Source organism: Billgrantia zhangzhouensis (genome assembly GCF_021404465.1).
GTDB classification, from domain to species: Bacteria; Pseudomonadota; Gammaproteobacteria; order Pseudomonadales; family Halomonadaceae; genus Halomonas; species Halomonas zhangzhouensis.
Window position 1 is genome coordinate 56,545 of record NZ_JABFTT010000011.1, and the last position, 55,503, is coordinate 112,047.

At 64.4% G+C, this 55,503-nt stretch carries 53 protein-coding genes and 1 riboswitch (2 of these 54 cut by a window edge); of the genes, 35 read left to right on the plus strand and 18 right to left on the minus strand.

Annotated elements, in window-relative coordinates:
• On the plus strand, positions 1 to 362 hold the end of the coding sequence (locus HOP51_RS14670) for an FAD-dependent oxidoreductase (protein WP_234274652.1). It extends 1,051 nt beyond the left edge of the window; the window shows 362 of its 1,413 coding nt (coding positions 1,052–1,413); the start codon falls outside the window, past its left edge; the stop codon is at positions 360 to 362.
• Positions 363 to 373: 11 nt separating this feature from the next.
• Here HOP51_RS14670 and HOP51_RS14675 read toward each other — a convergent pair whose 3' ends face one another.
• On the minus strand, positions 374 to 1,321 hold the full coding sequence (locus tag HOP51_RS14675) for a LysR family transcriptional regulator (RefSeq protein ID WP_234274653.1): 948 nt from the start codon (positions 1,319 to 1,321) through the stop codon (positions 374 to 376).
• Positions 1,322 to 1,502: 181 nt separating this feature from the next.
• Here HOP51_RS14675 and HOP51_RS14680 point away from each other — a divergent pair, with 181 nt between their 5' ends.
• The 3 genes from HOP51_RS14680 (at position 1,503) to HOP51_RS14690 (ending at position 5,375) form a co-directional block, all read left to right on the plus strand.
• Positions 1,503 to 3,002 carry a CoA-acylating methylmalonate-semialdehyde dehydrogenase gene (locus HOP51_RS14680; protein WP_234274654.1) on the plus strand — a complete coding sequence of 500 codons (1,500 nt, stop codon included), beginning with the start codon at positions 1,503 to 1,505 and terminating at the stop codon, positions 3,000 to 3,002.
• A 267-nt stretch (positions 3,003 to 3,269) separates the two neighbouring features.
• Positions 3,270 to 3,857, plus strand: a complete 588-nt coding sequence (locus HOP51_RS14685; protein ID WP_234274655.1) for a peroxidase-related enzyme — start codon at positions 3,270 to 3,272, stop codon at positions 3,855 to 3,857.
• A 483-nt stretch (positions 3,858 to 4,340) separates the two neighbouring features.
• Entirely contained in the window at positions 4,341 to 5,375 is a 1,035-nt protein-coding gene (locus tag HOP51_RS14690) for a helix-turn-helix transcriptional regulator (protein ID WP_234274656.1), read from the plus strand.
• 58 nt (positions 5,376 to 5,433) lie between these two features.
• On the opposite strand, the gene HOP51_RS14695 is transcribed toward HOP51_RS14690, so the two are convergent.
• Positions 5,434 to 6,783, minus strand: a complete 1,350-nt coding sequence (locus tag HOP51_RS14695; protein ID WP_234274657.1) for a purine-cytosine permease family protein — start codon at positions 6,781 to 6,783, stop codon at positions 5,434 to 5,436.
• Positions 6,784 to 7,194: 411 nt separating this feature from the next.
• On the opposite strand from HOP51_RS14695, the gene speB reads away from it, so the two are divergent.
• Together speB and HOP51_RS14705 are read left to right on the plus strand one after the other, a co-directional pair.
• Positions 7,195 to 8,166, plus strand: a complete 972-nt coding sequence (speB, locus tag HOP51_RS14700) for an agmatinase (protein ID WP_234274658.1) — start codon at positions 7,195 to 7,197, stop codon at positions 8,164 to 8,166.
• A 10-nt stretch (positions 8,167 to 8,176) separates the two neighbouring features.
• Positions 8,177 to 8,899, plus strand: a complete 723-nt coding sequence (locus HOP51_RS14705; RefSeq protein WP_234274659.1) for a nitrilase-related carbon-nitrogen hydrolase — start codon at positions 8,177 to 8,179, stop codon at positions 8,897 to 8,899.
• 36 nt (positions 8,900 to 8,935) lie between these two features.
• On the opposite strand, the gene HOP51_RS14710 is transcribed toward HOP51_RS14705, so the two are convergent.
• Complete coding sequence (locus HOP51_RS14710; protein WP_234274660.1) at positions 8,936 to 9,610, minus strand: hypothetical protein; 675 nt, start codon at positions 9,608 to 9,610, stop codon at positions 8,936 to 8,938.
• 126 nt (positions 9,611 to 9,736) lie between these two features.
• A riboswitch (TPP riboswitch) is annotated at positions 9,737 to 9,844 on the plus strand.
• Here HOP51_RS14710 and HOP51_RS14715 point away from each other — a divergent pair.
• The 3 genes from HOP51_RS14715 to HOP51_RS14725 all read left to right on the plus strand — a co-directional run bounded on the left by HOP51_RS14715 (position 9,834) and on the right by HOP51_RS14725 (position 13,288).
• The gene (locus tag HOP51_RS14715; protein WP_234274661.1) at positions 9,834 to 11,222 is read left to right on the plus strand and encodes a sodium:solute symporter family transporter; all 1,389 of its coding nucleotides are present in this window, start codon (positions 9,834 to 9,836) and stop codon (positions 11,220 to 11,222) included. (Overlaps the previous riboswitch by 11 nt.)
• A gap of 65 nt (positions 11,223 to 11,287) precedes the next feature.
• The gene (gene ilvD, locus HOP51_RS14720) at positions 11,288 to 12,979 is read left to right on the plus strand and encodes a dihydroxy-acid dehydratase (RefSeq protein ID WP_234274662.1); all 1,692 of its coding nucleotides are present in this window, start codon (positions 11,288 to 11,290) and stop codon (positions 12,977 to 12,979) included.
• A gap of 120 nt (positions 12,980 to 13,099) precedes the next feature.
• On the plus strand, positions 13,100 to 13,288 hold the full coding sequence (locus HOP51_RS14725; RefSeq protein ID WP_234274663.1) for an inositol oxygenase: 189 nt from the start codon (positions 13,100 to 13,102) through the stop codon (positions 13,286 to 13,288).
• A 94-nt stretch (positions 13,289 to 13,382) separates the two neighbouring features.
• Here the strand turns inward: HOP51_RS14725 and HOP51_RS14730 are convergent, their stop codons facing one another.
• A complete protein-coding gene (locus HOP51_RS14730) occupies positions 13,383 to 13,664 on the minus strand; it encodes an XRE family transcriptional regulator (protein WP_234274664.1) in 282 nt (93 codons plus the stop codon).
• A gap of 294 nt (positions 13,665 to 13,958) precedes the next feature.
• Here HOP51_RS14730 and HOP51_RS14735 point away from each other — a divergent pair, with 294 nt between their 5' ends.
• The 5 genes from HOP51_RS14735 (at position 13,959) to HOP51_RS14755 (ending at position 19,288) form a co-directional block, all read left to right on the plus strand.
• Positions 13,959 to 14,918, plus strand: coding sequence for a TAXI family TRAP transporter solute-binding subunit (locus tag HOP51_RS14735; RefSeq protein ID WP_234274665.1), 960 nt, complete (start codon positions 13,959 to 13,961; stop codon positions 14,916 to 14,918).
• 24 nt (positions 14,919 to 14,942) lie between these two features.
• On the plus strand, positions 14,943 to 15,446 hold the full coding sequence (locus tag HOP51_RS14740) for a DUF1850 domain-containing protein (RefSeq protein WP_234274666.1): 504 nt from the start codon (positions 14,943 to 14,945) through the stop codon (positions 15,444 to 15,446).
• Positions 15,447 to 15,455: 9 nt separating this feature from the next.
• On the plus strand, positions 15,456 to 17,477 hold the full coding sequence (locus HOP51_RS14745; RefSeq protein WP_234274667.1) for a TRAP transporter permease: 2,022 nt from the start codon (positions 15,456 to 15,458) through the stop codon (positions 17,475 to 17,477).
• A gap of 121 nt (positions 17,478 to 17,598) precedes the next feature.
• Entirely contained in the window at positions 17,599 to 18,108 is a 510-nt protein-coding gene (gene purE, locus HOP51_RS14750) for a 5-(carboxyamino)imidazole ribonucleotide mutase (RefSeq protein WP_234274668.1), read from the plus strand.
• A gap of 40 nt (positions 18,109 to 18,148) precedes the next feature.
• Positions 18,149 to 19,288 carry a 5-(carboxyamino)imidazole ribonucleotide synthase gene (locus tag HOP51_RS14755; RefSeq protein WP_234274669.1) on the plus strand — a complete coding sequence of 380 codons (1,140 nt, stop codon included), beginning with the start codon at positions 18,149 to 18,151 and terminating at the stop codon, positions 19,286 to 19,288.
• A gap of 105 nt (positions 19,289 to 19,393) precedes the next feature.
• Here HOP51_RS14755 and HOP51_RS14760 read toward each other — a convergent pair whose 3' ends face one another.
• Entirely contained in the window at positions 19,394 to 21,409 is a 2,016-nt protein-coding gene (locus HOP51_RS14760; RefSeq protein WP_234274670.1) for a PhoX family protein, read from the minus strand.
• A 229-nt stretch (positions 21,410 to 21,638) separates the two neighbouring features.
• Here HOP51_RS14760 and HOP51_RS14765 point away from each other — a divergent pair, with 229 nt between their 5' ends.
• Positions 21,639 to 21,794, plus strand: a complete 156-nt coding sequence (locus HOP51_RS14765; RefSeq protein WP_234274671.1) for a hypothetical protein — start codon at positions 21,639 to 21,641, stop codon at positions 21,792 to 21,794.
• A gap of 128 nt (positions 21,795 to 21,922) precedes the next feature.
• Entirely contained in the window at positions 21,923 to 24,274 is a 2,352-nt protein-coding gene (locus HOP51_RS14770; protein WP_234274672.1) for a putative bifunctional diguanylate cyclase/phosphodiesterase, read from the plus strand.
• Positions 24,275 to 24,277: 3 nt separating this feature from the next.
• Here HOP51_RS14770 and HOP51_RS14775 read toward each other — a convergent pair whose 3' ends face one another.
• Positions 24,278 to 25,078 (minus strand): TraX family protein, encoded by an 801-nt coding sequence (locus tag HOP51_RS14775; protein ID WP_234274673.1) that lies wholly within the window; start codon positions 25,076 to 25,078, stop codon positions 24,278 to 24,280.
• 94 nt (positions 25,079 to 25,172) lie between these two features.
• Here HOP51_RS14775 and HOP51_RS14780 point away from each other — a divergent pair, with 94 nt between their 5' ends.
• From HOP51_RS14780 to HOP51_RS14815, 8 genes are all read left to right on the plus strand, one after another.
• Positions 25,173 to 26,132, plus strand: a complete 960-nt coding sequence (locus tag HOP51_RS14780) for a LysR family transcriptional regulator (protein ID WP_234274674.1) — start codon at positions 25,173 to 25,175, stop codon at positions 26,130 to 26,132.
• Between the two features lie 195 nt (positions 26,133 to 26,327).
• Positions 26,328 to 26,876 carry a TRAP transporter small permease subunit gene (locus HOP51_RS14785; protein ID WP_234274675.1) on the plus strand — a complete coding sequence of 183 codons (549 nt, stop codon included), beginning with the start codon at positions 26,328 to 26,330 and terminating at the stop codon, positions 26,874 to 26,876.
• The gene (locus HOP51_RS14790; RefSeq protein WP_234274676.1) at positions 26,873 to 28,195 is read left to right on the plus strand and encodes a TRAP transporter large permease; all 1,323 of its coding nucleotides are present in this window, start codon (positions 26,873 to 26,875) and stop codon (positions 28,193 to 28,195) included. Before HOP51_RS14785 ends, HOP51_RS14790 begins: the two co-directional genes overlap by 4 nt.
• A gap of 77 nt (positions 28,196 to 28,272) precedes the next feature.
• Positions 28,273 to 29,328, plus strand: coding sequence for a TRAP transporter substrate-binding protein (locus tag HOP51_RS14795; protein WP_234274677.1), 1,056 nt, complete (start codon positions 28,273 to 28,275; stop codon positions 29,326 to 29,328).
• 114 nt (positions 29,329 to 29,442) lie between these two features.
• Positions 29,443 to 30,822, plus strand: a complete 1,380-nt coding sequence (locus HOP51_RS14800; RefSeq protein WP_234274678.1) for a glutamine synthetase family protein — start codon at positions 29,443 to 29,445, stop codon at positions 30,820 to 30,822.
• A gap of 164 nt (positions 30,823 to 30,986) precedes the next feature.
• Entirely contained in the window at positions 30,987 to 32,372 is a 1,386-nt protein-coding gene (locus tag HOP51_RS14805) for an aldehyde dehydrogenase family protein (protein WP_234274679.1), read from the plus strand.
• 19 nt (positions 32,373 to 32,391) lie between these two features.
• Positions 32,392 to 33,573 carry an iron-containing alcohol dehydrogenase gene (locus HOP51_RS14810; RefSeq protein ID WP_234274680.1) on the plus strand — a complete coding sequence of 394 codons (1,182 nt, stop codon included), beginning with the start codon at positions 32,392 to 32,394 and terminating at the stop codon, positions 33,571 to 33,573.
• Between the two features lie 72 nt (positions 33,574 to 33,645).
• Entirely contained in the window at positions 33,646 to 34,365 is a 720-nt protein-coding gene (locus tag HOP51_RS14815; protein WP_234274681.1) for a glutamine amidotransferase-related protein, read from the plus strand.
• 140 nt (positions 34,366 to 34,505) lie between these two features.
• Here HOP51_RS14815 and HOP51_RS14820 read toward each other — a convergent pair whose 3' ends face one another.
• On the minus strand, positions 34,506 to 36,770 hold the full coding sequence (locus HOP51_RS14820) for a heavy metal translocating P-type ATPase (protein ID WP_234274682.1): 2,265 nt from the start codon (positions 36,768 to 36,770) through the stop codon (positions 34,506 to 34,508).
• 102 nt (positions 36,771 to 36,872) lie between these two features.
• On the opposite strand from HOP51_RS14820, the gene cadR reads away from it, so the two are divergent.
• Together cadR and HOP51_RS14830 are read left to right on the plus strand one after the other, a co-directional pair.
• Positions 36,873 to 37,328, plus strand: a complete 456-nt coding sequence (gene cadR / locus HOP51_RS14825) for a Cd(II)/Pb(II)-responsive transcriptional regulator (protein ID WP_234274683.1) — start codon at positions 36,873 to 36,875, stop codon at positions 37,326 to 37,328.
• A gap of 13 nt (positions 37,329 to 37,341) precedes the next feature.
• Positions 37,342 to 37,956, plus strand: a complete 615-nt coding sequence (locus HOP51_RS14830) for a C39 family peptidase (protein ID WP_234274684.1) — start codon at positions 37,342 to 37,344, stop codon at positions 37,954 to 37,956.
• A gap of 94 nt (positions 37,957 to 38,050) precedes the next feature.
• Here the strand turns inward: HOP51_RS14830 and HOP51_RS14835 are convergent, their stop codons facing one another.
• The 5 genes from HOP51_RS14835 to HOP51_RS14855 form a co-directional block, all read right to left on the minus strand.
• On the minus strand, positions 38,051 to 38,815 hold the full coding sequence (locus HOP51_RS14835; RefSeq protein ID WP_234274685.1) for a transporter substrate-binding domain-containing protein: 765 nt from the start codon (positions 38,813 to 38,815) through the stop codon (positions 38,051 to 38,053).
• 123 nt (positions 38,816 to 38,938) lie between these two features.
• Entirely contained in the window at positions 38,939 to 39,670 is a 732-nt protein-coding gene (locus HOP51_RS14840; protein WP_234274686.1) for an ABC transporter permease, read from the minus strand.
• A 1-nt stretch (position 39,671) separates the two neighbouring features.
• Entirely contained in the window at positions 39,672 to 40,373 is a 702-nt protein-coding gene (locus tag HOP51_RS14845; RefSeq protein WP_234274687.1) for an ABC transporter permease, read from the minus strand.
• 10 nt (positions 40,374 to 40,383) lie between these two features.
• A complete protein-coding gene (locus tag HOP51_RS14850; RefSeq protein ID WP_234274688.1) occupies positions 40,384 to 41,154 on the minus strand; it encodes an ABC transporter ATP-binding protein in 771 nt (256 codons plus the stop codon).
• A gap of 211 nt (positions 41,155 to 41,365) precedes the next feature.
• Positions 41,366 to 42,379 (minus strand): succinylglutamate desuccinylase, encoded by a 1,014-nt coding sequence (locus HOP51_RS14855; RefSeq protein WP_234274689.1) that lies wholly within the window; start codon positions 42,377 to 42,379, stop codon positions 41,366 to 41,368.
• Between the two features lie 215 nt (positions 42,380 to 42,594).
• Here HOP51_RS14855 and HOP51_RS14860 point away from each other — a divergent pair, with 215 nt between their 5' ends.
• Together HOP51_RS14860 and wrbA are read left to right on the plus strand one after the other, a co-directional pair.
• The gene (locus tag HOP51_RS14860) at positions 42,595 to 43,494 is read left to right on the plus strand and encodes a class I SAM-dependent methyltransferase (protein ID WP_234274690.1); all 900 of its coding nucleotides are present in this window, start codon (positions 42,595 to 42,597) and stop codon (positions 43,492 to 43,494) included.
• A 146-nt stretch (positions 43,495 to 43,640) separates the two neighbouring features.
• Complete coding sequence (gene wrbA / locus HOP51_RS14865) at positions 43,641 to 44,240, plus strand: NAD(P)H:quinone oxidoreductase (protein WP_234274774.1); 600 nt, start codon at positions 43,641 to 43,643, stop codon at positions 44,238 to 44,240.
• A gap of 101 nt (positions 44,241 to 44,341) precedes the next feature.
• Here the strand turns inward: wrbA and HOP51_RS14870 are convergent, their stop codons facing one another.
• Entirely contained in the window at positions 44,342 to 45,418 is a 1,077-nt protein-coding gene (locus HOP51_RS14870; protein WP_234274691.1) for a tartrate dehydrogenase, read from the minus strand.
• Between the two features lie 10 nt (positions 45,419 to 45,428).
• Positions 45,429 to 46,313, minus strand: coding sequence for an alpha/beta fold hydrolase (locus tag HOP51_RS14875; protein WP_234274692.1), 885 nt, complete (start codon positions 46,311 to 46,313; stop codon positions 45,429 to 45,431).
• Positions 46,314 to 46,417: 104 nt separating this feature from the next.
• Between HOP51_RS14875 and HOP51_RS14880 the strand changes: the two genes are divergently transcribed.
• Positions 46,418 to 47,341, plus strand: coding sequence for a LysR family transcriptional regulator (locus HOP51_RS14880; RefSeq protein WP_234274693.1), 924 nt, complete (start codon positions 46,418 to 46,420; stop codon positions 47,339 to 47,341).
• 4 nt (positions 47,342 to 47,345) lie between these two features.
• On the opposite strand, the gene HOP51_RS14885 is transcribed toward HOP51_RS14880, so the two are convergent.
• The 4 genes from HOP51_RS14885 to HOP51_RS14900 form a co-directional block, all read right to left on the minus strand.
• Positions 47,346 to 48,035, minus strand: a complete 690-nt coding sequence (locus tag HOP51_RS14885) for a TVP38/TMEM64 family protein (RefSeq protein WP_234274694.1) — start codon at positions 48,033 to 48,035, stop codon at positions 47,346 to 47,348.
• Between the two features lie 78 nt (positions 48,036 to 48,113).
• Positions 48,114 to 48,425: a cupredoxin domain-containing protein gene (locus HOP51_RS14890; RefSeq protein WP_234274695.1), complete on the minus strand. Its 312-nt coding sequence runs from the start codon at positions 48,423 to 48,425 to the stop codon at positions 48,114 to 48,116.
• A complete protein-coding gene (locus tag HOP51_RS14895; protein ID WP_234274696.1) occupies positions 48,388 to 48,537 on the minus strand; it encodes a hypothetical protein in 150 nt (49 codons plus the stop codon). The genes HOP51_RS14890 and HOP51_RS14895 overlap by 38 nt, the downstream gene beginning before the upstream one ends.
• A 132-nt stretch (positions 48,538 to 48,669) precedes the next feature.
• Positions 48,670 to 49,698: a LacI family DNA-binding transcriptional regulator gene (locus tag HOP51_RS14900; protein ID WP_234274697.1), complete on the minus strand. Its 1,029-nt coding sequence runs from the start codon at positions 49,696 to 49,698 to the stop codon at positions 48,670 to 48,672.
• A 176-nt stretch (positions 49,699 to 49,874) separates the two neighbouring features.
• On the opposite strand from HOP51_RS14900, the gene ltnD reads away from it, so the two are divergent.
• The 6 genes from ltnD to HOP51_RS14930 form a co-directional block, all read left to right on the plus strand.
• A complete protein-coding gene (ltnD, locus tag HOP51_RS14905) occupies positions 49,875 to 50,804 on the plus strand; it encodes an L-threonate dehydrogenase (protein WP_338073049.1) in 930 nt (309 codons plus the stop codon).
• A 2-nt stretch (positions 50,805 to 50,806) separates the two neighbouring features.
• Positions 50,807 to 52,102 carry a 3-oxo-tetronate kinase gene (gene otnK, locus HOP51_RS14910; RefSeq protein WP_234274776.1) on the plus strand — a complete coding sequence of 432 codons (1,296 nt, stop codon included), beginning with the start codon at positions 50,807 to 50,809 and terminating at the stop codon, positions 52,100 to 52,102.
• Complete coding sequence (otnC, locus tag HOP51_RS14915) at positions 52,099 to 52,746, plus strand: 3-oxo-tetronate 4-phosphate decarboxylase (RefSeq protein ID WP_234274698.1); 648 nt, start codon at positions 52,099 to 52,101, stop codon at positions 52,744 to 52,746. The genes otnK and otnC overlap by 4 nt, the downstream gene beginning before the upstream one ends.
• A gap of 36 nt (positions 52,747 to 52,782) precedes the next feature.
• The gene (gene otnI / locus HOP51_RS14920) at positions 52,783 to 53,577 is read left to right on the plus strand and encodes a 2-oxo-tetronate isomerase (protein ID WP_234274699.1); all 795 of its coding nucleotides are present in this window, start codon (positions 52,783 to 52,785) and stop codon (positions 53,575 to 53,577) included.
• Positions 53,578 to 53,631: 54 nt separating this feature from the next.
• Positions 53,632 to 54,597 (plus strand): D-erythronate dehydrogenase, encoded by a 966-nt coding sequence (denD, locus tag HOP51_RS14925; protein ID WP_234274700.1) that lies wholly within the window; start codon positions 53,632 to 53,634, stop codon positions 54,595 to 54,597.
• Positions 54,598 to 54,661: 64 nt separating this feature from the next.
• A protein-coding gene (locus HOP51_RS14930) for a TRAP transporter substrate-binding protein (protein ID WP_234274701.1) crosses the window boundary here: on the plus strand, positions 54,662 to 55,503 show its 5' portion. Its footprint extends 157 nt past the window's final position; 842 of the gene's 999 nt are visible here — the first part of the coding sequence; its start codon is at positions 54,662 to 54,664; the stop codon falls past the right edge of the window.

A 55,503-nucleotide genomic window follows, 5' to 3' on the forward strand; every position in this document is an offset into this window, starting at 1 on the left:
TGGATGCCCTCCAGGCCACTTTGGCCGAGATGCACACTCTGGCCGAGAGCGGCGAGGGCGATGCCTTTGGTCGGACCTTCAGCGCCGAGGATCTATTGGTAGCGCCCTATCACGCCATCAAGGTCACCGGGGCGCTGTTCCATACCCAGGGCGGGCTCGAGGTGGATACCCAGGCGCGGGTACTGCGGCAAGATGGTTCCACCTTCGCCAACCTGTTCGCTGCCGGTGGTGCCGCGCGTGGTGTTTCCGGCTCGGGCGACAGCGGCTATCTTTCCGGCAACGGCCTGCTCAGTGCGGTGGTGCTGGGTGCCATTGCCGGCCGCGAGGCCGCCCGGCAGCTCAACTGCGACTCGGCCGCTTGAGACTTGCCTTGCTATTCCGAGGCGCTGGGCAGCATCAGCTCCCGCGCTTCGCCCATCAGCAGCGCCCTGTTGGCCTCCAACGCCTCACGCAGGAAGTCCCACAGCAGCCTCACCCGCGCCAGGCGGCGCTGCTCTTGGCGTGAGGTGATCCAGAACTGGCGCACGATCCCCACCTCATCGTTCAGCACGCTCTCGAGCCTGTCGCCGGTCTCGGCCATGAAGCACGGCAGCACGGCGAGCCCTGCTCCCTTCAAGGCGGCGGAGTGCTGGGTGGTGACGCTGGTGCTGCGAATCGAGAAGTGCGGCCCCGGCTGGCCCACTACTGCCGGGTCGAGCAGCGGGTCGAGGTAGCTCAACTGTTCGCTGAAGATCAGGTCGTCGACGTAGCCGATCAGCCGGTGGCGGCCCAGTTCGTCGAGTCGCGCCGGGCGGCCATGGCGGCGAAAGTAGCTTTCGCTGCCGTAGAGACGCAGGCGGTAGTCGCACAGCCGCGAGATCACCAGTCCCTGGCTTGCCGGGCGCTCCACGGTGATAGCCAGATCGGCCTCGTGACGGCTCAGGTTGACCACCCGCGGCAGGGCCAGCAGGTCCAGGGTGATGCCCGGGTGGCGCTCGCAGAAGGCCGAGAGCAGCGGGGCGATGACCCAAGTGCCGAAGCCTTCGGTCACGCCCAGGCGAATCTGGCCGCTGAGCTGGCGGTTCTTGTCGGAAAGGCTCTCGCCCGCCTCGAAGGCGTGGCGGGCCATCTCCTCGGCGTGGGCCAGCAGTTGCTGTCCGGCCTCGGTCAGGTGATAGCCGTGGGTGCTACGCTCGAAGAGCTGGGTGTTGAGTTTCTGCTCGAAGCGACGGGTGCGGCGCGACAGCGTGGAGTGGTTCAAGCCCAGGCGCCGAGCGGCGTCGGTGAGCCGCTGGCTGCGCGCCACTTCGAGAAAGATCTGGATGTCCTGCCAGTCGAGCACGGTTTGCACCTCACGAAGTTTGCTTGTGCATTATCGCACAAGGCATGTGAAGAAGTGCCCGTTGTCACACTTGCTCGCCGCTATATAGACTCGAATTCATCACGCTTCGTGTGTTCCTACACACAAGGTCTACATCGCAGCTTCAGCCGAACAACGACTACAAGCACAACAGGAGTCCGCCATGTCCATTCGTGAAATTCCCATGTACATCGACGGCCAGGCCGTCCCGTCCCAGAGCCAGGAATGGCGCGACGTGATCAATCCTGCCACTCAGGAAGTGGTGGCGCGGGTGCCGTTCTGTACCGCTGAGGAGGTCGATCGCGCCGTGGCCAGCGCCAAGGTCGCGTTCAAGGAGTGGCGCAAGACACCGCTGGCCAAGCGCATGCGCATCATGCTCAAGTTCCAGGCGCTGATTCGCGAACATACCGAGGAGCTTGCCGCGCTGATTACCGAGGAGCACGGCAAGACGCTGCCCGACGCCGCCGGCGAGGTGGGGCGAGGCCTGGAGGTGGTGGAGCACGCCTGCTCGATCACCTCGCTGCAGCTCGGCGAACTGGCCGAGAACGCGGCCAGCGAGGTCGACGTCTACACCCTCAACCAGCCGCTGGGCGTGGGCGCCGGTATCACCGCCTTCAACTTCCCGATCATGCTGCCCTGCTTCATGTTCCCGCTGGCCATCGCCGCTGGCAACACCTTCGTGCTCAAGCCTTCCGAGCAGGACCCCAGTTCCACCATGCGCCTAGTCGAGCTGGCCCATGAGGCGGGCGTGCCGGCCGGCGTGCTCAACGTGGTGCACGGTGGCCCCGACGTGGCCAACCAGATCTGCGACCACCCTGACATCAAGGCGCTCTCCTTCATCGGCTCCACCAACGTGGGCACCCACATCTACCGCCGCGCCTCCGAGGCGGGCAAGCGGGTACAGTCGATGATGGGCGCCAAGAACCATTGTGTCGTGATGCCCGACGCCAACCGCAGCCAGGCGATCAACAACCTGCTGGGCTCCGCCTTCGGTGCTGCCGGCCAGCGCTGCATGGCCAACTCGGTGGTGGTACTGGTGGGCGAGGCCAAGGCGTGGCTCGATGATATCGTCGAGGGGGCGCGCAACATGAAGGTGGGGCCGGGCACCCAGCGTGACGCCGATCTCGGCCCGTTGGTCTCCAAGGCCGCACGCGACCGCGTGGTGCGCCTGATCGACGCCGGCGAGAAAGAGGGCGCCAGGCTGCTGGTCGACGGTCGCGGCTGTCAGGTGGAAGGCTACCCGGATGGCAACTTCATCGGTGCCACCGTGTTTGCCGACGTGAAGCCGGAGATGACCATCTACCGGGAGGAGATCTTCGGCCCGGTGCTGTGCGTGGTGAGTGTCGATACCCTGGATGAGGCGATCGAGTTCATCAATGCCAACCCCAACGGTAACGGCACCTCGATCTTCACCAACTCCGGCTGGGTGGCGCGCCGCTTCGAGACTGAAATCGATGTCGGCCAGGTGGGCATCAACGTGCCGATCCCGGTGCCGGTGGCCTACTTCAGTTTCACCGGCTCGCGAGCCTCGAAGCTGGGCGACCTGGGCCCCAACGGCAAGCAGGCGATCCAGTTCTGGACCCAGACGAAGACTGTCACCGCACGCTGGTTCGAGCCCGAAAACGTCTCCAGTGGTATCAACAGCACCATCTCATTGAGCTGACGAAGTCCCACGAGGAAATCGAGGCCCCGTCCCAGAGGCGGGGCCATTGCATAGGTGCTCGCTGCGGCGCAGTGATGCCGTCCGACATTACTGAGCCTGCCACCACTCTCGATCCCGCTCCGCAGGTGTCGGTGTTCGGGGACGAAGCGAATCGGCTCGGCATCGACGAGGTGCTGAAGGCGAGCGCAACACTGCCATGGCATGGACATATCATTGACGTTGACGTTAACTGGTGCGAGTGAAATGACAACGACAAGAGATAACGCCATGCCAGCACCGCTCAGCCGCTTTCCGGTACCCGAATCGATCCAGGATCTGCCCGAGGACATACGCGATGCCATTCTTGCCGTGCAGGAGAAAGCCGGCTTCGTGCCTAACGTCTTTTTGATGCTGACGCATCGTCCCGACGAGTTCCGCGCCTTCTTCGCCTACCACGATGCGCTGATGGAGCGGGAGTCCGACACCCTCACCAAAGCGGAGAAGGAGATGATCGTGGTGGCCACCAGTGCCCGCAACCGCTGCCTCTACTGCGTGGTGGCCCACGGCGCGCTGGTGCGTATCTACAGCAAGGATCCGCTGCTGGCCGACCAGGTGGCGATCAACCACTGCACCGCGCCGATCAGCGAGCGCCACCGGGTGATGCTCGACTTCGCCCTGCACTGCGGCCTGGAGGTGGGGGAACTCACCGATGAATGGCAAGCGCGCCTCACCGAGGTCGGCTTCACCCATGACGACATCTGGGACATTGGCGCCATCACCGCCTTCTTCAGCCTCTCCAACCGCCTGGTCACCCTCACCGGCACGCCGCCCAACCCGGAGTTCTACCTGATGGGACGGGTGCCGAGGGAGAAGTGAGGGCTCAGCACTCCATTCTCAAAGTTGCGGGACGGGTTGCCGAGCTGGGGCAAGCTTAGAACAGGGGCTGATCGGCTGCATACCGGCAACGACAAGTTGTTCTTTGATCGCTCCACACAGCTTGCAGGTGTAAGCCTAGCGACTGCCGCACTTTCGACCAGAGTCGCTCGGCCATGGTAGCTATTAATTCTGAGCAAGTCGAAAATACCTTAGACACAAAGTATGTTGTGGCGCCTTCTGCCCTTGGCGACGTGCTGGCGGCTCGGCGTTGTGCCTCAGGAGAAGGACTGGGCACAGAGACTAAACGCTACGGTTGACTATGTTATTTACATGCATCAAAAAGGTACTATGCTATCCTTCGTCAGCGGCAATACAAGAATGACAGGCCAAACGTGCTAAGTGATTTATCAGGCGGTAGTATGTCGCCGACATCAAGAGCTTGGGCTGTAGCGTTTTAATATGAAAAAATGTATGGAGTCATCAATGTCTCAAAGCGCGGCTCCTATTAAAGAAAAACTTTCCCTTGTTATCGATTCACTAGGGGGGGCGGGATTTAATCGTGCCATGTTGGCTTACCTTTCCGGCCTGTTTGGTAACCTCAAAGGCTTGGCGCTGTGCTACCACAAGAGTGCACGTCCCGAAATGTTGGTTAACCAAGTGCTTGATGAACGCGTTCAAGAAATCTATCTCAGTGGCCTTTACGTTCTTGATCCACTGAACAATGTAACCCGTGCTAATTTTTCCGCCGGCGTCTACAGCTTCAATAAAAGCTTCGAGATTGATAGTGATAAAATTCGCTATCAAGAAGAAGTGTTTTATCAAGCTCGTATCAGCGACGAATTGGCATGGCTGATTATGATGCCGGATACCAGTATGTTGGCGTACTGTCTTGACAGGCCGGATGCGCAATTTTCAGCAGAAGAGATCCAGATGGCAAAATCCGAGCTACCTGTAGTCAAGGCTCTGGTTGGGAAACACTTCACACTGGAGTTTCTGCGTAAGCTTAAGGAACAGCCTGGGGCCTTCACGCAAATTGAGCGCATTCTTCACCTAGATAGTGAGCGACTCGTTGAGTCGTCACGCTGGCATGCTGAGCTTATCACCCTCAGCGATGACGACAAGGCTCGCATCGAACAGGAGGCGCTAGCCGTTCGGCGTAGTCTCGGCTACCGGGAAACGATACTGGAGAGCGAAGCCGTTCTTACGACATGCCTTGTCGCGCTGGAAGGAGGGCGCTATCTACAGCAGCGCATCCGGCCCACCAACAGCATTAGCGTCGAGCACTACAAGGTCATCATCCATCGCGCACTGGTGCAGTACTCGATATCGGATCGTGAGCGCGACGTGGTCTTTCTCTCTCTGCTTGGTTATCCCAATTCGTTGATTGCCAAAAAGCTGAGTATTTCCAGTGGTACGGTCAAGAATCACAAGTACTCAATCTACAACAAGCTGGATATTACCTCCGAGCGCGAGCTGTTCAACCTAGTCTTGAAGAACATCGTTGGCGTCGAGTTCTGAGCAATGAATAGCCGGTGCGCTGTCGAGTGCACCGGCCTGGGGCAAGCCAAAAAGCCTGTTACGTGCGCGACGCCTGCAGGACGCGGGCTTGCTGGTGCCTGGCCAGCAGCCAGTAGGCGCCAGCGGAGACCAGCATGGCTGGTAGCGACGCGGTCAGATAACTGAACAGTGTCTCACCCAGCGTGAAGCTGATCCAACTGGCGCCACTCATCCAACCGCCAAGAAATAGCCACACCACGCAGCCGGCCGCCATGGCCACGAACGCCTGAGGGTGCCAGCCACTGCGATAACGATAGGGGCCGTTCTCATCGTAGCAGGCTGTAACATCGATATGCTGATGGCGAACCAAGAAGTAATCGCACATCGCCACCGCCCAGTAGGTCCCCACGATCAAGCCAACGAACAGCATGATGAAGTCGAATAGCTCCTGCAACGAAGTGCTGAACACCAGTACCGAGGAGGGCACTGCAACGATCAGGCAGGCCATGCGAAAGCTGATGTTTCGTGTGATGGAGACGATCGCGGAAGAAGCCGAATAGACTAGTAAGGCAACACTGGTGATAGTGCCCAATATCACGATCATCAGTGAGGAGATACCTAGCCCCAGCTGCGTCGACCATACTACAGGGTCCAGCTCTCCAGTGATCAGGGTGGCTAGGCCGCCGACGATAGCGAACAGCGTGCCCACCACGGCCAGCCCCAGGAACGATGCCCAGTAGGCCGAGCGCTCCGAGGTAGCAAAGCGAGACCAGGCGCCCAAGTAGGGAAGCCATGCAATGGCATAAGCGAAACATAGTTCTATCGCCAGGCTTGCGCCGAATAGCGTAGCGCCCTGCTCGATGCCATCCAGTTCGACGCGATTGGTGGTCAGGATTCGCCACAGCATGTAGAGCGTGAATAGGATCATTATCGGTGCAGTCACGCTAAATAGTTTGAACCCCACGCTGGGTTTGATCGCAATCAGTAGCAAGGGAATCACGATGCCGATCAGCAAGGCATACACGCCATAGTCGCCGCTAAAGCCGGCGACACCAAGGTGGTCGCTCATGATCATGGTAGATGCCGAGCCGGTCATCGACGACAGAATGCCTACCCAGCCACAGGTGATCAGGAAGATGATGATGCCGCCAATCGAGGCGCCTTTCATGCCGAAGGTTGGGCGGAGTGCCACGACCTCATCCAGCCCATAGCGCGCCGACTTCTGGCAGGACAACGCACAAATGATGTAGGCAAAGGCGTTGGCGGTAATAGATATCCATATCGTACCGGCCACTCCTAAGTCGAAGGCGTAATAACTACCGACCAAAAAAGAGGCCAGCAGCACATTGCCGCTTGCCCATAGCCACAGCAGTGGCAGAAAGTTAGCGTCGCGCTGTCTGATGGGAATAGGCGAGTTAATCTTGTCCATGCGTTGACCTCATGTAACTTCAGTACGGCCGCATTGTTGCACGCTGGTATGGCGGCTTGTAATTTCACTAAATGAATGCTGAGAGAAGGTAGGTGAGTACCAAAAAAGAGCCGCCTATGGTAAACAGAAGAATATGGTCTTTGCGAGTCACGGGATAGTGGCGGTTATCCACATGTTCGGTCTGGAAGCTGGATTTGGAAGGTAAGTCGCTCATGAAAATGCCCTTGTTGTGGTTGATGTTCTGGACGTAGCCGATCATGAGTTAATAACTAGCATGGCCACCCTAGGCTCACAATGTGACTACGGTCATGCTGACGCCATACATTGAAAAGGCTAGCTTCAAAGCACCAACGACAATCCACTTCTCGATGTGGCCGGTGCGCTAGTGTCGAGGGTATGAGGAGCACATCAATGAGCGAAGCCAAGTTCGAACAATTTGAAGGATATTTGCATTCAGGCGGCTTTCCAGGCGCTTTTCTCAACGCGCGTCGCGTCGTACCCAGTGAGGAAACGCTGGCTGCGCATACCGGCAGCGTTGCCTTCATGGGGGTTCCGTTCGATGGCATGTGCATCAGCCGAACCGGTACCAATCACGGCCCCAAAGCCATTCGTGAGGCAAGCGAACAATTCTCTTCCTACAATGCTAGCCTCGGAATAGATCTGCGGGATAGCTTCTCATTGATCGATTGTGGCGATGCGCTGGTAATTCCGGGATCGGCGCAAAAGACCTTCGAGAAATTCGAGTCCACGCTGGATGTCATGTACCGCCACGGCATTCTGCCGGTGGTCTTCGGCGGTGACCACTCGGTGGCCATCCCCAACGTGCGCGCCTTCGCCCGGCACCATCGTAATCCTGGGCTGATTCTGGTTGATAGTCACTTCGACACCGCCGAAGACCTGGGCGGCGAAACCCTCAGCCACTGCTGCCCCATCACGCGTGCCGTTGACGCCGGCTTCGATCCGCGCAAGATCGTCATCTTGGGAATCAACGGCTGGATGAATCCGCGGGTGGAAGAGAATTACGCCAGCCGGCACGGCATTACCGTCATCCACCTCGAAGAAATTATCGAGATTGGCGTCGCCGCCGCCGCCAGCAAGGCGCGGTCCATCGTTGAGGAGGGCACCGGTGGCGTCTACATGACCTTCGATATCGACAGCATTGATGCTGGCGCCGCGCCCGGCACAGGGGTGCCGGCGGTGGGCGGGCTGACATCGCGCGAGGCCATTGCGCTAGTACGCGAGCTGGGGCGAGCGGGCGGCGGACTCAAGGGCTTTGACCTGATGGAAGTGTCGCCCTCCTACGATCACGACGCTATCACCTCGCGTCTGGCAGTATGCCTGACTCTGGAAACGCTCGGTGCGATTGCCCAGGCGCGTCGCTAGGGGAGTGAGCATGCCGACATCTACCACCCTGCTACTTTGCCAGCCCCCCACGGGGCTGGCCTGCGTCGAGCGTCTCGAATGGATCGAGCAGGCGCTGGCTTATCCTTCAGTGACTACGCACAAACTGGTAGTGTTTCCCGAGCTGTTCCTGAGCGGCTATGTGGCCAGTGTTCTCGACCCCGCTGCCGCCTGCCGGCAAGACCAGGCGCTGCTGGAGGAGATTCGGCACCGCTGCCGGACGCATCGCGCCTGGGCCGTGATCGGTGCCGTCACCCAGGAAGCCAACGACTATCGCAACAGCGCTATCTGCATCGATGCCGGTGGCGTGCAGCAGGCCACTCACCATAAATGCCGGCCCTTCGGCCAGGACGAGGAAGCCGCCTTTACGGCCGGGCAAGGGCTCACGCTCGTCGATACGCCCCTGGGGTGTACCGGCCTGGCGATCTGCTTCGATGTCGAAGACCCGCAGCTCATCGCAGAGTACGCCGCATCGGGCGCCGAGTGGCTACTTGTCCCCACGGCCAACATGCGGCCCTACACCCTGGTGCCCGGCGTCAAGGTGCGCGCCCGGGCACTGGATAACGGTCTCTCGATAGTCTACGCCAACTATATTGGCCAGGACGGTGAACTCGACTTCCCGGGAGATAGTCTGGTTGTGGGCGAGCAGGGCGAGATCCACGCCCAGCTAGGTGCGCGACCAGGGCTGCTGGCCATGCAATACTGGCCCGGTTAGTGCGTTGGGCAGGTTTGTCACCGAGGCGAGGGTTCGTTAGCTGCCGCGGCACGCCTCCAACAGCATCAGTACCGGTTCGAGCTGGCTGACGTGTAGAACGAGTACGCTATCACCGGATGCCCCATCGGCGGGGCACACCACGGCGAACTCGCCCTCTTCGAGATGGAACTCGTGAATCTCGCGAGCGCCATCCGGTGTCAGGCAGTGGATCGAGCGGTAGCTGTCGTCTTCGCCGTAGGTCAGGCGATGATAGACCTTGAAGAAGGTGTACAGCGAAAGGCCGCGCTCGAAGGCGGGCCAGCGGGCGGGAATGGTGTGCGTCTCCTCGTCGAGCACCTGCCCCTTGGCCTCGGCGGCGGCGATGGCGTCGGCCAGTGGTCCGGCCAGCAATGATGCCTCATCATGCGGTAGCGGGGCGGCTTTCTCAAAGGCCTGCTTGAAATGCAGGCGCACCCGATCGAGTTCGTCGAGCGAGGCAATGCGCTTGTCGCTATGAGCCAGATCGGCCGGGTCGAAGCCGCCATTCTCCCAACCATGAATGACGCGCAGCGTCAGATGGCCGTCAGCCAATGGCTCGCAGACCAGCGCCTGCAGCGCGACCCGCAGGTGCAACTGGCGTTCGATGGCCAGGTTGTCGAAAGCGGAGTAGGGCTCGGCAAAGATATGATGAAGGCGCCCTGGGGCGTGTTCCTTGGCTTCGCTGAATGGCATGTCAGATTCCCTGCAGGGAGGAGTGTCTGGTTTTTTCGTTGTTATATCGGTTATATCATTCCAGGGGCACGAGTTCATATCGGCCCGTATGGGGCTGGCTTGAGCCTCGCGAAGAAAAAATTCATCCACTGTCGCCAGGGGAGTCTCGCCGCGGCGAGGCTGAGAGAGCGCATAGGCTGACCCTGGAACCTGATCCGGTTCATGCCGGCGGAGGAAGTGCGACATGTCCTACCTGACGTCTGCCGTACTCGGCACGGCGCTGCTGTGCTTTGCTCTACTGGGCCTGCGGGCTCGCCGGGCCGATGGCCCACTCGACGATTATGTCACTGCCCGGAATTCCCAGTCTGCCTCGACCTTGGGGTTGTCGTTCCTGGCATCTGGGATGGGAGCGTGGATTCTCTTCGCGCCGCCGGAGATCGGTGCTTTCGTCGGCCCGGTGGCGCTGGCAGGCTACGCCATCGGTTCGGCGCTGCCGTTCATCGTGCTGGGTCTCTACGGCCCCGCGATTCGTCGCTACCTGCCTGAAGGGCGCAGCATCGGAGAGTTCGCCGAGGCATGCTACGGCGCCGGCGTGCGCCGCTGGGTATCGCTGATCTCTATTCTCTACATGGCCTGCTTTCTTGCCGCCGAACTGACCGCCATCGGGGCGATCACCGCGCTGCTTTCCGACGTTCCCCCCGGGCTGGTGGTGATCGGCGTGGCCGTGACCACGTTGCTTTATACCGCCATCGGTGGGCTGCGTGCGAGCCTGGCCACGGATCGCTGGCAAGCGTGGCTGTTGATTGCGCTACTGTTGGTAGTGGGCGGCGTGGCGCTCGTGCGCCTGCCCGAAATGCCCGTCCAGGCGGCCTTGCCGGCCATCCCCGTCGGCAGCGCGCTGGGCGTGGCACTGACGCTGATCATTGCCGTGACCGCTGCCAACCTGTTCCATCAGGGCTACTGGCAGCGGGTCTGGGCGGCTCGCGACGAGCGTGCCCTCAACCGTGGTGCCTGGCTGGGCGGGGCGGCCACCGTGGCCGTGGTCGCCCTGGTGGGTGGGCTTGGCATGTTGGCGGCGATGAGTGACGTGTCGCTCGGTGAGCCGCCGATTCCCTTCTTTGCCCTGTTGGTCGAAGCGCCGGGCTGGCTGGCGTTGCCGGCCTTGGTACTGGCAGTCACCCTGGTCGCCTCCAGCGTCGATACCCTGCAGAACGGTATTGCTTCGCTGGCGGTGGCGGGGTCGGGCAGGCGAGGGTTATCCATCGGTGCGGCGCGACTGGTCACCGTGGTGCTGATGGTGCCGGTGGTGATCGTGGCGCTGCAGGGGCTCTCGGTGCTGCGGCTGTTCCTGATCGCCGACCTGTTGTGTGCCGCTATCGTGGTGCCGGTGTTGCTGGGATTGTGGCAGCGCATGACGCCTCTGGCGGCAGTGGCAGGAGGCGTGGGGGGTATGCTTGGCGCGATTCTGCCGGGCTGGGTGATGTACGGCAGCGCCACGGCGGGCGTGTTGGCGGCGAGCTTTCCCGATAGCATTCCCACACTGCCGCCGTTCCTCGGGGCACTGGTGGCTTCGACTCTGGTCAGCCTGATGATCGCCTGGCTCAAGCCCAGCGCCATGCCGCGCACCGTCTGAGCATTTGCCAGAAGGCGCCATAACGACCAACCTCAGGGGTGCGTAACCGAAACGGAGAGCGCCCCATGAGCGATACCCCGGACCCGCGCCGTCGCCACTCCGCCCCGGTGGTGGATGGTGTCGGCAAGTCTGCCAGCCGCGCCATGCTGCGCGCGGTGGGCTTTTCCGACGAGGACTTCAGCAAGCCCCAGGTGGGCATTGCCTCGACCTGGAGCATGGCCACGCCGTGCAACAGTCATATTCACGAGCTGGCCGAGCGAGCTCGCGATGGCGCTGATGCGGCCGGTGGCAAGGGCGTAATTTTCAACATCATCACTATCTCCGACGGCATTGCCAACGGCACCGAGGGAATGAGGTATTCGCTGGTCTCGCGCGAGGTAATCGCCGATTCCATCGAGACAGTGGCTGGCTGCGAGGGCTTCGATGGGCTGGTGGCCATCGGCGGCTGCGACAAGAACATGCCGGGTTGCCTGATCGGCCTGGCACGCTTGAATCGCCCCAGTGTGTTCGTCTATGGCGGCACCATTCGGCCCGGTGCCAACCGCACCGATATCGTCTCGGTATTCGAGGCCATGGGCGCCCACGGCCGCGGCGACATCGACCGGATCGAGCTGAAGCAGATCGAGGAAACGGCGATTCCCGGTCCCGGCTCTTGTGGTGGCATGTACACCGCCAATACCATGGCATCGGCCATCGAGGCGCTGGGCATGAGTCTGCCCGGCAGCTCGGCGCAGGAGGCGGTGTCCCAGGCCAAGCGCACCGATTGCGAGGCGGCCGGTGCCGCCGTGCTCGAACTGCTCGAGCGCGACATCAAGCCCGCCGACATCATGACCCGCCAAGCGTTCGAGAATACCATCACGGTGGTGATTGCCTTGGGAGGCTCCACCAACGCGGTGCTGCACCTGATCGCTATGGCCAGTGCCGTGAACGTGCCGCTGTCGCTTGCCGACTTCACCGCGATTGGCTGCCGCGTGCCGGTGCTGGCCGACCTGCGCCCCAGCGGGCGCTACATGATGAGCGAGCTGGTCGAGATCGGGGGCATCCAGCCGTTGATGAAGACCCTGCTCGAGGCCGGCATGCTGCACGGCGATTGCCTCACGGTGACGGGGCGCACGCTGGCCGAGAACCTGGTCGGAGTCGAGCCCTATCCCGAGGGTCAGCAGATCGTCGCACCGCTGGATGCCCCGCTGAAGAAGGAGAGCCACTTGCGTATCCTCTACGGTAATCTGGCGCCCGAAGGAGCGGTGGCCAAGATCAGCGGCAAGGAGGGCACCCGGTTTTCCGGCAGTGCCCGGGTATTCGGCTCGGAGGAGGAGGCCCAGGCGCGCATCGACGACGGCACCGTGGCTGCAGGCGACGTGGTGGTGATCCGCTACGAGGGCCCCAAGGGTGGTCCCGGGATGCGTGAGATGCTCACGCCGACTTCGGCGATCATGGGCCGCGGCCTCGGTAATTCGGTGGCGATGATTACCGATGGGCGCTTCTCCGGCGGCAGCCACGGCTTCGTGGTGGGGCATGTCTCGCCCGAAGCCTTCGACGGCGGCCCGCTGGCGCTGGTGGAGGATGGCGACGCCATCACCATCGACGCCGAGGCCGATACCATCGAGCTGCATGTCGATGAGGGAGAACTTGCCCGCCGTCGTGCGGCTTGGCGACAGCCCGAGCCGCGCTACACTCGCGGCGTGCTGGCCAAGTATGCGCGCATGGTCAGCTCGGCCTCGACCGGGGCGGTCACGGACCTGCCCAAGGAGCCATGAGCCAAGAACCAAGAGCGCCCCGTTTGGCTTTCCTGCAGAGCTTGGCTAGCTTGATCGAGTACGGATGCGGGGTGCCGCACCATGCGAGACGAGTCCAATCGCAACGCTCAGGGAGGTCCTATGAAAAAGGCGAGCAACAAGCAGGCGCGGGTGGAACCCATCTACGAGGCGAGCGACCTCAACCAGGCGGTAATCGGCTGGAACGTGGTCGACGAATCGGATCCCGACAACGAAGTTGTCGTCTCCGAGCACGAGACGCAGAGGGAGGCCATTCAGGCCGCCGAGGCATTCGAGCAGCGTGAGAACTGAGCGCCGCTGACTTCTCTGGCGACGTTAAAACGACGCCTCGTCCTTGGACGAGGCGTCGATGTGTCTGAGCCAATCACAACGGGAACTCGGCGGCCTAGTAGTTCAAGGCGCCTTCCGGATCGATGGTGTGATAGACGAGGCGTAGCTCATCGAGCGAGAGATGCTCGAGGCGGCCGGCCAGCAGATCGCTGATCTTCTGTGCCGGAAGCCCGGCGCGGCGAGCGATCTCGCGGCAACCGAGGTCGGATACGGCGATGAGCCGTGTAACAATGCGCATCAGGCGTGTGCGCTTTTCCAGGTCCCTGACATCGAGGTCAGGGCAACTTCGCGGGGGGTCGAGGAGTTCCGCGTTGGAAGAATGTCGTGCCGTACTCATGACGCTCCAGTGGGCGATTGCGACAACCACATCATGGGGGCTTTTCGACAATTTTGCCAGTGCCGATTCGCGACTTTTTCGTGACGCTGCGACGCATGCTGCTCAGTGCGCGCCCCGACGGCCTGCCGGGCTAAACCGACCTTGTGGGAATACCGAAAGTTGCCCCGAACGTAGAAACTGTCGATTAGCCTCTCAGCGCAGGGGCGTGCTAGCTTTTATCAGGTAAACGACCGGTTTCCCCGGTGCGTTCCAGGAACAACCATAAACGATCCGGTTTCAGGACGGAGGAGACTCATGCGCGCTCTCAAATATGTCGCGGCCGCTTCGCTGATGGCCACGGCCCCGCTGGCGGCCGCCCAGCAGCTTTCAATCGCTACCGGTGGTACGGGCGGCGTCTACTATCCCCTCGGCGGCGGTCTTGCCGAAATGATCAATCAGCACATCGAAGGTGCCAGCGCCGTGGCCGAGGTGACCGGTGCCTCGGTGGAAAATATGGGCCTGGTGTGGCGCGGCGACTCCGACATCGCCTTCGCCCTGGCGGACACTGTCTACCAGTCGTATACCGGTACCGGCGACTTCGAGGGCCGTGAACTCGACAACATCCGTGCGCTGGCTTCGGTCTACCCCAATGCCGTGCAACTGGTGACCCTGGCGAATTCCGACATTCAATCGTTGGAGGATCTGCGCGGCAAGCGTGTTTCCGTGGGAGCGCCGGGCAGCGGCACTGAACTCAACGCGCGCGCCCTGCTGGAGGCCAACGGCATCACCTATGACGATTTCACACCCCAGCGGCTCAACTTCAACGAGACCGCTGATGCCATCCGCGATGGTGACATCGACGCCGGCTTCTGGAGTGTGGGACCGCCTACCAGCTCGATTCTCAACCTGGCCACTACGCGGGACATCCGTCTGATCGGCTTCTCCGATGAAGAGATCGCCAATGCGCGTGAGGTGGAGCCTGTGTTCGCTCCCTATCAGCTGCGTGCCGGCATGTATGAGGGCATGGAAGAAGCGGTGCAAACCATCAGCATCCCCAACGTGTTGGCGGTGAGCAGCGAGATGGACGAGGAGTTGGCCTATCAGCTCACCAAGATGTTGTTCGAGCGTACCGACGAGCTGATCGCGGTGCATCCGGCGGCCAACGATACTACCGTCGAGTTCAGCATCGACTCCACTCCGGTTCCCTTCCACGATGGCGCGCTGCGCTACTATGAGGAAGTGGGTGCCGAAGTGGCCGACCACCAGCGTCCGTAAGGTCCACCCTGTCAGGCATCCACGATGCTTGCCTCGAACCTGAGCAAGAGTCGCCGTGCCCTTGGGCCGGCGACTTTCTGCGTGTTGGCTCTGTGCTGCGCCACGGCCTGGGCCGATACTTCGCGCCTGGAAGTGCTCGACGACCACGGCAAGGTGCTGGTGGCGCTGCCAATGCCGGAGGGCGAGCGCTGGTGCCTGGAGTGGAATCACTCCGTAACGGGCATTCGCGTGCAGGATTGCTATCGCCACGACCAAGGGAAGATGATGCTGGAGCGCAGCCACCAGCCGGACTTTGCCGCTGGCCTCGGCCATGTACCGGGGCGGGGCCGCCAGGTTTCGGACGGCCAGGGCGGCTATTGGATCGAGGACATCGACGAGCCGGTGCCCGGCAACCGCTATCGATTACGGGTCGGCTCCGATAGGGTCGACCATAGACTGCTGCATGAGGGGCGCCGGACCAGCCTGAGTAAAAGGGCGGCTGGCGAGCGGGTGACGATCCACCTGCGCACCCCAGACTTCACCCCCTGAGAGGCGTGCATGAGCGAATCTGCCAACCCTCCCGTCACCGTACCCGGTGGCAGTGCCATCCAGCCCCGACCGATCCTGTGGTTGATCACCCTGGTCGCCGTCGGTCTGTCGCTGTTCCAGCTCTACTCGGCGGGTATCCAGCCGCTGGGTCTGTTCTATCAGCGCAGCATCCATCTGATGCTGATCATGATGTTGGCATTCTTGATCTTTCCCGTCTTCGGTCCCCATCGCAAACGCGGCGTGCTGGGCTGGGCCATCGATGCGATCTTCTTCGCCGGCGCGCTGATCACCGGCGGCTATCTGGTGTTCTACCTGGACGAGATCATCCGTCGTGCCGGGTTCTGGAGCCAGACCGATATCATCGTCGGTTGCATTGCCACCATCACGGTGCTGGAAGCCAGCCGCCGCGCGGTGGGGTTGGGTATGACCATCATCGGCGCGCTGGCGATCGTCTATGCCTTCGCCGGACCACGTGGCGAGCTGCCCTGGCTGGGTGAGTGGCTGCCCGGTATTCTCGGTCACCGCGGCTACAACATCGATCGTGTGGTGGGCCAGCTTTACCTGGGACAGGAGGGCATCTTTGGCCTGCCGCTGGGCGTCGCAGCCACCTATATCTTTGTCTTCGTGCTGTTCGGTGCCTTCCTTGAAAGCACCGGTGCCGGCAAGTTCTTCATCGATATGGCTTATGCCGCTACTGGGCGCCAGCGTGGTGGCCCGGCCAAGGCGGCGGTCATCGCTTCCGCCGGTATGGGCTCGATTTCGGGCAGCGCCATCGCCAACGTAGTGACCACCGGGGCCTTCACCATTCCGCTGATGAAGCGCCTGGGCTACAAACCGCACCAGGCTGGCGGCATCGAGGCTGCCGCTTCCACTGGTGGCCAGATCATGCCGCCGCTGATGGGGGCCGGTGCCTTCCTGATCGCCGAGTACACCAATACGCCTTATCTCGACGTGGTCAAGGTCAGTATCCTGCCGGCGATCATGTACTTCGCCACCGTCTACCTGTTCGTGCACATCATCGCCCTGAAGCAGGGCATGCAGGGCCTGCCCCGCAGCGAGTTGCCGCAGATGCGTGACGTGATGCGCGAGGGCTGGCACTTCCTGCTGCCGCTGGCGGTGCTCGTCTGGCTGCTGGCGATGCACATGTCGCCGATGCGGGTGGGCTTCTATGCGGTCATCACCATGGTTGCCGTGGCCGCGCTGCGTTACGCCATCTGGTTCCTGTTCGTTGCGCCGCAGCAGGGCCAGCCGGTCACGCTGGCCAGTACCGGCCGGGTGGTGTGGGCCGGTGTCGTCAAGCTGGTCGAGGGACTGGAGCTGGGAGCGCGCAACGCGGTAGCGGTGTCCATGGCCTGTGCCGTGGCCGGCATCATCGTCGGCGTGGTGGGCCTTACCGGGCTGGGGCTGAAGTTCTCCGCCATGATGATGGCCTTCTCGGGTGGCAACATCGTGCTGGCTCTGGTGATGGTGCTGTTGGCCAGCCTGATCCTGGGCATGGGCTTACCCGTCACCGCCAGTTATATCGTGCTGATCGTGCTGGTAGGGCCGGCATTGACCGCTGAGTTCGGCATCCCGCTGCTGATCGCCCACTTGGTGGTGTTCTGGTATTCACAGGATTCCAACGTCACGCCGCCAATCGCGCTGGCAGGCTTCGCCGGAGCGGCAATCGCCGGTAGTAAGCCGATGGCCACTGGTGTGCAGGCGTGGAAGTTCGCCAAGGGCCTCTACCTGATTCCGGTGTTCATGGTCTTCAACCCCGAGATCATCATGGGTGGCCCGCTGCACGTACTGGCCTGGAACGGCGTGATAGCGATACTCGCCCTGGGAGCCTTTGCCGCGGCACTGGAGGGCTACCTGTTCACCCGCATGTCGTGGCTGCCGCGCATTGCCATTGCTGCCGCGATCGTGGCGGTGTTCTACCCGAGCTTCCTGGTCGAGGCCGCTGGCGTGGCGGTGATGATCGTTGCCATCGGTGCCAACTGGCTGGCCAGCCGGCGTGAAACTCACCCGGCAGGAAGCGGAGCCGTATGACGACAGCCGACCACTTCCGACAGGGAACGGTCGGCTGCCCGACTGGTCAAGATGACGGCGCCTGCGGGCGCCGTTAGAATACCTGCCCTTCGAATTCTCAGCGCCATTCCGGGAGCCACACATGCAGTCCAACGAGCAGCCACGCGTAGGTGTGATCATGGGGTCGAAGTCCGACTGGCCAATCATGGAGCACGCCGTGGCGATGCTCGAACGCCTGGGTGTACCGCACGAGACCCGTGTGGTGTCGGCGCATCGCACGCCGGACTTGCTGTTCGACTATGCCAAGGGTGCCGCTGGGCGCGGCCTGCAAGTGATCGTGGCCGGTGCCGGTGGGGCCGCCCACCTGCCGGGCATGGTGGCTTCGCAGACAGCGTTGCCGGTGTTGGGCGTGCCGGTGGAGTCCAAGGCGCTGAAGGGGCTCGACTCGCTGCTCTCCATCGTGCAGATGCCGGGCGGTATCGCCGTTGGCACGCTGGCCATCGGCAAGGCGGGAGCGACCAACGCCGGCCTGCTGGCAGCGCAGATCGTCGGTCTGCAGGATACCAAGGTGCGTGCCGCCGTCGAGGCGTTCCGCGCCGAGCAGACCCAGTCGGTGCTCGACAACCCCGATCCCCGACCCGCAGATGAATGAGCCGGCGAACCCGTATGAGCCAGCGAGAGGAGACAGCAACATGAATATTGGCGTACTCGGTGCCGGTCAGCTCGGCCGCATGCTGGCTCTGGCCGGCTACCCCCTGGCCAACCGCTTCACCTTCCTCGATACCACCGGCCATCCCAGCGCCGGGATCGGTGATGTCATGATCCATACGGATCAGCACCACTTACTCGACGACTTCCTGGCCAAGGTCGATCTGGTTACCTACGAGTTCGAACACCTGCCCGTGGCGCTGGTGCAGGCCATCGAGGAGGTCAAGCCGGTCTATCCCTCGAGCGAGGCGATCCGCATCTGCCAGAACCGCGCCGAGGAGAAGGCGCTGTTCGACCGCTCGGGCATTCCCACTCCCGCCTACCGCATCGTGGAGAGCGCCGAGGCATTGGAAGCGGCTGCCCGCGAGCTGGGCACGCCGGTAGTGGCCAAGTCGGTTACCGAGGGCTACGACGGCAAGGGCCAGGCAGTGCTGCGCGACCCGGCCGAGGCGACCGAGGCCTGGCGCAGCATCAACCACCCCCGGCTGATCGTCGAGGCGTTCGTCGATTTCGTGCGCGAGGTGTCGATCATCGCCGTGCGCGGCCGTGACGGCGAGGTGGCTTTCTACCCCATGGCGGAGAACCTGCACGTCGACGGCATTCTGCGCTACTCCCTGGCGCCGATGCCGGATATCGACGACGAGGTACAGCAGACAGCGGATGGCTACATTCGCGCGCTGCTTGACGAGCTCGACTACGTCGGCGTGCTGACCCTCGAGCTGTTCCAGACCCGTGACGGCAGGCTGCTGGCCAACGAGATGGCACCCCGAGTGCACAACTCAGGCCACTGGACCATGGACGGCGCGGTGACCAGCCAGTTCGAGAACCACCTGCGTGCCATCCAGGGCCTGCCGCTGGGTGACACTTCGGCGCGCATGCCGACCTGCATGGTCAACGTGATCGGCCAGGAGGGCGACCCGGCGGCGATACTCGCCATCACCGATGCCCACCTGCACCGCTACGACAAGAGCGAGCGCCCCGGGCGTAAGCTCGGCCACGTCAATCTGGTGGCCGAAAGTCACGCTGAACTGCTGGAAAAGGTGCACGCCTGCGCCTGGCTGCTGCCCGAGGCGCCGGAGGCGCGCTTCAGCTTCGAGGACGCGTTCTGTCAGGGCAACCGATAACGCCGCAAGACGCAACGTAGCAGGCCCCGCTATGGCGGGGCCTGCTACGTTTAAGGGCAGTACTCGAGTCGTTGCGCAGCGATTCGCTCGCGCAGGTGTTTGCTCTCAGGCGCCGATGATGCCGCCGTCCTCGCGCGTTATCACCAGGGTGGCGGAGCGCGGAATGGCGTTGCCACCGTCCGGCCAGTGGCTGACCGATTCGCCTGCAGCGAACGCCTCGGCGCTGGTGGTGGCGCCGGGGTGCTGCACGTTGACGAACAGGGTGCGCTGGTCCGGGGTGGCGATCACGCCAGTGATCTCCTGGCCGATGGGGCCGGTGAGGAAGCGCCGGATCTCGCCGGTTTCGGGGTTGGCGACGAGCATCTGGTTGTTGCCGAACACCTCATGGATGCCGGTGTTCATCACCGATTCGCTGATGTCGGTCTGGATCCACACGCGACGATCCGGGTCGATCCACAGTCCATCGGGGCTGGCGAAGATCGCCTCCTGACCCAGTGGTTCGCCGGCCTGGTCGCGACCGCTCTCCTGATCGCCCGCAAGCAGGAAGATATCCCACTGGAAGCTCTCGGCGGCATGAGTGCCGTCCTCCTGCCAGCGAATGATGTGACCGAAGTGGTTCTCGGCCCTAGGGTTGGCGGCGTCGACCTGCTCCTCGCTGCGGCGAGTGTTGTTGGTCAAGGTGAAGTAGACCTGGCCGGTGGCCGGGTCGACGGCGCCCCACTCGGGGCGATCCATCTTCGTGGCGCCGACGAAGTCTGCCGCGCTGCGGGTATTGACCAGGATGTCGGCCAGGTCGGCGAAGCCATTCTCCGGCGTCAGGCCATTTTGGCCAGGTACCAGGGCCAGCCACTCGCCGCTGCCGTCGTCATTGAACTTGGCCACGTAGAGGGTGCCTTCGTCGAGCAGCGAGCCGTCGGCGCTGGCTGCCTGGAAAGGACGTGCCGAGACGAACTTGTAGATGTACTCGAAGCGGGCATCGTCGCCTGAGTAAGCCACCACCGGCTGGTCCTCGACGGCCGGGGCGAAAATCACGCCCTCGTGGGCGAAGCGCCCCAGGTGGGTGCGCTTGACCGGGGTGCTGTCGGGGTCGAAGGGGTCGATTTCCACCATGTAGCCGAAGGCGTGGGGCTCGTTGCGGTAGTCGTCGCGGGCCGAGGCGCCGCGGGAGGTGGCGTCGAAGCGCACGAACTCGTCGGCGCCGCCTGCGGCGCGGTGCCATTGGTAGCGGCCTTCGGCACGGGTGGCGATGCCGTAACGGGTCTGGCGACGATCGATGTCGGCATCTTCGTTGGCGAAGTAGCCGGCCCAGTTCTCCTCGGCGGCCAGGTAGGTATTCCAGGGTGTGACGCCGTGGGCACAGTTGTTCAAGGTGCCGCGGGTCATGGTGCCGTCAGGGCTGTATTTCGTCACCACGTGTTCGGTGCCCGCCACCGGTCCGGCCAACTGCATCGGCGTGAGCCCGGTAACGCGGCGGTTGAGACGGTCTTGCATCACTTGCCACTGGTCCTCGTCGCCCTGGCGTACCCGCACCACCGAGACGCCGTGGGCGTTGAGCTCCTTGCGTACTTGGTCGGCGTCGCGGCTGCCGTCCTCATGCTGCGGGAAGCCGTTGCGGTCCAGGGGCATTCCAGCGGCTGCAGCATGCAGGAAGCGTGGTTCGACGTACTCGTGGTTGAGTACCAGCAGGCCGTCGCGGGAGCTGCCGTCGATGGCGAAGTAGTGCATACCGTCGTGGTGGCTGCCGATCTGGTGAGCCTGGTCCTCGCCGCTGGCATCGATAGAGAAGGCCGGCATGCTGCCGTTGATCGGCGTGCCCCAGGGAATGAAGGCCTGTACCCGGTAGCCTTCCGGCACCACCACGCTGTCGCCGGTACCGATGGGAATGGCCTTGAAGCCGATGCTTGGCGACGGGACGCCGGCGGCCAGGGCGCGACCGAACGGCAGACTGGTGGCCATGGCCCCGGCAATGGCTGCTGCCAGGCTGCCTCGCAGCAGCGTGCGGCGGCTCATGCGCGCCGCCAGGATGTCGCCGAAGTAGGCATTGCCGGAGGCGTTGCTCGTCGGCTCGTCGCCGGCGGCCAGTATGGGATCGACGTGACCGGGGAGATGAGGCTGGGTCATGGCTTGTTTCTCCTGGAGGCATGCTGCGGCGCTTGCCGAAGGCTAGTGGGTCTTCGCTCGAAGAGAGTGGCGACTGGGCGTTACAGCGGTATGACCGGTTGGTGGAGCTTCGATGACGCGGTGGCGTATCACCTGATATGAATCAAGCATGTTCAGATAAAGGCCTTCAGATCTTGAAGTCTGACGCTATTAGGCGACACTGATATCAGTTCTGCCTCGGGGAGAATTCATGCGACGACTGCCAGGACTGGGCGACATTGCCCTGATCGTGGCATTGCTGTTGCCGCTGCTGTTGGGGCTGTGGCATGCCTTGCCGCTGGCGGGAGAGACCTGGCCTTGGTGGCTGCTCGGCATTGCTGGGCTGGGGGCCATTGCCTGGCCCTAGGCTGGTCCGTCAGGGCGGGAGCCGCCGCCTGTGCTGGCAGCAGCTTGCGTTGAGGGGGATAGCTCGCTAATGATGGCAGTATCAAGTAAATATAGTTCGGTCTAACAATTACACTTTCGGACCCTTGCATGCCTCTCCCGCTTCAGGATGAGCACCGCGAACTCGATGGCGCGCCGCTAACGGACATCTCCCATCGGCGCCAGCTGGCCCACGAGCAGGTGCACCTGCTATATGAGCGTTTGTGGCAGCCGGTCCTGGCGAGCGTGCTGGCGGCCTCGCTACTGGTGGCCGCCATGTGGTCGATCATGCCACCCAGCATCCTTCTGGGCTGGTTCGCTGCGCTGGCAGTGGTGTCGGGCGCGCGCCTGTGGCTGGCTTGGTTCTATCACCGTCAGCCTACCAGGCAACGCCAGAGACAGCGCTGGCTCCGGCGTTTCGCCTGGGGAGCGGTCATGGCCGGCCTGCTCTGGGGGGTGGCCGGCGCCTCGATGTTCACCATGGAGCACCACGGTCAGCTCGCGGCATTGGCGATCGTGCTGACCGGTATTGCCGCTGGCGGAGTGACCACGCTCTCCTCTGTCGTGTGGATGGCCCCGCTGTTCGTTCTGCCCACCATACTGCCGCTATTGGTCCAACTTCTGCTGCAGGGTACCTCCCTCTCTTTGTTGCTGGCTGCCATGGTCATGCTGTTCCTGGGGCTGGTACTGACGATCAACCGGCGGCTGTATCGCACCATTACCGACAATATCTCCCTGCGCCTGATCGTTTCGTCCCGCGAGCGGCAGTTGCGAGTCAGCGAAGCACGCTACCGCGCGATCTTCCGCCATACGCCGCTGGGCGTGATGCACTTCGACCGCGAAGGCCGGGTGGTCGATTGCAACGAAATGTGTCTCGACATCCTCGGCACCTCCCGCAAGCGTCTTCTGAGCATGAATCTGCTGACCCAGTTGAGCGACGAACGTGTGACCGGGGCGATACGTGATGCCCTGGAGAGTGGCACCGGCTACTTCGAGGGTACCTACCGCACCGTGGTCAGCGGCAAGCAGACGCCGCTGCGCGCCTTCTACAGCGCCCTGCGCAACGAGTCGGGCGAAGTAGTGGGCGGTGTCGCGGTCATCGAGGACTTCACCGAGCGCAAGCTGGCGGAAGAGACGATACATCGCCAGGCCTACTACGACCCGCTCACCGACCTGCCCAACCGGCGCCTGCTGATCGAGACGCTGGCCTCGACCATTCGCGACCGCCGCGACGATGGCCGTGTTGGGCTGGTGATGTTTCTCGATCTCGACCGGTTCAAGATCATCAACGACACCTTGGGCCATGCAGTGGGCGACGAGCTGCTGCGCCAGGTGAGCAAGCGCCTGTTGCTGAGCATCGATCAGGACGCCATGGCGGCGCGCCTCAGCGGCGACGAGTTCGTCGTCATGATGCCGGCCTTGAGCTCCGACCGCGAGGCCGAGATCCAGCGTGCCGAACACCGTGCCGAACGGCTGCTCACGACGCTGCGTCGGGCCTACGACCTGGGCGGCCAGCGTATCAGCGTGACGCCGAGCATCGGTTACACCCTGTTCCCGCTAGCCGACGAGGACGTGGGCGACGTGCTGCGCCATGCCGATACCGCCATGTACCAGGCCAAGCTGAAGGGGCGTGCGCAGATCTGTGGCTACGAGCCCTCCATGCAGGCCCAGATGAGCTGGCGCCTAGAGATGGAGCAGGCCCTGCGCCGGGCCCTGGCGGAGGATCAACTGCGCATTGCCTTCCAACCCCAGCTCGACGAACGTGGCCGGGTGGTGGGCGGAGAGGCGTTGATGCGCTGGCAGCATCCCCAGCATGGCTGGGTCTCGCCCGAAGTGTTCATTGCCATCGCCGAGGAGAGCGATCTGATCGTCGAGCTCGAGACCTGGATGCTCGATCGTTGCTGCGAACTGCTGTCACGGCTGCCGGCCGAGACCTTGCCGCGGCTGTCGGTCAATATCAGTGTGCGTCACTTCACCCAGCCGGGCTTCGTCGAAGGGCTCACCTGGGTTACCGGCACCCATGGCATCGAGCCGTCGCGACTGATCGTGGAATTCACCGAGAGCATCATGATCGACGGGCTGCAAGACGCTGCCGAGCGTATGCAGGCCCTCAAGCGGCTGGGCGTGCAGTTGGCCCTGGACGACTTCGGCACCGGCTTCTCGTCGCTGGCGTATCTCAAGTCCCTACCATTGGATGAACTCAAGATCGACCGTAGCTTCGTCAGCAACCTCGATACCGATGGCAGCGATGCCGCCATTGCCGAAACGATTCTGGCCATGGCCCAGCATCTTGGCATCGACGTGGTTGCGGAAGGCGTAGAGAACCGCGCCCAACACGAATTCCTGTTGGCACGAGGCTGCCGGCTGTTTCAAGGTTATTATTTTCACCGGCCCATGCCGGCCGAGGCATTCGAGGCGCTGCTGGCCGGCAGGGCAGTGGAGGCCGACCAACCGCGCGACTGATGCTCAGCCGAGCCCGCCGCTGGCCCATAGCCACAGGGCGATCAGGGCGAAGTGGCCGGGATACCACGCCAGCCACAGCCGGCGGGGCATGGCGGCCGGCACCACGGGTGTCAGGCGATGGGCGCCGGCGGCCAGCCACAGCACCGCCAGGCAGGTGGCAACGGTGAACGACTTGGCCATGTCGGAGCTGTTCATCAGCCCCGCCACGATCAGCAGCGGAGCGGCCATGGACACGGCGCCGAGACGCTCGGCAAGCGTCTCGCCCGCATCGTGCAGGTGATGCATGGCAAGCATGAACAAGGGCACCAGCAGCAGCCCGCGATGACCGTATTCGACCCACTCGCCGAGCAGGTACCAGACGGTCAGCGTGGCGGCCAGCGCAGCCCCCAGCCAGGCGCTGCCCAGGCTGCCGCTGCGATGCCGGGCGAGCAACTCGCGCAACCAGGCCCCCCAGGCTAGACCCAGCGCCAGGGTAAAGCAGACATTGAGAATGAAGGCATCGGAAGCCCGCGGCATCAGCATGTAGGGGAGCTGTGCGGCAATGCCAATGATCAGGATGCGCCGGGCATAGCGCAGCGGATTGCGCGTATTGAACAGGCCGTGCCAGGCGACCATGGCGGCGAACAGGGGGAAAGCGATGCGGCCCAGCGATGAGCCGGCCCAGCCGAGTTCCCAGCCGCTGGGCGCCACGTAGCGGGTCAGGTGATCGATGGTCATGGTGGCGAGCGCCAGCCATTGGCCCCAGCCGGTCCAGGTGGAAACGGGGCGCGCGGGCAGTGGCCGAGCGGCGGCCTGTGCGGTCATCGGGACCTCCCTGTAGTTGATGACGACAACGTTTGTGACCGGTGCGCTGCAAAGGGAGTTCCAGCGCCCGGCATGGTAGAACGAGGATACGCGCATGCGCAGCGGCTTCGGTTTCGACCTTCGCAGCATGGAAATTTTCGTCGAAACCCTCGAGCAGGGCAGCCAGAGCGCGGCGGCCAGACGGCTGGGGCTGAAACAGTCTTCGGTGTCGCAGAGCCTGGCGAACCTGGAGGGGAGCATGGGCGTGACGCTGTTCAAGCGCCATTCCCGGCCGTTGGAGCCGACCAGCGCGGGACGCTTCTTCTACGACCGCGCCCGACGCCTGCTCGACGATGCGCGCAGTACCCGGCGCGAGTTGGTCAGTGGCGGCTTCGGCCAGCTCCATCAGGTGCGCCTGGCGCTGGTCGACTCGCTGGCCACGGCGGTGGGGCAGCCGCTGATCGAACTGATCCGGCGCTACACCCGCGACTATACCCTGACCACGGGGCTGTCGCACATGCACGGCCACTCCCTGCTGACCCGGCACGTGGATATCATCATTTCCGATGATCGGCTCGAGAGCTACGACGGCCTGGAGCGCCATGCCCTGCTGCGCGAGCCCTTCGTACTGGTGGTGCCGCTCTCCTGGAACGGTCCGTTGGACAACCTGCGCTGGTTGGCGCGACATCTGGATTTCGTGCGCTATACGCCGCAGTCGCTGATCGGCCAGGCCATCGAGCGCCACCTGCGCCTCAACCAGCTCGAACTACCGGCCCGGCTGCATCTCGACAATACCTTTGCCGTGCTGCGCCTGGTCAGCGCCGGTGCGGGCTGGACCATCACCACGCCGCTGTGCCTCTATCAGGCTGGCCTCGATACGCTCCAGGTCACGGTGGCGCCCCTGCCGCTGGCGCCGCTGGTGCGGGAACTGACGCTGGTGGCCCGGCGCGATGAGCTGGGAGAATTGCCTGCACTGCTGGCCCGCGATGGCCGCCGGCTGCTGGAGCAACGTTTCCGTACCCAACTGGAGCAAGAGTTGCCCTGGCTCTCTGCCGAGGTCGTGACCCAAGGGTGATCGTTCCCCTGTCCCCTTCCTGAGTGCTGCCGTGCCCCGATGAGGGGCGCGTTGGAGCGCGTGCGCCCTATCGCGAGGCACTATCGATTTCATCGATAACTCAGGCGTCGCTATAACCGATGCTCGTTGCGCATCGCACGATTTCGTCCAAAGACTTGAGCGAAACCCAAGGCAACCCTCAAGGTCGGCCGAACGATGCCAAGAATAATAACGCTCTACGTTCGCTGGGTGGATGCATTCAACCGGGTGGTGGGACGCATCGTCATGTTCATGATCTTCGTCATGATCGGCGTGCTGCTCTATGCCTCGGTGTCGCGTACCGCCTTCAACGCTCCCCTGATCTGGAGCATCGAGGTCTCGCAGTTCATGTTGGCCGCCTACTACCTGCTGGGCGGTGCCTACGCCATGCAGATGGGCGCCCATGTGCGCATGGACCTGTTCTACTCGCGCTGGTCCGACCGCACCCGCGCCTGGGTCGATGCCCTTACCATCCTGCTGCTGATCGTCTTCCTCGGTGCGCTGCTGACCGGCGGTATCTCCAGCACCGAGTACGCGCTGCGCTACGGCGAGAAGAGCTACACCTCCTGGGCGCCGCGGCTAGCACCGATCAAGATCGTCATGACCTTCGGCGTGTTCCTCATGCTGCTGCAGAGCGTGTCGACCCTGTTCAAGGACATCGCCCGGGCGCGCGGCGTCTCCCTGGACCGGGCGAATGCCTCCGTAGAACGGGGGACGGGCGAATGAGCTACGAGATGATCGCCCTGCTGATGTTCTCGGCCATGATGCTGCTGCTGCTCACCGGGCAGCGGGTATTCGGTGTGATCGGCTTCGTCGGCGCCGCCTCGGCGCTGCTGCTGTGGGGCCAGGGTGGGGTGGAGATGCCGTTCAGCGCCGCCATCCAACTGATGAACTGGTATCCGCTGCTGACCTTGCCGCTGTTCATCTACATGGGCTACATGCTCTCCGAGTCGGGCATCGCCAGCGAACTCTACGAGATGTTCCACGTCTGGATGGGCTCGCTCAGGGGCGGCCTGGCGGTGGGCACCATCGGCCTGATGGTGGTGGTCTCGGCGATGAACGGGCTGAGCGTGGCAGGCATGGCCATCGGCGCCACCATCGCGCTGCCGGAGCTGCTGCGTCGCGGCTACGACAAGGTGATGGTCACCGGGGTGATCCAGGCCGGGAGTTCACTGGGGATCCTGGTGCCACCCAGCGTGGTGCTGGTGCTCTATGGCATGATCGCGCGCCAGCCGGTCAGCCAGTTGTGGCTGGCGGGGGCCATCCCGGGGCTGATACTGGCCGGGTTGTTCGTGCTCTATATCGTCATTCGCTGTCGCCTCCAGCCGCATCTGGGGCCGGCGCTGCCCGCCGAGGAGCGCCAGATGAGCCTGGCCGAGAAGCTCAAGCTGCTGCGCGCCGGTCTGTTGCCGCTGATGATCTTCTTCTTCATGACCGGACTGTTCCTGATGGGCGTGACCAGCCTGGTGGAGAGTTCGGCGGTCGGCGCCGTGGCCGCGACCTTGGCCGCGCTGATCAAGCGTCGCCTGACCTGGAAGGTGATCGAGAGCACCGTTCACAAGACGCTGGGCATCAGCTGCATGTTCATGTGGATCATCCTCGCCGCCCTCTGTTTCGGCGCGGTGTTCGACGGCCTGGGCGCGGTGCGTGCCATTGAGAACGTGTTCCTCGACCGCATCGGCATGAGCCCATGGCAAATACTCGTGATGATGCAACTCTCCTACGTCCTGCTCGGCATGTTCCTCGACGACACCGCCATGCTGGTGATCGTGGCACCCCTCTACGTGCCGCTGGTGATCAGTCTCGGCTTCGACCCGATCTGGTACGGCGTGCTCTACACCATCACCGTGCAGATCGCCTACATGACCCCGCCGTTCGGCTACAACCTGTTCCTGATGCGCGCCATGGCGCCGCCGGAGGTGTCGCTGGGCGACATCTACCGCAGCGTCTGGCCCTTCGTCGGCATCATGCTGATCGGGTTGGCGCTGATCACGATTTTCCCACAGCTGGCGCTGTGGCTGCCGCAGCTCTATCGCGGCTACTGACCCCAGGAGGTGAACCCGGCAAGACGAAAGAGCACCGCATTTCTTCCCACAACAAGCAAAACAGCAGGAGAAGAGAAATGACCAATCGTCGCGACTTTCTCAGGAAGGCGGGCCTGGCCACCGCCGCCACCGTGGGGGCCACGACCCTCGCGGCGCCCTACGTGCATGCCCAGCGCCGGCCAATCCGCTGGCGCCTGCAGACCTACGCCGGGCCGGCGCTGGCCGCCCACGTGATCAAGCCCTCCATCGATGCCTTCAACAAGGCCGCCAACGGCGAGATGGAGATCGAGCTCTACTACGCCGACCAACTAGTGCCCACCGGCGAGCTGTTCCGCGCCATGCAGCGCGGCACCATCGACGCCGTGCAAAGCGACGACGACTCGATCAACGCACCCGTGGATGTCTCGGTGTTCGGCGGCTACTTTCCGTTCGCCTCGCGCTACAGCCTCGACGTGCCGGCGCTGTTCCACCACTACGGGCTCAAGGAGGTCTGGGAGGAGGCCTACGGCGAGATCGACGGCGTCACCTGGCTCGGCTCGGGCGCCTGGGACCCCTGCAACTTCGTCACCCGCGACCCGATCAGAAGCCTCGACGACCTGCAGGGCAAGCGCGTGTTCACCTTCCCCACCGCGGGCCGCTTCCTCAGCCGCTTCGGCGTGGTGCCGGTGACGCTGCCGTGGGAGGACATCGAGGTCGCCATGCAGACCCGCGAACTCGACGGCATCGCCTGGGCTGGTATCACCGAGGCCTATACCGTGGGCTGGGCCGACGTCAGCAACTACTACCTGACCAACAACATCTCCGGCGCCTGGGCTGGCTCCTACTTCGCCAATACCGAGCGCTGGAACGAAGTGCCCGAGCACCTGCAGGTGCTGTTCAAGCTATGCATGGACAGCTCCCACTACTATCGCCAGCACTGGTACTGGTGGGGCGAGGCCCACTACCGCACCACTGGTGGCAAGCTGGAGCTGACCTCGATTCCCGAATCGGAGTGGCAGCGGCTGGAGGACGAGGCGCTGGCCTTCTGGGACGAGATCGCTCAGGAGAGCGAGCGTAGCGCGCGAGTGGTGCAGATCCTCAAGGACTATCGCCAGACCATGCAGCAGGCAGGACCACCCTACCGCTATGGTTGAGGAGAAGGGCGGGAGTGCTGGGCCCTGCTCGGAACTCCCGCCGGCTTGCATCGAACGGTTTTGACGAACGATTTCGAAGAACAATGACAACGAAGGGTGGACGAGGAAGCAGCGATGAGCCGACTCCAGGCAAGAGACGTAAGAAACGCCGACGATGCCCGGCGGATCGTCGAGCAGCGTGGTCTGAGCCACGTCAAGGTCGGCATGTTCGACATCGACGGCGTGATGGTCGGCAAGTACATGCGCCGCGACAAGTTCTTCCACGCGCTGAGCGAAGGCTTCGCCTTCTGCGACGTGGTGCTGGGCTGGGACAGCAAGGATGAGCTCTACGACAACGTGACGTACACCGGCTGGCACACCGGCTACCCGGACGCCGCCCTGCGGGTGATTTCCGAGAGCTGCCGCGAGCTGCCCTGCGAGGGCGACATGCTGTTGTTCCTGGCCGAGTTCACCGGCCCGGCCAGGGAGATCTGCCCGCGCGGGCTGCTGCGCCGCGTGCTGACCAAGGCCGAGAGCATGGGCTTTTCCGCCTGCGGGGCGCTGGAGTACGAGTTCTTCCTGTTCCAGGAAACGCCCGAGTCGGTACGCGAGAAGGGCTTTCGCAACCTCAAGCCGCTCACCCCCGACATGATGGGCTACTCGATGCTCAGAAGCTCGGTGCACGGTGAGCTCTACCACGAGCTGTTGGGCATGGCCGAGGCGATGGATTTTCCCATCGAGGGGCTGCACACCGAGACCGGCCCCGGCGTGCTGGAGGCGGCGATCCGCGTCGACGAGGCGCTGGCCGCCGGCGACAAGGGCGCGCTGTTCAAGACCTTCACCAAGGTGTGGGCGCAGCGCCGCGGGCTGATGGCCACCTTCATGGCCAAGTGGTCGCCGGATTACCCCGGCCAGAGCGGCCACATTCATCTTTCTCTCAATCGGCTAGAGGGAGGGGAATCGGCCTTCTACGATGCCGACAAGCCCCACGGAATGAGCGACATCCAGCGCCACTTCGTCGCCGGCCAGCAGAAGCTGATGCCGGAGCTCCTGGCCATGTTCGCTCCCACGGTAAACAGCTATACCCGCCTGATTCCCGGCTTCTGGGCGCCCACCGATGCCACCTGGGGGATGGAGAACCGCACCACCGCGCTACGGGTGATTCCCGGTAGCGCCAAGTCGCAGCGGGTCGAGTTCCGCCTGGGCAGCGCTGACGCCAACCCCTACCTGTCGCTGGCCGCGGCGATAGGCTCGGGCCTGTACGGTATCGAACACCAGCTCGAGCCCGACGAAATGGTGACCGGCAACGCCTACGAGCTGGCCCACCCCGAGCACCAGGCGCTGGCGCGCACGCTGTGGGAGGCCGCCCAGCGGTTGAAAGCCTCCGACGCGGCACGCAGCCTGTTCGGCGATGCCTTCGTCGAGCACTTCGCGGCCACCCGGGAATGGGAGGAGCGACAGTTCCGCAGGCATATCACCGATTGGGAGCTCGATCGCTATTTCGAGATTATTTGATCCGCACTGGCTGCGCGATCCGCAGGCTGTGTTGGAGCGAAAACTCGCGATGCTCATTGACTACAGTCAACTCCGCTCGCTCCTTTTCGCTCCGCCTTGCCTGCGAACCGCTCGCTCAGCGCTCACCTTGTACTTGAGGCAATGAATTAGCAGGAGAACGCCAAGTGGCCATACAGAAGACGATTTCTCCGGTCGACGGCTCCGTCTACGTCGAGCGGGAGCTGGCCGACCCGGCTCGGGTCGAGGCGGCGCTGGAAAGGGCGGTGACGGCGCAGCGCAAGTGGCGCGAGACGAGCCTCGCCGAGCGCGCGCGGCTGTGTTCGAGGATGGTCGATGCCTTCGTCGCCCGGCGCGACGAGCTGGCGCTGGAGCTGACCTGGCAGATGGGCCGGCCAATTGCCGTGGCCAGCGGCGAGATCGGCGGCTTCGAGGATCGGGCGCGGACCATGATCGCCATGGCCGAGGAGGCCCTGGCGCCGATCCGCCTGGCCGACAAGCCGGGCTTCACCCGCTACATCACCCGCGAGCCGCTGGGGGTGTCGTTCATTGTCGCGCCCTGGAACTTCCCCTTAATGACCGCGGTAAACGCCGTGGTGCCGGCGATCATGGCCGGCAACGCGGTGCTCCTCAAGCACTCCGCCCAGGCCCCGCTATGCGCCGAGCGCTTCCAGCTGGCCTTCGACGAGGCTGGCCTGCCGCAGGGCGTGTTCCAGCACCTGCACCTTTCCCATGAGGCCGCAGAAAGCGTGATTCGCGACCCCCGCATCGCCCATGTCTCCTTCACCGGCTCGGTGGCGGGCGGGGAGATGGTCGAGCGCAATGCCGCCGGGCGCTTCATCGCCACCGGCCTGGAGCTGGGCGGCAAGGACCCGGCCTACATCCGCGCCGACGTGAACCTGGACGAGGCGGTGCCCGGGGTGATGGACGGCGCCTTCTTCAACTCGGGGCAGAGCTGCTGCGGCATCGAGCGCATCTACGTGCACGCCTCGATCTTCGACGACTTCGTCGAGCGCGCGGTGGCCTGGGTTCGCCAGCTCAAGCTCGGTAATCCCACCGACCCCGCGACCACCCTGGGGCCGCTGGTGCGCCCGGCGGCGGCGGATTTCGTGCGCGGCCAGATCGAGGAGGCAGTGGCCGCCGGCGCCCAGGCATGGATCGATCCCGGCGAGTATCCGCTCTCGCGGCCGGGCAGCGCCTACCTGGCGCCGCAGGTGCTGACTGCGGTCGATCATTCGATGCGGGTGATGCACGAGGAGAGCTTCGGCCCGGTGGTCGGCATCATGCCGGTGGCGGATGACGACGAGGCCGTGCGGCTGATGAACGACAGCGACTTCGGACTCACCGCCGCCGTGTTCACCCGCGATATCGCCGCGGGCGAAGCCATCGCCCGGCGACTGGAAGCCGGCACCGTGTTCACCAACCGCTGCGACTACCTCGACCCGGAGCTGGCCTGGACCGGCGTCAAGCAGTCGGGGCGCGGCTGTTCGCTGTCGCGCGTCGGCTACGAGACGCTGACCCGGCCCAAATCGTTCCACCTCAAACACGCCTGAGCCGGCCCAGGAGAACGCCATGAGCCACGACATCAATCACTACACCATGGGCTGGAACTACCCCTCGAACATCCTTTCCGGGGCGGGGCGAATTCGCGACCTGCCCGACGCCTGCAAGGCGCTGGGCATGGGCGCGCCGTTGCTGGTCACCGATCCCGGCCTGGCGGCGCTGCCGATGGTGCAGGCCTGCGTGCAGGCGTGCCAGGATGCCGGCCTGCGCATCGCCGTGTTCAGCCAGGTCAAGGGCAACCCCACCGGACGCAACGTGCTGGATGGCATCGCTGCCTTCCGCAGCGGCAGTCACGACGGCGTAATCGCTTTCGGCGGCGGCTCGGGGCTGGATGCCGCCAAGGCTGTGGCGCTGATGGCCAACCAGCGCGAGGGGCTGTCGCTGTGGTCGCTGGAGGATGTCGGCGATAACTGGAAGAATGCCGACGCCCGGGCCATCGCCCCCATCGTCGCCGTGCCCACCACCGCCGGTACCGGCTCCGAGGTGGGGCGCGCCTCGGTGATCACCGACGAGGCGGAGCACGTCAAGCGCATCATCTTCCACCCCGGCATGGTGCCGGCCACGGTGATCCTCGACCCTGAACTCACCGTGGGGCTGCCGCCGGCGGTTACCGCCGCCACCGGCATGGATGCGCTGTCGCACTGCATGGAGGCGTGGTGCTCGCCGCTCTTCCATCCCATGGCCGAGGGCATCGCGGTGGAGGGTATGCGCCGCATCGACCTCTACCTGCAGCGCGCCTATAGCGACGGCAATGACCTAGAGGCGCGCATGAACATGCTGGTGGCATCGAGCATGGGGGCGACCGCCTTCCAGCGTGGCCTGGGTGCCATGCATGCTTTGGCGCATCCGCTAGGGGCTCTCTACGACGCTCACCATGGAACCTTGAACGCGGTGCTGATGCCCTACGTGCTGCGTGCCAACGAGCGTGCCATCGGCGAACCGATGGTGCGCCTGGGACGCTATCTCAACCTGGACCAGCCGGGTACGGCGGCGGTGATCGAATGGGTACTCGGCCTGCGCGAGCGGCTCGGCATTCCGCACAGCCTGGCCGAACTCGGTATCGATACGCGCCAGGCCGACAAGGTCGGGCGCATGGCGGTGGCGGATCCGTCGTCGGGCACCAACCCGGTCGCTTTCGACGCCGATGAGTACCGCGGTATCTTCGTGGCTGCCGTGGAAGGTCGGATCTGATCGTATTTGGCCGACGACGCTGTTGTGGCAGGCTGAGACGACAGGGATGGCTCAATGAAAGGAGACTCACCGATGCGCATCGGACTACTGCAGTGCGATGACGTGGCGCCGGAACTGCGCGAGGCCCACGGCAACTACCCCGAGATGTTCGCCACCCTGTTTCGGCAGGTCGAGCCCACACTAGAGTTCCAGGTATGGCGCTGCCTGGACGGCGAGATTCCCGACGACATCGATGCCGTCGACGCCTGGATGACCACCGGCTCGAAATACGGCGTCAACGATGGACTGCCCTGGGTCGACGAGCTGTGCGACTTCGTGCGCGAGCTGTGGCGGGCCGGCAAGCCGCTGGTGGGCATCTGCTTCGGCCATCAGCTGATGGCCAAGGCGCTGGGCGGCGAGGTGGTCAAGAGCGAGCGGGGTTGGGGCGTGGGCATGTCGTTCAACCGCGTCACGGCGCGGGCGGCGTGGATGGAGCCTTGGCAGCCGGGCATTGACCTGCTGGTCAGCCACCAGGATCAGGTCGAGATTCTTCCCCCAGAGGCTACCATCGTGGGCGGCAGCGACTTCTGCCCCAACTATTTGATGCAGGTCGGCGAGCACTTCCTCGGCGTGCAGGGCCACCCTGAATTCACCAAGGCCTACTCCCGCGACCTGATGACGCTGCGCCGCGAACTGGTCGGCGATGAGCGGGTGCGCGAGGGAGAGGAGTCCCTGAGCGCCCCGGTGGGGGATACCTTGATGGCGCGCTGGATACTGAACTTCCTGCGGCGTGCGATGGCAGCGCGTGAATGAACCCGAGGGTGTCTGCGGTTCAGCGAAAACGGCCGGCGCCGCAGGCAGCCAACCAGGCGGGTGCTTCGCCCTTGAGGCTGGCCGCCAGCAGCCTTCCGGTGGTAGCCGTCAGTCGTTGACCGACGGTGTCAGCAGTTCGCTCAGGATCTGGGTGACCTGGACGGCACTACGGCGGTTGGCGCACTGCATGAAGCGCCGCAGCCACGGGCGAGCCCGGACAGATGGCGCAGCAGGCGCAGGCCGTTGGCCACCACGATCAGGCTGGCGCCCATGTCGGCGAACACCGCCATCCACAGGGTGGCGTGACCGCTGAAGGCGAGCGCCATGAACACCGCCTTGAGGCCCAGGGCGATGGCGATGTTCTGCATCAGCACCGCGCGCGTGTGGCGAGACAGATGCAGGAAGTCGGCGAGCCGACGCGGGTCGTCATCCATCAAGGCCACATCGGCGGTCTCGATGGCCGCATCGCTGCCGAGCGCCCCCATGGCGAAGCCGATATCGGCTCGCGCCAGTGCCGGGGCATCGTTGACGCCATCACCGACCATGCCAACCGGACTCCGGGCGGAGCGTGCTTCGATGATCGCCAGCTTGTCCTCCGGCAGCAGGGCACCGTGGGCCTCGTCGATACCCGCCTGGGTGGCGACAACGGCCACGCTGGCCGGATTGTCGCCGCTCAGCACCAGCGTGGTTACGCCCAGCCGATGCAGTGCCTCGATGGCCTCGCGACTCTCCGCGCGCAGCGGATCGCCGACGGCGAAAAGCGCCAGGGGCCGGCTCTCCTCGCCCAGGATCACCAGTGTCTCGCCGCGAGCCTCGTGCTCGGCCAGGTGGGCATCGAGCGCCTCGTCCGGCGTTGCGAACTGCTGTATCAACCGGCGATTGCCGAGCCAGACCTGGCATTCGCCCTGCCGAGCGACCACGCCACGTCCGGGCAGTTCCCGTACGTCGCTTACCTCTAGAGGGACGACGCCATCCGCCGCGGCGGCGCGCGCCAAGGCCGCCGACACCGGATGCGACGAACGCCCGGCGAGTCCCGCAGCCAAGCCACGCAGCCGTGACCGGGCGGAATCGTCCAGCGTGGCATCGAGCGGGTGCCAGGTTCGCTGCGTGGGGCGGCCCCGGGTCAGGGTGCCGGTCTTGTCGAAGGCCAGGATCTTGAGGCGATAGCCCTGCTCGAGCACGTTGCCGCCCTTGATCAGGATGCCCGAGCGCGCGGCGGCGGCCAGGCCGCTGACGATGGTCACCGGAGTGGATATCACCAGTGCGCAGGGACAGGCGATCACCAGCAGCACCAGGGCGCGGTAGATGCCTTCGAGCCAGCCGATGCCGAACAGCCATGGCCAGCTGAGCGCGACCAGCAGGGCAATGGCGAATACCGCCGGTGTGTAGACGGCGGCGAAGCGATCGATGAAACGCTGGGTTGGGGCACGGCTGGCCTGGGCCTGCTCCACGGTGTGGATGATTCGTGCCAGGGTGGTATCGCTCGCCGCCCGGGTGGTGCGATAGAGAAACTCGTTGCCCTGGTTGACGCTGCCGGCGTACACGGCATCGCCCGGTGCCTTGTCCACCGGCAGGCTCTCGCCGGTGATGGGCGACTCATCCAGCGCCGGGTGGCCTTCCATTACGCTTCCATCCAGTGCCAGGCGCTCGCCCGGACGTACCCTCACCAGGCTTTCGACCGCGACCTCGCTGGCAGGCACACGCTGAAAGTCGCCATTGGCCTGGCGCACGCTGGCGCTCTCGGGGGCCAGCGAGAGCAGCTCGCGAATGGCGTTACGCGCCCGGCCCAGCGAGCGCGCCTCGATGCGCTCGGCCAGGGTGAACAGTACCAGCACCATCGCCGCCTCGGCCCACTGGCCGATCAATAGCGCGCCGGTCACCGCCACGCTCATCAAAGCATTGATGTTGAGCGTACGGTGGCGCAGGGCGATGAAGCCCTTCTTCCAGGTCGGCAGGCCGACCAGGGCGATAGCGGTAAGCGCCAGTGCGGCAGCGAGCCAGGGCTCGACCAATCCCAGCCAGTGGCTGGCTTCGGCGGCCAGGGCCAATGCCGCGGCCACGCCCAGTTTCCACCAGGCCTCTTCCCGGCTCGGGGCAGGCATGCGCTGAGCCGGGTCGTGGCGCTTCGCCGTCATGCCGGTGGCGGCGACACGACGCAGAATGGCTTCTTCTTCCACGTCACGATGGCGCACGGTGAGCACCCGACCGATCAGGTCGAAGTCGAGCCGTATGATGCCCGGCATGTCGCCCAGCGCCCGGCGCAGCAGTGCTTCTTCGGTAGGGCAGTCCATCGCCTCGATATGCAAGCGCAGCGACCGTGTGCCAGGCGGAAGTTCGTCCCGGGTCGGTGGGGGAAGGGTATCGGCAGTGACGCTGTAACCCGAGCAGCAGGTGCGTTCGGTCATGGTAGGACTCCGTGTCATGGCATATGCTGATGAGACACCCTGTAGCCACTACAGAGTCAAGCTGCCGGATATTTGCGTTTTCCGAAGGACATGCGAGGTCACATGAAAATCGGCGAGCTTTCCGCCCGCACCGGCTGTCCGGTAGAGACCATCCGCTACTACGAGCGCGAGGGGTTGCTGCCCGAACCTGGACGCTCGAGCGGCAACTACCGGCTCTACGCCGAACCCCACGTCGAGCGGCTGCGCTTCATCCGCCATTGTCGTACGCTGGACATGACGCTCGACGAGATTCGCACCCTGCTCGACTACCATGACCACCCACGCCAGCCGTGCAACGCGGTCAATGGCCTGATCGACGATCACCTGGCCCACGTCGAGGCGCGCATCGAGCAGCTCCAGGCGCTGCGCGAGGCACTGGCCATCCTGCGTTCGCGCTGCAATGGCGAAACCGACTCCAGCCACTGCGGCATTCTTCAGGAGCTGGCCCAGTCGGCAGAGGAAAGACTCATGAAACCGCGGGAGCCGAGCCATGTACCGGGGCCGCACAAGAACCATTGATCGAGAGGCACCGATGTCGAACAGGGAAATTCCTGCCTATTACTCCCAATGGGTTTCCAGCGAGCGTATCCCCGACCTGCTCGCCGGGCGCGTGGAAGCTGTCGATGACCCGCGTTGGGTCGAGTCCGGTGCCCCCAGCGCCGAGGTGTATGCGCGTTGGGCCTCGCATATCTGTGGCATGGCCTGTACCAAGATGCTGCTTGAGGAGCTGAAAGGCGAGCGGGCGACCCTCTTCGAGCTGCTCGAAAGATGTCGGGAGGCCGGCGGCTACGTGGTGTCGGAGGCGGGCATCAAGGGGCTCTACTATCGGCCCCTGGTGCAACTGCTGAGGGAGCGTCACGCGCTGGAGGCCGAGGTCGTGGAGCACGTCGGGGCCGAACGTCTCGTCGACTGGCTGGATCAGGGGCATCGCGTCATCGCCTCGGTACACCCTTCGATTCGTACACCCGAGCAGGACCCGCCACAGCGGGGTGGGCACCTAGTCTATCTCTTCGGTCGCGACGAGAGCGGACGCCTGCGCTTCCATAACCCCTCCGGGCTGCCCGGCGCGAATCAGGCGGATGCTCGCCTCGAGCCCTCAGTCTTCGGGCGCTTCTTCGCTGGGCGCGGGATTCTGGTGCGCTGTTAGCCGCGCTGAAGCATGGGCAAAGTCGACGGTAGAGAGCGGTGGAGAGTAGAAGGGGAGCGCCGCGCCCAGGAGGCGCGGCGCGGGACGAGTCGGATCACTCGCCGAAGTAGCGCTGGTAGATCTCGTCGTAGGTGCCGTCCTCCTTCAGCGTGGCCAGGGCCTCATTGAAGCGCTCGGCCAAGGCCTCGTCGCGCGGGCGGAAGGCGATGCCGAAACCTTCGCCGAAATACTCCTCGGGCTCTGTCACCATCTCGCCTACAACGCTATATTCGCCGTCCTCGTTCTCGAGCAGCGTGGCCTGACCGACGATGAACTCCAGGAAGACGAGGTCCAGGCGTTGGGCTTGAAGGTCGAGCACCATGTCGTCGGCGGTGGAGTAGCGGCTGACGTTGGCTATGCTGCCGTAGTTGTCGGTGACATAGCCGTCGAAGGTGGTGCCACGCTGCACGCCAATGCTTTTCCCTGCCAGGGTCTCTTCATTGATCTCGTCGACCTCGCTACCGGCGGGGGCGAACCAGGCGCCGGGGATGGTGATGTAGGGGTCGGAGAAGCGCAGGGTCTGGCGGCGCTCGTCGTTGATGGTCATCGAGGACATGATGGCGTCGTAGTTGCGTGCCAGCAGGCCGGGAATGATGCCGTCCCACTCCTGCTCGATCCACTCGCAGGTAACGCCCATCTCTTCGCAAAGCGCATTGCCGAGATCGATGTCGAAGCCGGTCAGTTCACCCTCGGCAGTACGATACTCCATCGGCTCGTAGGGTACGTCGACGCCGAAGCGCACGTGATCGTAGTCCCGGGCTTGGGCAGTACCGGCGGCAATGGCCACGCCCAGCAGAGACACAGTCAGCAGTTTTTTCATCGTTCGTTTCCCTTTTGTAGTCGTTCGTGCACCTTTTGGGTGACGTCGCGCCTGAATTTAGCGCAGCCGCGCCTGAGCCGAAAGTCCCAGAGCGCGGATTTTCCAACGTCTGTTTGACGTTGCTCAATTTCCGCTCTGCGGCTTTAGGTGTGCCAGCAGCCGTTTCTCGAGATAGCGGAAGAAGTAAAGGATGGCGAAGGTCAAGCACAGGTAGATCGCCGCGGCGAACAGGAACGCCTCGAACGGTGCGTAGAAGCGCGCATAGACGAAGCGAGCCGCGCCGGTGAGATCCATCAGCGTGACTACGCTGGCGATGGCGCTGGCATGCAGCATGAAGATCACTTCATTGCCGTAGGCCGGCAGAGCGCGGCGGAAGGCGCTGGGCAGCACGATGCGCCGCATCATCAGGCTCTGTGACATGCCGTAGGCCCGTGCCGCCTCGATCTCGCCGCGCGGCGTGGCTTTGATCGCACCGCGAAAGATCTCGGTGGTGTAGGCCGCGGTATTGAGGGTGAAGGCGATCAGCGCCGGATAGAAGGCCTCGCGCAGGATCGGCCAGAGAAAGGTCTGCTGAATGCCGTCGAAGAACACCACGCCGTAGTAGATGATGTAGAGTTGGATCAGCAGCGGTGTGCCACGGAACACATAGGTATAGACGTAGATCGGCAGACTGATCCAGCGACGGCCCGAACTGCGTCCGATGGCCAGCGGTATCGCCAGGACCAGGCCAATCACCAGCGACAGGAATACCAGTTGGGTGGTGGTGACCAATCCTCCCCAGTAGTAGGCCAGGGTCTGGGGAGTGAAGATGCGGTTGTCGGCGAGTAGCTCGTTGAGCCAGGTCAGATCGATCATGTCAGTGCCCTCCGAAGCCGACGTTGTAGCGCTTCTGCAGCCGGGCGAACATCCACTCCGACACGCTGGCGATCAATAGGTAGACCGCGGCGACGGGAATCAGGAATGTGAACGGTTCGTGCGTTGCGCGAGAGGCCTCGGCGGCCACGCGAACCATGTCCGAGAGCCCGATCACCGAGACCAGCGCGGTGGTCTTGAGCAGTACCATCCAGTTGTTGGAGATCCCCGGCAGGGCGTGGCGCATCATCTGCGGGAAGCGAATGCGGCGGAACACCAGCCATGGCGTCATGCCGTAGGCCTTGCCGGCTTCGATCTGGCCGTGCTCCACGGCCATGAAGGCGCCGCGGAAGGTCTCGCCCATGTAGGCGCCGAAGATGAAGCCGATGGTGACCACCCCAGCGGCGAAGGCGTTGAGGTTGACGTACCAGTCCAGCCCGGTGCGGTCATAGATGGCGTCGGTGACGATATTCAGTGCCATCTGGCCGCCGAAGAACAGCAGCAGCATCAGTACCAGGTCGGGAACGCCGCGAATCACCGTGGTGTAGAGCGTGGCGACCTTGTGCAGCAGCCAGTTGCGCGACATCTTGGCGCTGGCGGTGAGCAGGCCCAGCGCCAAGGCGAGAATCAGCGAGAGCACGGCGAGCTGCAGCGTGACGCCGGCGCCCTCCAGCAATCGTGGGCCGTAGCCGTGTAGATCGAGCATGGTGGTCCCCTCAGTACTTCGGCGCCAGGAACTGCTTGAGCCGCGGCGAGGCGGGGTTGACCAGCACGTCCTGGGGCGGGCCAGCCTCTTCGACCAGGCCCTGATGCAGGTAGATCACCTGACTGGAAACGTCGCGGGCGAAGCCCATTTCGTGGGTCACCACGACCATGGTACGACCCTCCACGGCCAGGTCGCGCATGACCTTGAGCACGTCTCCGACTAGCTCCGGGTCGAGTGCCGAGGTGGGTTCGTCGAACAGCATCACCTCGGGATCCATGGCCAGTGCCCGGGCAATCGCCCCGCGCTGCTGCTGACCACCGGACATCTGCGCCGGATAGGCGTCGGCGCGTGCCGTGAGGCCGACCCGCTCGAGCAGGGCGCGGGCGTGTTCGATGGCTTCCTTTTTCGGCTTGCCGAGCACGTGGATCGGCGCTTCGATGACGTTCTCGAGCAAGGTCATGTGCGACCACAGGTTGAAGCTCTGGAACACCATCGACAGCTTGGCGCGCATGCGTACGACCTGTTTCCAGTCGGCCGGCTCGCGACCGTGCTTGGTCTGCTTGAAGCGGATCTCCTCGCCATGGACGATCAGGTCGCCCTCGTCGGGCTGCTCCAGCAGGTTCATGCAGCGCAGGAAGGTGCTCTTGCCGGAGCCGGAGGCTCCGATCAGGGTGATGACGTCACCCTTGCGGGCCTCGAGCGAGAGGCCCTTGAGAACTTCGGTATCGCCGAAGCGCTTCTTGATGTTGCGCACTTCGAGCGGAATCGGGGTATCGGCCATGGGACGGGCTCCAGATCGGGACGAGTCGCTTGTAGCGACGGGCCAGTGCAAGCGGGCAGGCGCGAAAAAGGGGCGATTCTAACAGGCCTGAGCGCTTTGGGCAGAGGGAGGCGAAGCCCGCATCATGAAACGATGGTCGATAAGCTGAGACAAGGGATGCATCAAAAGACTCCTGATTATTGTTATCTATCGAGAAAAGTTGCTGAAACATCTACCTGCTTTGACTTTTTTCTATGCAGTGGCCAGGCGGTGAGGCCGGCCGGGCCAATAGCGCGGCACGCGCACCCAGCTCGACCTCGGCATTGGGGAATACCACGCTGAGAGGCTTGCCCTCAACGGTGAAGGGGCCGGCCTCTGCATCCTCGGCGAGCCGGCTGCCGGGCGCGAACTCAGTGAAGTTCGGCGTATCGTCGGGAAAGCATAAGCGAAAGTCGGCAGAATGGCGCCGGAGCTCATGGGCGACCCGGAAGAACGCCATGCGCGCGGGATCGGTCCCCGGCGGCTCGCGTCCTTCCAGTAGGGCTTCGATAAGCCGGGCCATCGGTACCAGCAGGGTAAGATCGTTGTGGCCGAAGGGGTTGACCCGCCCCAGTTCCAGTGTGAAGCCCTGGGCCTGATGGTAGTGCCTTGAGTAGTGCGAAAACGTCCAACTGTGCTGATGCTGGTGCAGTACCGCCTGGATATTCGCTTCCGCCAGCCAGCGCCACTGCTCGGGGAGCGTGGCCGTATCGGCGAAGGGCTCGACGGCGAAGCGCGGGAAACGGCTATCGCGAATCGCCGTGTGCAGGTCGTAGTGGAGTCGCTCGCGACCGGGATGGCGGGCGTAGAAGGCATCCACGGCGTTCATCAATTGACGGGCGCGATCCGGTTCCATGCCGGTTTCGTCGAGGTCGCGGCGGAACAGTCGGTTGAGATTGGTGGTTACGTAGCGCTTGGCGCGACGGATGGCCTCGAGGTTGCCGAGGATGATCAGCGCCGGGGCGCCCAGTGGCAGCATGCCCGCTTCGATGCGGGCCAGACAGTCGCCGAGCAGCTCGATGGGCGCCGTCTCGTTGCCGTGGATCCCCACCGACACCACGCAGGCGCGTGCCGTCTCGCGGCATTCGCTGGGGGTCAGCTCGAGAATGCCCGGTGCATGCAGGGTGTAGGTGCCACCGCGCAGCCGACCGCTGCGCGATCTGGGGCTGACATCTTCAAGGCTATGCTCGATCCATTCCGACAACATGCTGTGTCCGGGGTAGTGAGTCGTTGATAGTGAGCAGGAGGGTGAAACCAAGGCCACCTTCCTGCGCACCGGGAAAACGTACAAGCCCGAGCGTCGGGCTGGTGAAAGCCTGGGTGCGATATTGAAACTGGGCGTGCCGACCTTTGGTCAATGGGGGCGGCACCGGGCGAAGGCTATGCTGGACCCTCCTGATCCTGATGGCGAGGAGCCTCGATATGCCAACCGCCCTCGGCGAGATGACGCCTGAACACGCTGGCCGGCTCAATGCGCACTACGATGCCGCTAGCGCACACGAAGGCCAGCCTCTGCTGGCTCGCCTGCGCGAGACATTCCTGGCGGCGGGGCACGACCCGGAGCACTTGAGTCTGGATGACGTGGCCGGTATCGATCAGCTTCATCTCGGTGGGCGCAGTGCCAGTCGTGCGCTGGCCGTACGGGGTGGGCTCGAAAAAGGCGGGCGCGTGCTCGACGTGGGCTGCGGCACGGGAGGCACGAGCCGGCTGCTAGCCGCTGAGTTCGGTTGCGACGTGGCCGGGGTCGACATCACCGCAAGCTTCATCGAGGTGGCGCGCTGGCTCAGCGCGGCCACTGGGCTGGCCGGGCATACCCGCTTCCTGTGCGCCGATGCCGCCAGTGTGCCGCTACCGGCGAATAGCTTCGAGGTGATCTGGTGCCAGCATGCGCTGATGAACATGCCGCAGGTACCGCGTGTGCTGGCCGAATGGCATCGCCTGCTGGTGCCCGGCGGTCGTGTGTTGCTGCATGAGGTTGTGGCTGGCGACAATCCCGCGCCCCTGAGACTGCCCGTGCCTTGGGCGAGTACCCCCGATACCAGCCATCTGCGTAACCGGCAGCAGCTCGAGCGTGCGATGGCGCTGGCTGGTTTCGAGCCGCTGAGCATCGAAGACGTCACCCAGGCGGCCCTGGCCTGGCGTCAGGAGCACAGCCGGCGCGAGAAGGGCTCCGGCGAGACTCGCCAGCAGCCATCTGCGCTACCTGGTCCCACGCTGATCTTCGGCGGCGACTTCGTGCAGATGGGGCGCAACCTGCGCGATAACCTGGCGGCCGGCAAGGTGCGGGTGCTCCAGGGAGTCTGGCGGCTGGAACGTCGATAACATCGAAACGTCACGACGAAAAGCTTCGCTTTTCTTCACGCCGTTTCGCTCTATTCTGTCACTCAGTTCTTCCGATTCGACATTGTATCCCCTTCGGGCCGGGCGGGTATCGCCTGGACCGTCGCACCTCCACAGGAGATTGAATGATGACCAAGGTTCTGGTGCTCTACTACTCCATGTACGGCCATATCGACACCATGGCGCACGCCGTTGCTGAAGGCGCCAAGGAAGTGGCAGGCGTGGAAGTGACCGTCAAGCGCGTGGCGGAGACCATGAACGCCGAGGCCTTCGCCAATGCCGGCGGCAAGCAGGATTACACCACCGAAATCGCCTCTCCCGCCGAGTTGGCCGATTACGATGCCATCATCGTCGGCACCCCGACCCGCTTCGGCAACATGGCCGGCCAGATGCGCACCTTCTGGGATCAGACCGGCGGCCTCTGGGCCCAGGGCAAGCTGCGCGGCAAGGTCGCCAGCGTGTTCACCTCCACCGGCACCGGCGGCGGTCAGGAGCTGACCATCACCTCGGTGTGGACCACCCTGGCCCACCACGGCATGCTGATCGTGCCGATCGGCTATGGTGTCGAAGCGCAGTTCGACATCAACAATATCAGCCGTGGTACCCCCTACGGCGCCTCCACCCTGGCGGGGGGTGACGGCTCCCGCCAGCCTGATGATAACGATGTCGCCATCGCCCGCTACCAAGGCAAGCTGGTGGCCGAGACAGCAGCCAAGCTCTTCGGTTGAGCGCCTTGTCGGCTTGAAGTGACATAGATAACCACAAGCACCCCGCTGGGTTTCCAGCGGGGTGCTTGCATTGGGGGGCGAGCGCTCGACGAGAAGCGCCGTCAGCCGTTGGCGATCTGCTTGGCAATAGCCCGACCCAGGCTCTCGGTACTGCCCTGGCCGCGAACGTCCGGCGTCAGCACGGCCGGGTCGGCCTCGGCGAGTACCGCTTCGAAGGCAGTGACGATGGCGTCGGCGGCCTCCTTGTGGCCCAGGTGCTCCAGCATCATGGCGCCGGACCAGATCTGACCGATGGGGTTGGCGATGCCTTTGCCGGCGATGTCCGGGGCGCTGCCGTGGACCGGTTCGAACAGGCTGGGGAAGGTGCCCTCGGGATTGATGTTGGCCGAGGGCGCCACGCCGATGGTGCCGGTGCAGGCCGGGCCCAGGTCGGAGAGGATGTCGCCGAACAGGTTGCTGGCCACCACCACGTCGAACCAGTCGGGGTGCATGACGAAGTTGGCGGTGAGGATGTCGATGTGAAACTTGTCGACGCTGACCTCGGGATAATTGCCCGACATGGCCACGACCCGCTCGTCCCACCATGGCATGGTGATGGCGATGCCGTTGGACTTGGTGGCCGAGGTAAGCTTTTTTCTCGGACGGGAAGCCGCCAGCTCGAAGGCGAACTTGAGCACCCGGTCGGTGCCGTGGCGGGTCATCACCGTCTCCTGGATCACTACCTCGCGCTCGGTGCCCTCGAACATCTTGCCGCCGACGCTGGAGTACTCGCCCTCGGTGTTCTCGCGCACCACGTAGAAGTCGATGTCGCCGGGCTTGCGGTCGGCCAGCGGGCTCTTGATCCCAGGCAGCAGCTTGCATGGGCGCAGGTTGATGTACTGATCGAACTGGCGGCGGAACTGTAGCAGCGAACCCCACAGCGAGATGTGGTCCGGCACCGTGTCGGGCCAGCCCACCGCGCCGTAGAAGATGGCGTCGAAGTCCTTGAGCTGCTCGAACCAGTCGTCGGGCATCATCTTGCCGTGCTTGGCGTAGTAGTCGCAGCAGGCGAAGTCGAAGTGCTCGAAGGCCAGGTCGATGTCGAAGCGCTTGGCAACGGCTTCGAGCACGCGCAGGCCTTCCGGCATCACTTCGTTGCCGATGCCGTCGCCGGGAATCACAGCGATACGATGGGTCATGGTCGAATCCTCAGGTGGGGGTGGTCATGAATTGCATCATGCGCGAATACAGCGCTTCCGGCGCTTCCTCGGGGATATAGTGGCCGCAGGGCAGGGCTTCGCCCTCGACCCGTTCGGCCACGGCACGCCATTCCGCCAGCGGGTCGAAGCATCGCTCGATGATGCCGTGCTTGCCCCACAACACGCTGATGGGGCAGGCGATACGGCGTCCCGCTGTCCGGTCGGCGCGGTCGTGCTCCAGGTCGATGCCGTTGCTCGCACGGTAGTCCTCGCACAGGGCATGAGCCGCGCCGGGCTGGGCCAGGCAGCGCTGGTATTCGGCAATGGCCGACGGGTCGAAGGCGTCGAGGCTGGCATGCCGCCCGCCCATGGTGCGAGTGATGTAGTCGGCGGGCGAGGCCTCGATCAGGATCTCCGGCAGCGGCGAGGGCTGAATCAGGAAGAACCAGTGGAAATAGGCGGTGGCGAAGGTGCGGTCGGTCTGCTCGTACATGGCAAGCGTGGGGGCGATATCGAGCAGCATCAGCTTCTGTACTGCCGCGGGGTGATCCATGGCCAGGCGATGGGCGACGCGCCCGCCACGATCGTGGCCGCACAGGAAGAAGCGTTCGAAACCCAGTGCGCGCATGACCGCGACCTGGTCGTCGGCCATGGCTCGCTTGCTGTAGTTGGCATGATCCGGCTCGCCGGGTGGCTTGGATGAATCGCCATAGCCGCGCAGGTCGGTGGCCACCACGGTGAAGCGGCTTGCCAGTGGCTCGGCCAAGCGATGCCAGATCACGTGGGTCTGGGGATGGCCGTGCAGCAACAGCAGAGGTGGCCCCGAGCCGCCGACGCGGCCGTGGATGCGAATGTCGCCGTGGGCGATGTCGAACGTACGGAATCCCTCGAACATGAGTGCTTCCTCCGAATCCTGACTGTCCCCCAGTCTAGCCCTTGGCTTCGTGGAGATAATCGGGCTGAATGGAAAGCCATTGTTGAACGAGAGTGGAGAATGACATGGCTCAGCTTGATGATCTGGTCTTCTTCCAGCAACTGGCGCGTGCCGGCAGTCTGACGGCCACGGCGCGCGACCTGGGCCTGTCGCTGTCGGCCGTGAGCAAGCGGCTCAAGCAGCTCGAAGCCCGCCTGGGCGTGGAACTGGCCAGCCGTACCACGCGGCGCCTGTCGCTGACTGCCGAGGGTGAGCGCTATCTGGAGCGCGGGGCGGCCATCCTTGAGGAACTGGCCGAACTGGAGGAGGCGCTGGGCGAGCAGCAGGCAGCTCTCTCGGGACCGCTCAGGGTCAACGCCACCTTCGGTTTCGGCCGCCGTCACGTGGCGCCGCTGCTGTCGGCCTTCTGTGCACGGCATCCGGGCGTCGAGGCGACACTGGAACTCTCCAACTATCCGTTGAGCCTGGGTGAGCAGGGCTTCGACGTTGGGATTCGCGTAGGGGAGCCGCCCGATTCGCGCCTGGTGGCGCGACGTATCCTCGCCAACCGGCGGGTGCTGTGTGCCTCTCCCGATTACGTGGCACGCATGGCGTCCTTGGCGTCGCCTGCCGATCTCGCCACCCATCCCTGTCTGATACTGCGCGAGAACGAAAGCGATTACGCCGTATGGCGTTTTCATCGCCGCAGCGACAGTGGGAAAGAGCAAGCGGTCAAGGTAGCCGGCCCGCTGGCCAGCAATGACGGCGAAGTCATCGTGCAATTGGCCCTCGACGGCCACGGTATTGCGCTGCGCTCCTGGTGGGACATCCACCATCATCTGGCACATGACCGGCTGGTCGAGCTGCTGCCCGGGTGGCGCGGGGTGCGTGCCGATTTTCATGCCGTCTACCAGCAACGGCGCCACGTGCCGGCGCGCATTCGCGCCTTCGTGGCGTTTCTCGAAGAGGGCATGCCGGGCCGGGTGCCTGCGATGCGCGACGTCCCCTGACCCGTCAGTGGCGGCGTCGCCGCCGTTGACGGGCGTCGGCGTAACGTTTGAGCCCGTAGAGCAGGGCGAGACCCGCGACGATGCCGCCTGCCGCCCAGGCCAGCTCACGGCGATCCTCGGCGGTCAGCAGCGTGCCGAGCTGGCTGCTCAGCAGGATGATGCCGGCCAGTCCCGGCGTGGCACCGATGAAAGTGCCCAGCATGTAGTCGCGAAAGCGAATGTGAAAAGCGCCGGCGAGCAGGTTGGTCAGCGTATAGGGGGCCAGGGGCAGTAGATTGAGCACGGTCATGGTGCGCACGCCGCGTCCTGCCAGGTAGCGAGAGAGGCTGACCAGCCGTGTACCGCCATAGCGTAGCAGGGCGTCACGTCCCAGCCAGCGACCCACCCAGAAGGTGGCGACGGCACCGAGAAGTGTACCGATGAGCGAGTAGACGAAGCCCCACACGGAACCGAAGATCAGTCCCGCCAGCACTACCAGCACGCTCAGCGGAAACAGTACCAGTGAGGCGACGACGAAGACGACGACCACCACAGCGCCGGCCCAGGGCTGGTCGCGCCAGGCCAACGAGCCTTGCAGCATGGTGAAGAGCGTGTTGGCGTCGAACATGTCGCGCGCGGCCAGCCATTGCCACAGGAACCCCAACAGGGTGAGCGTTACCAGGGCGGCGAGGACGAGGAGGACCTTGCGGGACATGCGGGCGGCCTGCGCAGGGGCGTGGTTTCAGCATAGGCGGGGCCGTTCGCTACGGCCAAATCGGGAAGGCCGTATGGTTCACTCGACTACCTCCAGTACACCGCCCATGCCGCGGTCACGGTGACTGGGGAGAAGCAGCAGACGCTCATCACAATAGAACTCGACGCGTCCCGGTACCTCGGGGGTAAAGCGGATCGTAGTCGGCTCGGTCGTCAGTGAGGCCGCGATATCGAGCCCCATCGCGGCAGAGCGGATCACGAGGTTGTGAGGAGCGAGGCCGGGACGCCGGCGCGCCTGCAGTTCCACCGGCACGCCAGCCCTCACTACGATATGCGCGGGCTCGAAGTAGTAGCTACCGCCGACCAGGGTGATCCCGCTGCACGCCATCATCGGCGACAGGCACCGCCTCGCTCGAGGTGTCGCCCCATGCCTGGCTCCCGGCCAGCCCCATGGCGATGAGTAGCGCCAGCGATGCGCGGCGAGTGAGAATCGCAATGTGCATCGAATGCCGCCTGTTGCGGTTAGCAAGGCCTCGGGCGGCACAGCCTCCGAGGCGCCTTTATTAATCAACATAGCAGGGCCGTGGAAGGCATGGTGGGCCTGCGGCCAGCATACTTGCGTAAGGTTCAAGAGACTACGTACTCTCGCCGATCAGCAGTTCGAAGCCGACATCGTGCTGCAGGCGCTGGATTCGCTTGCCTTCCAGGCGGCGTATCACTTCGGACGCGGCGAGCTGCCCCATGTGCTGGCGCGGTGAGCGTATGGTGGTCAGGCGCGGGGTGATGTGCTGGCCGATGGGAAGCCCATTGAACCCGGCAATGGCCAGCTCGTGGGGTACGCGAATGCCGAGCCGCTGGGCGTGCAGCAGGGCGCCGGTGGCCAGGTCGTCGTTGGCGAAGTGAATGGCGCTGACATCGCCATGTTTTTCCAGTGCACGCGTCAACCCCGCAGCACCGGCATCCAGTCCGCCATGGTCGAGTTCGATCAGCGGTGCTGCGAGACCGGTTTGTTCCAGCACCTCGCGATGGCCGTGGTAGCGCATTCCTGCGCGATAGTCGCTTTCCAGGCGGGCGCCAACGAAGAGCACCTGGCGATGGCCCCGCTCCAACAGGTGGCGAGCCATGCAGCGCCCAGCTTCGGTATGGTCCAACCCCACGTTGAGATCCAGTGCCTCTCCCAGCTCCATGACCTCCATGATCGGCTTGTCCCAATTGGCGAGCAGGGTACGGCAGGCCTGGCTGTGGCGCAGGCCGGCGGTCACCAGCGCCGAGCAGGACCAGCCGAGGAAGGTGCGCACCAGCTGGTATTCGCGCTTGGTGTCGTAGTCGGTATTGCCCAGCAGGATCTGGTAGCCCTGGGCCTCGAAGGTTTCCTGCAGCCCCTGGATCACCTCGATGAAGACGGTATTGGCCAGCGAAGGCACGATGACGGCAATGAAGCGCGAGCGTGCCGACGCCAGGCTACCGGCCACCAGGTTGGGCACGTAGCCCAGTCGTTCCACGGCCTCGAGTACCCGCGCGCGGGTGCGCTCGTTGACCTGGTCTGGGTGGTTCAGCGCGCGTGAGGCGGTGATCGCCGAGACGCCGGCGGCCTCCGCTACCTCTTTGAGCGTCGGCTGCTCCGAGCCGCGGCGTCGGCGTGGCGAGTGGGCTTCATTAGACATTGGTCGCATCCTCCTGGCGCCTTCTTGCTGGGCTCCATTAAATCATCTACAACCATGATAGCGCTAACATGATAGCGCTAACACCAATGGCCACTCTCTAGTTCAGTCACTGAGTCATTGCTGAGTAAAAGACATCGATGGGTAGAGCGAGGCCGCACGGCGGCGGGAGGCAGCAGGTGAGCGACAGCACGACCAAGCCGCGAGTGGGTGTCATCGGCCTCGGTGCGATGGGCCTGGGGTCGGCGACTGCATTGCACGAGCGCGGCCTGACGGTCGTGGGCTGCGACGTGTCCGCAGCGGCACGTCGTGCCTTCGAGAGTGTCGGCGGGCGCTGCGCGGCCAACCCCGCCGAGCTGGCCGAGCAGTGCGACGTGGTGCTGGTCGTGGTGGTCAATGCCGCTCAGGTCGAGCAAGTGCTGTTCGGCGAGCAGGGGCTCGCCCACGCCCTGGCGCCGGGTGGGCTGGTGATCCAGTGCGCTACCGTGGCGCCGAGCTTGGCCGAGCGGTTGGGAGCACGCCTGGCCGAGCGCGATCTGCTGATGCTCGATGCCCCGATCAGCGGCGGGGCGGTCAAGGCCCGGGCGGGGCAACTCTCGGTCATGGCGTCGGGTAGTGAGGAGGCCTTCGCCAAGGCCGGCCCGGTGCTCGACGCCATGGCCGCGACCGTCCATCGACTGGGCGATTCGCCCGGTATCGGCTCGAGCATGAAGTTGGTCAATCAGCTGCTCGCCGGGGTGCATATCGCCGCCGCTGCCGAAGCGGTGGCGCTGGGTATTCGCATGGGGCTGGAGCCGCGCCGCGTGTATGAGGTGATCACCCAATCCGCCGGTAATTCCTGGATGTTCGAGAATCGCGTGCCGCACATCCTCGAAGGCGATTACACCCCGCTCTCGGCGGTGGACATCTTCGTCAAGGACCTCAACATCGTGCACGAGACTGGCCGCGAGCTGGCCATGGCCACGCCTATCGCTGCCAGCGCCCTGCAGCAGTTCACCGCCGCCAGGGGCGTCGGCTTCGGTCGCGAGGACGACTCGGCGGTGATCAAGGTCTATCAGCGTCTTTCCGGTATCGTCTTGCCCGAGGCCGCCAACGACGGGGGGCAGTGAAGATGGCGATCGTGCTGGGCGCCATTGCCGACGATTTCACCGGAGCCACCGACCTGGCCAACAACCTGGTGCGAGGTGGCATGCGCTGCGTGCAGCTGATCGGCGTACCTGAGCAGGAGCTCGGTGAGCTGATCGAAGGCGCGGACGAGATCGACGCGGTGGTGATTGCGCTGAAATCGCGCTCGTGCCCGCCGACGGAGGCCGTTCGCGATTCGCTACGGGCGCTGGAATGGCTGCGCGCCGAGGGGGCTCGCCAGCTCTACTTCAAGTACTGCTCCACCTTTGACTCCACCGATGCCGGCAACATCGGCCCGGTCAGCGAAGCCCTGCTGGAGCGCCTCGAGGCGCCGTTCACCGTGATGGTGCCGGCCTTTCCGGCCAACGGGCGCACCGTCTACCAGGGCCATCTGTTCGTCGGCGACCGCCTGCTCAGCAAGAGCGGCATGCAGCACCATCCGCTCACGCCCATGCGCGATGCCGATCTGGTGCGGGTATTGTCGCGCCAGAGCCGGTATCCCGTGGGCTTGTTGCCGTGGTCGACATTGGCCCAGGGCGCCTCTGCCGTCAGCAGGCAGCTCGAAGAACTGGCCGCACAGGGGGTGCGTCAGGTGATCTGCGACTCCCTGGATCGCAACGACCTGGCGGCGCTGGCGGAAGCGACGGTCGACCTACCGCTGGTTTCCGGTGGCTCGGGGCTGGGCGAGGCTTTGCCGGCCCAGTATCGTCACCGTGGCTGGCTGGGGGAGGTCTCGGCGGCAGGGGCTCTGGCGCCGGCTTCGGGCAACGCCCTGGTGCTTTCGGGCAGCTGCTCGCGCGCCACCCTGGCCCAGGTCGATGCCTTTCTCACACGCTTTCCCGGTTTTCCCCTCGACCCGCTGATGCTGGCCCAGGGACCCGAGCATCTGCGCCAGGCGCTGGCGTTTGTCCGCCGCCACCTGGCCGGTGGGCGTCCGGTGTTGGTCTACGCTTCGGCCGAGGCCGAGCGCGTGAGCCGGGCGCAGCAGGCGCTGGGCCGCGAGCGTGCCGGCGAGCTGGTCGAGCAGGCCTTGGGGGAGCTGGCGGTGGCGCTGGTCGATGAGGGTGTGGGGCGGTTGGTGGTGGCCGGCGGCGAGAGTTCCGGTGCCGTGGTCTCGGCGCTGGGCGTGCGTGCCCTGCGTATCGGCGAGCAGATCGACCCCGGCGTGCCCTGGACCCAGACCACGCTTGCCGAACACGAGGCGCCACTGTCGCTGGCGCTGAAGTCGGGCAACTTCGGCGGTGAGGACTTCTTCCTGCGTGCTTTCGAGGTGCTGCCATGAGCGTCCACGACGCGAATCGCCTGCGCGAGCAGATCGCCACGCTTGGCAAGTCGCTGTTCGACCGCGGCCTGACCATGGGCTCGAGCGGCAATATCAGCGTGCGCCTGGACGATGGCGGCTGGCTGATGACGCCGACCAATGCCTGCCTGGGGCGGCTCGACCCGGCGCGTATCTCGCGCCTCGACCGTGACGGGCGCCTGCTCGACGGCGACGCGCCGACCAAGGAGAGCTTCCTGCACCGTGCCATGTACGACGAGCGGCCGCAGTCCGGCGCCATCGTGCATCTGCATTCGACGCACTCGGTGGCGGTGTCCTGCCTGCCCGATATCGACCCCTGCGACTGCATTCCGCCACTGACCGCCTACTATGTGATGCGGGTGGGGCGCCTGCCCCTGGTGCCCTACCACATACCTGGCGATCCGGCATTGGGCGATGCCGTGCGCGGCTTGGCCGGCAAGCACAGCGTGGTACTGCTGGCCAACCACGGTCCGGTGGTGGCGGGCAAGAACCTGGAGGCGGCGGTCTACGCCACCGAGGAGCTGGAGGAGACCGCCAAGCTCTACCTGCTGCTGCGCGGCCACAATCCGCGCGGGCTGACGCCCGAGCAGGTCGCTGAACTCGAGGCCCGTTTTCCCCGTGACTGACGCCGCTACACGACCCAAGGACACGAGACACGAGCGATGATACGACTGGCCGCCAATCTCAGCATGCTGTTCACCGAGCACGACTTCCTCGACCGCTTCCAGGCGGCGGCCGAAGCGGGCTTTCGCGGCGTGGAGTACCTGTTCCCCTATGCTCACGCCCCCGAGGCGCTGGCAAGCGCACTACGGGAGAGCGGCGTCGAGCAGGTGCTGTTCAACATGCCGCCGGGTGACTGGCAGGCCGGTGAGCGCGGCCTGGCCAGCCTGCCCGGGCGCGAGGCGGAGTTTCGCGATGGGGTGATCGAGGCGCTGCGCTATGCCGAGGCGCTGGGCTGTCCACGCCTGCATGCCATGGCCGGGCGGCTGCCGGAAGGCGCCGACAGTGACACCCTAGACGCCCACTGCGCCACCTACATGGAGAACCTGCGCTTTGCCGCCGCCGAGGCTGCCAGACTGGGGCGCGAGGTGCTGATCGAGCCGATCAATACCCGCGACATGCCGGGCTACTTTCTTTCACGCCAGGCCCAGGCCATGGCGGTGCTCGAGGAGGTCGGCGCCGACAACCTCAGGCTGCAGTTCGATTTCTACCACTGCCAGGTCATGGAAGGCGACCTGATCCGCCACCTCGAGCGGCAGTTCTCCGCCATTGCCCATGTTCAGATCGCCGGCGTGCCGGAGCGCCACGAACCGAATGTCGGCGAGGTGCATTATCCGGCCATCTTCGCCCAGCTCGAGCGGCTCGGCTATGCAGGCTGGGTTGGCTGCGAGTACCGCCCTGCGGCGGGCACACGCGAGGGCCTGTCCTGGGGACGCCACTACGGGCTTGCGGGCTGATCGGCCGGTTCGCTCGACAACGACAACGACAACGACAAGACGGACACGAGACCCATGCATATCGTCATCACCGGCGCCGCCGGCTTCCTCGGCCAACGCCTCGTCGCCCGCCTGCTGGCGCGCGGCGAACTCCAGGGCCAGCCCATTCACCGCCTGACGCTGATCGACCAGGACGAGGCTCCGCTGCCCGCCGACTCTGGAGAGGTCGATGTCGAATCCATGGCCATGGACATCACCGAGCCCGGTGAAATCGACATCGTGCTCGATGCACGTCCACGCGTGATCTATCACTTGGCGGCGGTGGTCAGCTCCGCCGCCGAGGCGGACCTGGAACTCGGCATGCGGGTCAATTTCGACGCTACCCGGATGCTGCTCGAAGGCTGCCGTGAACGTGGGCTGAGCACCACCCGATTGGTGATGGCCAGTTCAGTGGCGGCCTATGGCGGCGAACTGCCTGCGGTGCTAGACGACATGACCGCGCTGCAGCCACAGAACTCCTACGGCACCCAGAAGGCGATGTGCGAGCTGTTGATCAACGACTACAGCCGGCGCGGCCTGGTCGATGGCTGCGTGCTGCGCCTGCCGACCATCATCGTGCGTCCGGGGCGGCCCAACGCCGCTGCCTCGAGCTTCGCCTCCAGCATTCTGCGCGAGCCAATCAATGGCGAGGAGGCCGTGTGCCCCGTACCCACCGAGCTGACCATGTTCGTGATGTCGCCAGGCAAGGTGATCGAGGCACTGGTGCATGCTGCCGAGGTGGCAGGCGAGGCGCTGGCGCCGTTTCGCGCCTTCATACTGCCCGGTATCACCGTCAGCGTGGCCGAGATGCTGGAAACCCTGCGCCAGGTGGCAGGGGAAGAGGCCTTGGCGCGAGTGCGCCATGAACGCGACCCGCAGGTCGAGGCGATCGTCGCCAGCTGGCCGGCTCGCTTCGAGACTCGCCGCGCGAGAGAGCTGGGCTTTAGCGGCGATCGTAACCTGCGAGAGATCGTCGAGGCGTTCCTCGACGAGCGCGGTTAGAAGAGAGCGGCACACAAGTCGCCAATTAACAACCAAGGTGTTTCACGACGAAGAGGATACAACAATGAAAATGCAGTTCGTACGCCATGCTCTGACGGTTGCCATCGGTGGTATCAGCGCCGCTGCGATGGCCGTCAATGCCCAGGCGGCCCAGGAGGTCAGCCTGGGGCATACGCTCTCCTCCACCTCCCACTATGCCGTGGGGGCCCAGGCTTTCAAGGAGACGCTGGAAGCACTCAGCGACGGGGCCTTCGTGGTCAATGAGTATGCTTCCGGCGCGCTGGGCGGCGAGCGGGAGATGATCGAGGGCCTGCAGATCGGTACCGTCGACGTCGTCATCACCTCTACCGGCCCACTCGGCAACTTTGTGCCGGAAACCTATGTGCTCGACCTGCCGTTCCTGTTCGAGAACTACGACCAGGCGCGCTGCGTGCTCGACAGCGAGATCGGCGACGAGCTGCTGGAGAAAATGAGCAACCACGACCTGGCCGGCCTGGCCTGGTCGGAAAACGGCTTTCGCCACCTCACCAACAGCCGTCGTGAAGTGACCAGCCCCGCCGACGCCGAAGGGCTGCGGGTACGCACCATGGAAAACGAGGTGCACCAGGAGGCGTTCCGCCAGTTGGGTGCGCGACCCACGCCGATGGCCTTCCCGGAGCTGTTCACGGCGCTGCAGCAAGGTACCGTGGATGGCCAGGAAAACCCCATCACGGTGATCGTCGCCACCAACTTCTGGGAAGTGCAGGATCATCTCTCGCTGACCGGCCACGTCTATTCGCCGGCCGCCGTACTGGGTTCACCGCTGCTGCTCGACGGGCTCAGCGACGAGGAGCGCGAGTGGTTCCGCGAAGCCGCCCGCGCCTCCGCCGAGGCGACCCGCGCCGAAGTGTCGCGCCTGGAAGAGGA

What these genes read in the sequence shown, in the direction of transcription:
- HOP51_RS14820 (WP_234274682.1), bottom strand. Translation starts at nt 36,770, where the DNA reads ATGACCGAACGCACCTGCTGCTCGGGTTACAGCGTCACTGCCGATACC.
- HOP51_RS14780 (WP_234274674.1), top strand. Translation starts at nt 25,173, where the DNA reads ATGCGCAGCGGCTTCGGTTTCGACCTTCGCAGCATGGAAATTTTCGTC.
- HOP51_RS14710 (WP_234274660.1), bottom strand. Translation starts at nt 9,610, where the DNA reads ATGCCATTCAGCGAAGCCAAGGAACACGCCCCAGGGCGCCTTCATCAT.
- HOP51_RS14800 (WP_234274678.1), top strand. Translation starts at nt 29,443, where the DNA reads ATGAGCCGACTCCAGGCAAGAGACGTAAGAAACGCCGACGATGCCCGG.
- HOP51_RS14835 (WP_234274685.1), bottom strand. Translation starts at nt 38,815, where the DNA reads ATGAAAAAACTGCTGACTGTGTCTCTGCTGGGCGTGGCCATTGCCGCC.
- HOP51_RS14795 (WP_234274677.1), top strand. Translation starts at nt 28,273, where the DNA reads ATGACCAATCGTCGCGACTTTCTCAGGAAGGCGGGCCTGGCCACCGCC.
- HOP51_RS14885 (WP_234274694.1), bottom strand. Translation starts at nt 48,035, where the DNA reads ATGTCCCGCAAGGTCCTCCTCGTCCTCGCCGCCCTGGTAACGCTCACC.
- HOP51_RS14695 (WP_234274657.1), bottom strand. Translation starts at nt 6,783, where the DNA reads ATGGACAAGATTAACTCGCCTATTCCCATCAGACAGCGCGACGCTAAC.
- HOP51_RS14895 (WP_234274696.1), bottom strand. Translation starts at nt 48,537, where the DNA reads ATGCACATTGCGATTCTCACTCGCCGCGCATCGCTGGCGCTACTCATC.
- cadR (WP_234274683.1), top strand. Translation starts at nt 36,873, where the DNA reads ATGAAAATCGGCGAGCTTTCCGCCCGCACCGGCTGTCCGGTAGAGACC.
- HOP51_RS14685 (WP_234274655.1), top strand. Translation starts at nt 3,270, where the DNA reads ATGCCAGCACCGCTCAGCCGCTTTCCGGTACCCGAATCGATCCAGGAT.
- HOP51_RS14770 (WP_234274672.1), top strand. Translation starts at nt 21,923, where the DNA reads ATGCCTCTCCCGCTTCAGGATGAGCACCGCGAACTCGATGGCGCGCCG.
- HOP51_RS14840 (WP_234274686.1), bottom strand. Translation starts at nt 39,670, where the DNA reads ATGATCGATCTGACCTGGCTCAACGAGCTACTCGCCGACAACCGCATC.
- HOP51_RS14810 (WP_234274680.1), top strand. Translation starts at nt 32,392, where the DNA reads ATGAGCCACGACATCAATCACTACACCATGGGCTGGAACTACCCCTCG.
- HOP51_RS14760 (WP_234274670.1), bottom strand. Translation starts at nt 21,409, where the DNA reads ATGACCCAGCCTCATCTCCCCGGTCACGTCGATCCCATACTGGCCGCC.
- HOP51_RS14730 (WP_234274664.1), bottom strand. Translation starts at nt 13,664, where the DNA reads ATGAGTACGGCACGACATTCTTCCAACGCGGAACTCCTCGACCCCCCG.
- HOP51_RS14845 (WP_234274687.1), bottom strand. Translation starts at nt 40,373, where the DNA reads ATGCTCGATCTACACGGCTACGGCCCACGATTGCTGGAGGGCGCCGGC.
- wrbA (WP_234274774.1), top strand. Translation starts at nt 43,641, where the DNA reads ATGACCAAGGTTCTGGTGCTCTACTACTCCATGTACGGCCATATCGAC.
- HOP51_RS14775 (WP_234274673.1), bottom strand. Translation starts at nt 25,078, where the DNA reads ATGACCGCACAGGCCGCCGCTCGGCCACTGCCCGCGCGCCCCGTTTCC.
- HOP51_RS14875 (WP_234274692.1), bottom strand. Translation starts at nt 46,313, where the DNA reads ATGTTCGAGGGATTCCGTACGTTCGACATCGCCCACGGCGACATTCGC.
- HOP51_RS14745 (WP_234274667.1), top strand. Translation starts at nt 15,456, where the DNA reads ATGAGCGAATCTGCCAACCCTCCCGTCACCGTACCCGGTGGCAGTGCC.
- otnI (WP_234274699.1), top strand. Translation starts at nt 52,783, where the DNA reads ATGATACGACTGGCCGCCAATCTCAGCATGCTGTTCACCGAGCACGAC.
- HOP51_RS14790 (WP_234274676.1), top strand. Translation starts at nt 26,873, where the DNA reads ATGAGCTACGAGATGATCGCCCTGCTGATGTTCTCGGCCATGATGCTG.
- HOP51_RS14735 (WP_234274665.1), top strand. Translation starts at nt 13,959, where the DNA reads ATGCGCGCTCTCAAATATGTCGCGGCCGCTTCGCTGATGGCCACGGCC.
- HOP51_RS14740 (WP_234274666.1), top strand. Translation starts at nt 14,943, where the DNA reads ATGCTTGCCTCGAACCTGAGCAAGAGTCGCCGTGCCCTTGGGCCGGCG.
- HOP51_RS14680 (WP_234274654.1), top strand. Translation starts at nt 1,503, where the DNA reads ATGTCCATTCGTGAAATTCCCATGTACATCGACGGCCAGGCCGTCCCG.
- HOP51_RS14705 (WP_234274659.1), top strand. Translation starts at nt 8,177, where the DNA reads ATGCCGACATCTACCACCCTGCTACTTTGCCAGCCCCCCACGGGGCTG.
- HOP51_RS14765 (WP_234274671.1), top strand. Translation starts at nt 21,639, where the DNA reads ATGCGACGACTGCCAGGACTGGGCGACATTGCCCTGATCGTGGCATTG.
- otnK (WP_234274776.1), top strand. Translation starts at nt 50,807, where the DNA reads ATGGCGATCGTGCTGGGCGCCATTGCCGACGATTTCACCGGAGCCACC.
- HOP51_RS14815 (WP_234274681.1), top strand. Translation starts at nt 33,646, where the DNA reads ATGCGCATCGGACTACTGCAGTGCGATGACGTGGCGCCGGAACTGCGC.
- HOP51_RS14855 (WP_234274689.1), bottom strand. Translation starts at nt 42,379, where the DNA reads ATGTTGTCGGAATGGATCGAGCATAGCCTTGAAGATGTCAGCCCCAGA.
- denD (WP_234274700.1), top strand. Translation starts at nt 53,632, where the DNA reads ATGCATATCGTCATCACCGGCGCCGCCGGCTTCCTCGGCCAACGCCTC.
- HOP51_RS14725 (WP_234274663.1), top strand. Translation starts at nt 13,100, where the DNA reads ATGAAAAAGGCGAGCAACAAGCAGGCGCGGGTGGAACCCATCTACGAG.
- HOP51_RS14890 (WP_234274695.1), bottom strand. Translation starts at nt 48,425, where the DNA reads ATGATGGCGTGCAGCGGGATCACCCTGGTCGGCGGTAGCTACTACTTC.
- ilvD (WP_234274662.1), top strand. Translation starts at nt 11,288, where the DNA reads ATGAGCGATACCCCGGACCCGCGCCGTCGCCACTCCGCCCCGGTGGTG.
- HOP51_RS14690 (WP_234274656.1), top strand. Translation starts at nt 4,341, where the DNA reads ATGTCTCAAAGCGCGGCTCCTATTAAAGAAAAACTTTCCCTTGTTATC.
- speB (WP_234274658.1), top strand. Translation starts at nt 7,195, where the DNA reads ATGAGCGAAGCCAAGTTCGAACAATTTGAAGGATATTTGCATTCAGGC.
- HOP51_RS14715 (WP_234274661.1), top strand. Translation starts at nt 9,834, where the DNA reads ATGTCCTACCTGACGTCTGCCGTACTCGGCACGGCGCTGCTGTGCTTT.
- HOP51_RS14900 (WP_234274697.1), bottom strand. Translation starts at nt 49,698, where the DNA reads ATGTCTAATGAAGCCCACTCGCCACGCCGACGCCGCGGCTCGGAGCAG.
- otnC (WP_234274698.1), top strand. Translation starts at nt 52,099, where the DNA reads ATGAGCGTCCACGACGCGAATCGCCTGCGCGAGCAGATCGCCACGCTT.
- HOP51_RS14830 (WP_234274684.1), top strand. Translation starts at nt 37,342, where the DNA reads ATGTCGAACAGGGAAATTCCTGCCTATTACTCCCAATGGGTTTCCAGC.
- purE (WP_234274668.1), top strand. Translation starts at nt 17,599, where the DNA reads ATGCAGTCCAACGAGCAGCCACGCGTAGGTGTGATCATGGGGTCGAAG.
- HOP51_RS14880 (WP_234274693.1), top strand. Translation starts at nt 46,418, where the DNA reads ATGGCTCAGCTTGATGATCTGGTCTTCTTCCAGCAACTGGCGCGTGCC.
- HOP51_RS14860 (WP_234274690.1), top strand. Translation starts at nt 42,595, where the DNA reads ATGCCAACCGCCCTCGGCGAGATGACGCCTGAACACGCTGGCCGGCTC.
- HOP51_RS14850 (WP_234274688.1), bottom strand. Translation starts at nt 41,154, where the DNA reads ATGGCCGATACCCCGATTCCGCTCGAAGTGCGCAACATCAAGAAGCGC.
- HOP51_RS14870 (WP_234274691.1), bottom strand. Translation starts at nt 45,418, where the DNA reads ATGACCCATCGTATCGCTGTGATTCCCGGCGACGGCATCGGCAACGAA.
- HOP51_RS14755 (WP_234274669.1), top strand. Translation starts at nt 18,149, where the DNA reads ATGAATATTGGCGTACTCGGTGCCGGTCAGCTCGGCCGCATGCTGGCT.
- HOP51_RS14785 (WP_234274675.1), top strand. Translation starts at nt 26,328, where the DNA reads ATGCCAAGAATAATAACGCTCTACGTTCGCTGGGTGGATGCATTCAAC.